This window comes from Stenotrophomonas sp. Sm2128 (assembly GCF_030985535.1).
In the GTDB taxonomy this organism is placed as follows: domain Bacteria; phylum Pseudomonadota; class Gammaproteobacteria; order Xanthomonadales; family Xanthomonadaceae; genus Stenotrophomonas; species Stenotrophomonas maltophilia.
Window position 1 is genome coordinate 172,656 of record NZ_JAPTFQ010000001.1, and the last position, 41,647, is coordinate 214,302.

34 protein-coding genes (1 of these 34 running past the window's edge) are annotated in these 41,647 nt (G+C 66.3%); 17 read left to right on the plus strand and 17 right to left on the minus strand.

Annotated features, from left to right (window positions below; all coding sequences use genetic code 11):
* From O0K41_RS00740 to O0K41_RS00750, 3 genes are all read right to left on the minus strand, one after another.
* On the minus strand, nucleotides 1–2,872 hold the 5' portion of the coding sequence (locus O0K41_RS00740; protein ID WP_164255536.1) for a YadA-like family protein. Its footprint begins 452 nt before the window's first position; 2,872 of the gene's 3,324 nt are visible here — the first part of the coding sequence; the start codon lies at nucleotides 2,870–2,872; its stop codon lies beyond the left edge, outside the window.
* A gap of 273 nt (nucleotides 2,873–3,145) precedes the next feature.
* On the minus strand, nucleotides 3,146–5,389 hold the full coding sequence (locus O0K41_RS00745; RefSeq protein WP_164255538.1) for an ESPR-type extended signal peptide-containing protein: 2,244 nt from the start codon (nucleotides 5,387–5,389) through the stop codon (nucleotides 3,146–3,148).
* A 419-nt stretch (nucleotides 5,390–5,808) separates the two neighbouring features.
* Nucleotides 5,809–6,141: a transposase gene (locus tag O0K41_RS00750; RefSeq protein WP_049448143.1), complete on the minus strand. Its 333-nt coding sequence runs from the start codon at nucleotides 6,139–6,141 to the stop codon at nucleotides 5,809–5,811.
* 439 nt (nucleotides 6,142–6,580) lie between these two features.
* Here O0K41_RS00750 and O0K41_RS00755 point away from each other — a divergent pair, with 439 nt between their 5' ends.
* On the plus strand, nucleotides 6,581–6,955 hold the full coding sequence (locus tag O0K41_RS00755) for a hypothetical protein (protein ID WP_164221909.1): 375 nt from the start codon (nucleotides 6,581–6,583) through the stop codon (nucleotides 6,953–6,955).
* A 73-nt stretch (nucleotides 6,956–7,028) separates the two neighbouring features.
* Here the strand turns inward: O0K41_RS00755 and O0K41_RS00760 are convergent, their stop codons facing one another.
* The 5 genes from O0K41_RS00760 to O0K41_RS00780 form a co-directional block, all read right to left on the minus strand.
* Nucleotides 7,029–7,418, minus strand: a complete 390-nt coding sequence (locus tag O0K41_RS00760) for a DUF805 domain-containing protein (RefSeq protein ID WP_164221911.1) — start codon at nucleotides 7,416–7,418, stop codon at nucleotides 7,029–7,031.
* Between the two features lie 144 nt (nucleotides 7,419–7,562).
* Nucleotides 7,563–8,861 (minus strand): replication-associated recombination protein A, encoded by a 1,299-nt coding sequence (locus tag O0K41_RS00765; protein WP_005409605.1) that lies wholly within the window; start codon nucleotides 8,859–8,861, stop codon nucleotides 7,563–7,565.
* 483 nt (nucleotides 8,862–9,344) lie between these two features.
* Complete coding sequence (gene lolA, locus O0K41_RS00770) at nucleotides 9,345–9,983, minus strand: outer membrane lipoprotein chaperone LolA (RefSeq protein WP_049448152.1); 639 nt, start codon at nucleotides 9,981–9,983, stop codon at nucleotides 9,345–9,347.
* Between the two features lie 111 nt (nucleotides 9,984–10,094).
* Nucleotides 10,095–12,038, minus strand: a complete 1,944-nt coding sequence (locus tag O0K41_RS00775) for a DUF3857 domain-containing protein (protein ID WP_005409602.1) — start codon at nucleotides 12,036–12,038, stop codon at nucleotides 10,095–10,097.
* A 39-nt stretch (nucleotides 12,039–12,077) separates the two neighbouring features.
* Entirely contained in the window at nucleotides 12,078–14,438 is a 2,361-nt protein-coding gene (locus O0K41_RS00780; RefSeq protein ID WP_005413288.1) for a DNA translocase FtsK, read from the minus strand.
* Between the two features lie 233 nt (nucleotides 14,439–14,671).
* On the opposite strand from O0K41_RS00780, the gene trxB reads away from it, so the two are divergent.
* Entirely contained in the window at nucleotides 14,672–15,643 is a 972-nt protein-coding gene (trxB, locus tag O0K41_RS00785; RefSeq protein WP_005409600.1) for a thioredoxin-disulfide reductase, read from the plus strand.
* A gap of 81 nt (nucleotides 15,644–15,724) precedes the next feature.
* Here the strand turns inward: trxB and O0K41_RS00790 are convergent, their stop codons facing one another.
* Nucleotides 15,725–17,269 carry an N-acetylmuramoyl-L-alanine amidase gene (locus O0K41_RS00790; RefSeq protein WP_239503555.1) on the minus strand — a complete coding sequence of 515 codons (1,545 nt, stop codon included), beginning with the start codon at nucleotides 17,267–17,269 and terminating at the stop codon, nucleotides 15,725–15,727.
* A gap of 202 nt (nucleotides 17,270–17,471) precedes the next feature.
* Between O0K41_RS00790 and O0K41_RS00795 the strand changes: the two genes are divergently transcribed.
* Complete coding sequence (locus O0K41_RS00795; RefSeq protein WP_164221913.1) at nucleotides 17,472–18,596, plus strand: GNAT family N-acetyltransferase; 1,125 nt, start codon at nucleotides 17,472–17,474, stop codon at nucleotides 18,594–18,596.
* A gap of 123 nt (nucleotides 18,597–18,719) precedes the next feature.
* Here the strand turns inward: O0K41_RS00795 and O0K41_RS00800 are convergent, their stop codons facing one another.
* The gene (locus O0K41_RS00800) at nucleotides 18,720–19,988 is read right to left on the minus strand and encodes a hypothetical protein (protein ID WP_164221915.1); all 1,269 of its coding nucleotides are present in this window, start codon (nucleotides 19,986–19,988) and stop codon (nucleotides 18,720–18,722) included.
* 72 nt (nucleotides 19,989–20,060) lie between these two features.
* Here O0K41_RS00800 and aat point away from each other — a divergent pair, with 72 nt between their 5' ends.
* From aat to O0K41_RS00815, 3 genes are all read left to right on the plus strand, one after another.
* Nucleotides 20,061–20,801 (plus strand): leucyl/phenylalanyl-tRNA--protein transferase, encoded by a 741-nt coding sequence (aat, locus tag O0K41_RS00805; RefSeq protein WP_108269878.1) that lies wholly within the window; start codon nucleotides 20,061–20,063, stop codon nucleotides 20,799–20,801.
* Between the two features lie 86 nt (nucleotides 20,802–20,887).
* Complete coding sequence (gene infA, locus O0K41_RS00810) at nucleotides 20,888–21,106, plus strand: translation initiation factor IF-1 (protein ID WP_005409596.1); 219 nt, start codon at nucleotides 20,888–20,890, stop codon at nucleotides 21,104–21,106.
* Between the two features lie 200 nt (nucleotides 21,107–21,306).
* Nucleotides 21,307–21,690 carry a hypothetical protein gene (locus O0K41_RS00815; protein ID WP_108269879.1) on the plus strand — a complete coding sequence of 128 codons (384 nt, stop codon included), beginning with the start codon at nucleotides 21,307–21,309 and terminating at the stop codon, nucleotides 21,688–21,690.
* A gap of 78 nt (nucleotides 21,691–21,768) precedes the next feature.
* Here the strand turns inward: O0K41_RS00815 and clpA are convergent, their stop codons facing one another.
* Nucleotides 21,769–24,054: an ATP-dependent Clp protease ATP-binding subunit ClpA gene (gene clpA, locus O0K41_RS00820; protein ID WP_005409594.1), complete on the minus strand. Its 2,286-nt coding sequence runs from the start codon at nucleotides 24,052–24,054 to the stop codon at nucleotides 21,769–21,771.
* A 138-nt stretch (nucleotides 24,055–24,192) separates the two neighbouring features.
* On the opposite strand from clpA, the gene O0K41_RS00825 reads away from it, so the two are divergent.
* A complete protein-coding gene (locus O0K41_RS00825) occupies nucleotides 24,193–25,005 on the plus strand; it encodes an APH(6) family putative aminoglycoside O-phosphotransferase (protein ID WP_164221917.1) in 813 nt (270 codons plus the stop codon).
* A 135-nt stretch (nucleotides 25,006–25,140) separates the two neighbouring features.
* Here the strand turns inward: O0K41_RS00825 and clpS are convergent, their stop codons facing one another.
* A complete protein-coding gene (gene clpS / locus O0K41_RS00830) occupies nucleotides 25,141–25,467 on the minus strand; it encodes an ATP-dependent Clp protease adapter ClpS (RefSeq protein ID WP_005409592.1) in 327 nt (108 codons plus the stop codon).
* A 112-nt stretch (nucleotides 25,468–25,579) separates the two neighbouring features.
* Here clpS and O0K41_RS00835 point away from each other — a divergent pair, with 112 nt between their 5' ends.
* From O0K41_RS00835 to O0K41_RS00865, 7 genes are all read left to right on the plus strand, one after another.
* Nucleotides 25,580–26,050 carry a hypothetical protein gene (locus tag O0K41_RS00835; protein ID WP_005409591.1) on the plus strand — a complete coding sequence of 157 codons (471 nt, stop codon included), beginning with the start codon at nucleotides 25,580–25,582 and terminating at the stop codon, nucleotides 26,048–26,050.
* Nucleotide 26,051: 1 nt separating this feature from the next.
* On the plus strand, nucleotides 26,052–26,513 hold the full coding sequence (locus O0K41_RS00840; RefSeq protein WP_005409590.1) for an NUDIX hydrolase: 462 nt from the start codon (nucleotides 26,052–26,054) through the stop codon (nucleotides 26,511–26,513).
* On the plus strand, nucleotides 26,510–27,652 hold the full coding sequence (gene mnmA, locus O0K41_RS00845) for a tRNA 2-thiouridine(34) synthase MnmA (protein ID WP_005413280.1): 1,143 nt from the start codon (nucleotides 26,510–26,512) through the stop codon (nucleotides 27,650–27,652). The genes O0K41_RS00840 and mnmA overlap by 4 nt, the downstream gene beginning before the upstream one ends.
* On the plus strand, nucleotides 27,649–28,263 hold the full coding sequence (gene hflD / locus O0K41_RS00850) for a high frequency lysogenization protein HflD (RefSeq protein ID WP_005413279.1): 615 nt from the start codon (nucleotides 27,649–27,651) through the stop codon (nucleotides 28,261–28,263). Before mnmA ends, hflD begins: the two co-directional genes overlap by 4 nt.
* 219 nt (nucleotides 28,264–28,482) lie before the next feature.
* Entirely contained in the window at nucleotides 28,483–29,673 is a 1,191-nt protein-coding gene (locus tag O0K41_RS00855) for a methyl-accepting chemotaxis protein (RefSeq protein ID WP_005409587.1), read from the plus strand.
* A 98-nt stretch (nucleotides 29,674–29,771) separates the two neighbouring features.
* Entirely contained in the window at nucleotides 29,772–29,987 is a 216-nt protein-coding gene (locus tag O0K41_RS00860) for a hypothetical protein (RefSeq protein WP_049397481.1), read from the plus strand.
* 137 nt (nucleotides 29,988–30,124) lie between these two features.
* Nucleotides 30,125–30,631 (plus strand): hypothetical protein, encoded by a 507-nt coding sequence (locus tag O0K41_RS00865; protein ID WP_308304418.1) that lies wholly within the window; start codon nucleotides 30,125–30,127, stop codon nucleotides 30,629–30,631.
* A 142-nt stretch (nucleotides 30,632–30,773) separates the two neighbouring features.
* On the opposite strand, the gene O0K41_RS00870 is transcribed toward O0K41_RS00865, so the two are convergent.
* A complete protein-coding gene (locus tag O0K41_RS00870) occupies nucleotides 30,774–33,533 on the minus strand; it encodes a GGDEF domain-containing phosphodiesterase (RefSeq protein WP_005409584.1) in 2,760 nt (919 codons plus the stop codon).
* A gap of 131 nt (nucleotides 33,534–33,664) precedes the next feature.
* On the opposite strand from O0K41_RS00870, the gene O0K41_RS00875 reads away from it, so the two are divergent.
* Both O0K41_RS00875 and O0K41_RS00880 read left to right on the plus strand, forming a co-directional pair.
* Complete coding sequence (locus O0K41_RS00875) at nucleotides 33,665–35,767, plus strand: PAS domain-containing sensor histidine kinase (RefSeq protein WP_005409583.1); 2,103 nt, start codon at nucleotides 33,665–33,667, stop codon at nucleotides 35,765–35,767.
* A gap of 4 nt (nucleotides 35,768–35,771) precedes the next feature.
* Nucleotides 35,772–37,544, plus strand: coding sequence for an EAL domain-containing protein (locus O0K41_RS00880; RefSeq protein ID WP_005409582.1), 1,773 nt, complete (start codon nucleotides 35,772–35,774; stop codon nucleotides 37,542–37,544).
* Nucleotides 37,545–37,637: 93 nt separating this feature from the next.
* Here the strand turns inward: O0K41_RS00880 and O0K41_RS00885 are convergent, their stop codons facing one another.
* From O0K41_RS00885 to flgA, 4 genes are all read right to left on the minus strand, one after another.
* A complete protein-coding gene (locus tag O0K41_RS00885) occupies nucleotides 37,638–38,855 on the minus strand; it encodes an ATP-binding protein (protein WP_005409581.1) in 1,218 nt (405 codons plus the stop codon).
* 91 nt (nucleotides 38,856–38,946) lie between these two features.
* Nucleotides 38,947–39,285, minus strand: coding sequence for a flagellar protein FlgN (locus O0K41_RS00890; RefSeq protein ID WP_005409580.1), 339 nt, complete (start codon nucleotides 39,283–39,285; stop codon nucleotides 38,947–38,949).
* Nucleotides 39,282–39,587: a flagellar biosynthesis anti-sigma factor FlgM gene (flgM, locus tag O0K41_RS00895; protein WP_005409579.1), complete on the minus strand. Its 306-nt coding sequence runs from the start codon at nucleotides 39,585–39,587 to the stop codon at nucleotides 39,282–39,284. Before flgM ends, O0K41_RS00890 begins: the two co-directional genes overlap by 4 nt.
* 75 nt (nucleotides 39,588–39,662) lie before the next feature.
* Nucleotides 39,663–40,319, minus strand: a complete 657-nt coding sequence (flgA, locus tag O0K41_RS00900; RefSeq protein WP_088437034.1) for a flagellar basal body P-ring formation chaperone FlgA — start codon at nucleotides 40,317–40,319, stop codon at nucleotides 39,663–39,665.
* Nucleotides 40,320–40,634: 315 nt separating this feature from the next.
* Here flgA and O0K41_RS00905 point away from each other — a divergent pair, with 315 nt between their 5' ends.
* Nucleotides 40,635–41,579, plus strand: a complete 945-nt coding sequence (locus O0K41_RS00905) for a chemotaxis protein (protein WP_005409577.1) — start codon at nucleotides 40,635–40,637, stop codon at nucleotides 41,577–41,579.
* Nucleotides 41,580–41,647: the final 68 nt, after the last annotated feature.

Genomic DNA, 41,647 nt, shown 5'->3' on the forward strand with positions numbered 1-41,647 from the left:
GCGCGCTGGCGACCGCGTCCTTGCCCAGCGCGGTCGCCTGGGCGCCGGTGGTTGCAGCACCCTGCCCCACCGCCACGCTTCCGGTACCACTCGCGGAGGTCCCTGCACCCACCGCGACCGCACCGCTACCAACCTCGGCCCGCGCTGCAGGCTGCTCAGAGCTCGGCCTGTCCACTGCGACGCCCTCACCCAGCGCGTCTGCACGCTGCACACGCTTGTCCAAAGCGTTGAGCTGCGCGCCGGTGACCGCGTCAGTGCTGGCATCATCGATCCGGCCCACAGCGATGCCGGTCACCCGCCGACCACCTTCGTGGCCGCTGACATCCAGCTCGTTGCCTCCCGTGTCTTTTCCGATCGTGAGCGACTTGCTCTGCGGATCCTTTTTAACCAACCCGATTTCCCCGCGCACGATCTGATTCCGGGTCTGCTCCACCTCCGCCGCAGTGCGGATGACACCCTCGCCAGCAGAGTTGGCTGCCTGCAACGCAGCGCTTGCCACACCTCCGACCCGATCCGCCGTCGCCTGCGCTGTGGCCGCCCGGGCAGTAGCGTCATCGGCCGTGCGCTGCGCACCATCGGCTGCGCTGGAAGCCGCGTCAGCTACAGACTGCGCCGCCTGGGCGGCCTGATCGACCACGTTGAGCTGGCTGACATTGACTGCATCGGTCGTTTTCACGCCGGCCGCAACGTTGGCGATCTGGCTGCTCGCCTGCCCGTCATGGGCGGCATCGTAGGCGCCCAGGTTTTCGTTCCAGCGGAGGCTGTCACGCGCCAGGCCGTCGACGCGGTCATTGACCGTGCCGATGTTCTGATCCAATGCGTTCAGCGCTCCGCCAACGTTACCGTGCTGGGTTACCTCGCCGGTGCTGCCATCGGCATTGATGGCAGCCACTCCATAGGATGGCGCAGACACGGTGCCGTCGGCATTCACATTCACACCGCCGCCCAGGGCATTGGCCACGGACTGGCCCGCGTCCTTGATCCGGCCGGCGACGGTTTCCTGCGGGCCGATACCCGCCAGCTGTGTGCTGGCCGCACCGGCTACCGCTCTGGCTTCATTGGCGGTGACCTGCGCGGCGTCCGCCGCGCGCTGGGCATTGCCGGCATCGGTAGCCGCCGCAGCAGCAGCAGTCACCGCCGAATCGGCAGTTGCCTGTGCCTGGTTGGCCGCAGACGTCGCGCCATCGGCCGTGGACTGCGCGGCCTGGGCCGCCGACTGCGCCGCCTTGGCGGCCTGATCGACCGTGTTGAGCTGGCCGACATTGACTGCATCGGTCGTTTTCACGCCGGCCGCGACGTTGGCGATCTGGCTGCTTGCCTGCCCATCATGGGCGGCATCGTAGGCGCCCAGGTCTTCGTTCCAGCGGAGGCTGTCACGCGCCAGGCCGTCGACGCGGTCATTGACCGTGCCGATGTTCTGATCCAATGCGGTCAGCGCGCCGCCAACGTTGCCGTGCTGGGTCACCTCGCCGGTGCTGCCATCGGCATTGATGGCGGCCACACCATAAGACGGCGCGGACACGCTGCCGTCGGCGTTGGCGCTGGCGCCGCCGCCCAGGGCATCGGCCACGGACTGGCCCGCATCCTTGATCCGGCCGGCTACGGTTTCCTGCGGGCCGATACCCGCCAGCTGCGTATTGGCCGCACCGGCTGCCGCCTTCGCCTCGTTGGCAGTGACCTGCGCCGCGTCCGCCGCACGCTGGGCGTTGCCGGCATTGGTAGCCGCCGCCGCGGCAGCACTCGCCGCCGAATCGGCGGTTGCCTGTGCCCGGTTGGCCGCAGACGCCGCCCCATCCGCCGTGCGCTGTGCACCATCTGCCGCGACACCAGCTGCGTCGGCCGTAGACTGCGCGGCCTGGGCCGCCGACTGCGCCGCCTTGGCGGCCTGATCGACCGTGTTGAGCTGGCCGACATTGACTGCATCGGTCGTTTTCACGCCGGCCGCGACGTTGGCGATCTGGCTGCTTGCCTGCCCATCATGGGCGGCATCGTAGGCGCCCAGGTCTTCGTTCCAGCGAAGGCTGTCACGCGCCAGGCCGTCGACGCGGTCATTGACCGTGCCGATGTTCTGATTGAGCGCGCTCAGCGCGCCACCAACGTTACCGTGCTGGGTCACCTCGCCAACGCTGCCATCGGCATCGATGGCAGCCACGCCATAAGACGGCGCAGACACGCTGCCGTCGGCGTTGGCGCTGGCGCCGCCGCCCAGGGCATTGGCCACGGACTGGCCCGCGTCCTTGATCCGGCCGGCGACGGTTTCCTGCGGCCCGATACCCGCCAGCTGCGTGCTGGCCGAACCGGCTGCCGCCTTCGCCTCGTTGGCGGTGACCTGCGCCGCGTCCGCCGCACGCTGCGCATTGCCGGCATCGGTAGCCGCCGCAGCAGCAGCATTCACCGCCGAATCGGCGGTTGCCTGTGCCTGGTTGGCCGCAGACGCCGCCCCGTCGGCCGTGCGCTGTGCACCATCGGCCGCAACACCGGCCGCGTCGGCCGTAGACTGCGCGGCCTGGGCCGCCGACTGCGCCGCCTTGGCGGCCTGATCGACCGTGTTGAGCTGGCCGACATTCACTGCATCGGTCGCTTTCACACCGGCCGCGACGTTTGCAATCTGGCTGCTTGCCTGCCCGTCATGGGCGGCATCATAGGCGCCCAGGTCTTCGTTCCAGCGGAGGCTGTCACGCGCCAGGCCGTCGACGCGGTCATTGACCGTGCCGATGTTCTGATCGAGCGCGCCCAGAGCGCCGCCAACGTTGCCGTGCTGGGTCACCTCGCCGGTGCTGCCATCGGCATTGATGGCAGCCACGCCATAAGACGGCGCGGACACGCTGCCGTCGGCGTTGGCGCTGGCGCCGCCGCCCAGGGCATCGGCCACGGACTGGCCCGCATCCTTGATGCGGCCGGCGACGGTTTCCTGCGGGCCGATACCCGCCAGCTGCGTATTGGCCGCACCGGCTGCCGCCTTCGCCTCGTTGGCAGTGACCTGCGCCGCGTCCGCCGCACGCTGCGCATTGCCGGCATCGGCAGCCGCTGCGTTAGCAGCACTCGCCGCCGAATCGGCGGTTGCCTGTGCCTGGCTGGCCGCCGAAGCCGCGCCGTCGGCCGTGCGCTGCGCACCGTCTGCCGTAAACTGCGCGGCCTGGGCCGCCTACTGCGCCACCTTGGCAGCCTGATCCACCACGTTGAGCTGGCCGACATTCACTGCATCGGTCGTTTTTACACCGGCCGCGACATTGGCGATCTGGCTGCTTGCCTGCCCATCACGGGCGGCATCGTAGGCGCCCAGGTCTTCGTTCCAGCGGAGGCTGTCACGCGCCAGGCCATCCACGCGCTCATTGACCGTGCCGATGTTCTGATCCAATGCGGTCAGCGCGCCGCCAACGTTACCGTGCTGGGTCACCTCGCCGATGCTGCCATCGGCATTGATGGCAGCCACACCATAAGACGGCGCAGACACGGTGCCGTCGGCGTTGGCGCTGGCGCCGCCGCCCAGGGCATTGGCCACGGACTGGCCCGCATCCTTGATCCGGCCGGCGACGGTTTCCTGCGGGCCGATACCCGCCAGCTGCGTGCTGGCCGAACCGGCTGCCGCCTTGGCCTCGTCGGCGGTGGCCTGCGCGGCGTCCGCAGCACGCTGGGCAGTGGACGCCGCCGACCCGGCGTCCTGCGCGGTGCGCTCCACCTCCCGCAACTGACCCACGTTCACGGCGTCCTGCGTGCCGGTTCCTGCAGCAACATTGGCGATTCGATTGGCTCCGGGGGCAGCGCCTTTTTGGGCAGAGTACGCACCTTCGGTCTCATGCCACAGCAGTGCATTGTCGAACAGCACGCCTAGTGCGCCGTTTATCTTGACCATCTCCCCATCCAACGCGTCAATGGCGCCGAGCAGCGACGTCGGCTGCGCCGCCGGGACGGTGACGTCATCGGGTTGTCGACCGAGGCTCTTGAGCGCCAGCTGCGGCAGAGAAAGCCTGCCATTACCATCCACTTGTGTACCTGGACCGATTGCCGCTGCCACCGTTGCGCCATCGATGCCCTTGGGCAGTTTGTTCAGGCGATCCTCCAGCTCGGCGTCCTTGGCAGCCAGCGCTACGTCCTTCTGACCCAACTTATTGATTTCCTGATACGCGGCAAACAGCTGCGAGCCATTGACGGCGTCGTAGCTGGTCGCATCGAGCACGCCCGGAGCGACATTGACGAGCTGTCGGGATACGGCTTCGCTGCCCACGCTGACGACGCCATTCACATTCGCTTCTGCAAGGCCCGGGGGCAGGAAGTTGTAGCGTGTGCCATTGAGGTCCGTCGGCGAAACAACGCGATGCGGAGCAGTCCGCGCAGCCGTACCGAGCGCAACGCTGTTGAAGTGTTCGGCCACCGCCCCGACGCCGATCGCGACCGTGTCGGCGGCGTTACCCCGTGAATCCTTGCCAATGGCAACTGCATTGTTCATCCCGGCGCTGACCATTGCGCCGCTACCCATCGCCAGCGATTCCAATCCAATCGCCTGAGCACTCGCACCGATCGCCACGGCTCGGCTGGCATTGTTGCCGGTTCTCGCGCCATACCCGACCGCCGTGGACTGCTCGGCCCGTGCGATCGTGTCACGACCAATTGCGGTAGTGCTGTGCCCATTTGCTTGAGCAAAACGCCCAACTGCTGTTGCGGAGTGACCGCCGGCACCGATACTGGCACTGCGGCCCACTGCAGTCGAGAGCGGGGCTCGCGCTCTCGTGCTAAGTCCCAAAGCCAGTGCTTCCGTGTGCTCGGCCAACGAGTTGTTACCAATTGCCAAGGCGTTGCCGGCAGCGCCGGTTTCCGCGTCCCTCTTCTCAGCGGAGTCCGCTTTGGCACCTTCACCAATTGCCCAATCGTTAGCGTTAGTCGCCGTAGCATTGAGACCAAATGCAAGGCTTTTGACGTCGATCCTGGCAAGACCAGTCGGGTTCAGGCTGACTTTTCCATTGACCCATAGATCCCCACCCAAGCCGAGTGATGTTGCTCCCACGCCATCCACTGCCGCCGGACGATAAAACAGTACTCCGTTGGGTGAGTTCGGAAAGGCACCGCATTTGGGATCGGTGTCCTTGAAATTGATGTTGTTGTTCAGCAGCTGCGTCTGGGTCTGTGTAAAGGGGCTCCATCCCGGCTCGTTGATGCTCACGCATTCGCCATCGGAACCCGAATTGATATGGATACCATTACCTGCTAGCACCTCGGTCGGCAGCCCCATCATTGCGGCAACCACCGCAGCACCGAGCAGGCTTCGGTTGATCGGCCCTGCGGAAACCGTGGCACCACGGCTGGTACCCGAACCCTGGCGCGACGCCAGCTCGGACGCTACAACCAGCCTGCCCAGCGCCTTACTCCAGACTTTGCTGAAAATTCTATTCATGTTATGGATCCTTATCTATCGAAACGTTGACCGGGCACGCGCGGCCTGGCGAAATCGGGACGCGCACCCGCCCAGCCGCGCCGCTCGGCGCGGCATCGGGACAGGAACGCTTCAAGAGGATCGGACTGGAGCCTTGGCGGACCGTCCGGGTGCGGCCGGGATCAGTCCGGCGGCGGAACCGGACAATCCTGCCCGTCGAGCAACAGCAGTCGCCCGCTGGGGCGAGAAGACATCGCTTTCATCTGTCAGTCCGTGTGAATGAGACAAAAGGCACATATCGAGTGCCATGGAACGGAATGCTAGGAACCGCAGGCCAGCGCGACATCTAGGGCCCGCTCATTCGTTCTCATTCCATCTCATTCGAAATTTTTCCCAGACTTTTCAATGTGTTGCTAGCGAAACAGGCAGCACAAAGAACATCAGGAAACGGCGCCTCGCCGCTGCTGCCGCCATTCACTGCGGGCCCGGCTGCGCTCTACATGGGCGCGCAGCGCCGCACCCAGGGGGCTGTTCACCCCGAGTCCATCACAAACGTCGGCCCAGTACCCCAACTCCGCCCAGCGGACATAGCGGACATAGATCGGACGCCACGGCCCGGCCTCTTCGGGGATGCTGGCCCAGGGGGCATTTCCCCTCGCAACCCAAAGTACGGCCTCGATGAATTGCCGATAGGCATCATCCCGGCGGTGGACGCGTGCGCGCAGCGGGAGGGCCAGGTGACGTTTGACCTCGCTCCATTGCAGTTCGCTCATGCGGCTGCTGGCAAGCGGATGTGGCTTCATGGTTATGGACAGGTAGGAAGGGCCGCGACGACCCCATGGTCGACGGCGCGCGTGCACGCTGCACGGCGCGTCACCCTAGGTGAAGATCGCGGCAAGGCTCAATTACGCCCGTCTCATTCATTCTCAATTTCGCCGGTGCGCCGGCCTGTACACCGGCACAGGTCAGCCGGCCATGCCCGATCTGCACGAACAGCAGGTCCGGAAGGCTTGAATCGAGCCTCGGCCTCGCCGTTGCGAGCGGACGCTCCAGTTGAACAGGACGCGGTACTTCCCCTATGTTGCAGCCCAACAGGGCATTGGATCGCCCTGCTTCCAGCGCAGCCGGACGTCGGGTAGCTCACCGCCGTGCTGGCCGCGCCCATTCGCGCCACAACCGCCATGGGATTGGATCCCATGATTGTGAGAACCCTTGAAGCACACCGCACTGATCGCCCTTACCCTCGGCCTGCTCGCGCCGCTGGCCGCCCATGCCGCGCAGGATCTCCCAACGCTCTACCAGGCCTTTGAAGAGGCCGGCAATTCGACGTTGAGCATGGACCAACTCAACCAGACGGTGACATTCACTGCCGTAGCACTGAGCGTTTCCAGCAACCTGGCGGGCGAGCCACTGATCGAGGCCGGCGATGACCAGGGCAATGTCCTGGCCCGGCTGACCAGCGACGACGAACAGCAGGCGGCCAAGCTGGGCGCACTGGAAGAAGGCGCGACTTTCACCGCCAGCTGCACGCTGCAGTTCAGCTCGGGCACCGATTACCTGTCCTTCGGCGATTGCGCCGTCAAGTAAAGCTGAAGCCGGCAAAATGCCGGCTTCATTTCTTTGCCTCTGTAGCGTCGAGCCATGCTCGACTCATGCATCATCACGGCCCCGTAGGCACCGGACCATACACATTCTCCTGCGGCGTGCCCGGCAGCAGCGAGAAGATCATGATCACGATCCCGCCACCCGGTACCAGCGCCAGCAGGAACAGCCAGCCCGACTGGTTGCAGTCATGCAGGCGGCGTACGGTCACCGCGATCAGCGGCACGATCGTGGCCAGCCACATCACACACAGCAGCACCACCATGCCGATCAGGATGCCGGCCAGCGCTTCGGCACTGTTGCGCAGGAGGATCGCCAGCACGCCGGCCAGCAGCAACACTGCCGTTGCGACCAGGAACAGGAACAGCTGGTACATCCAGTACTCGCGGCGGTTCGCGCGGCCCTCGAACTGGGCGTAGCGCTTCAACGGCAGAATCATTTCCTGCACGGCATCGATCCTTGAAAAAGTAGCCGCGCAGTGTGCCAAATGAACGCGTGCAGGACAATGTAGAGCCAAGCCATGCTCGGCTGTCGGGAGCCGTGAAGTGCTGCGAAAAGCAGTCGAGCATGGCTCGACGCCACATGAACCGGGTCAGCGGCCCTTCGCGGCGCGCGCAGCCTCGCGCTCGGCGCGCAAACGATCCAGCTTTTCCTTCAACTTGATTTCCAGCCCGCGCGGCACCGGGTTGTAGTACACCCGTTCGCCCATCGCATCCGGGAAACCGGTCTGGTCGAGCGCGATGCCACCCTCCGCATCGTGGTCATACTGGTACTCGGCGCCGTAGCCCAGTTCCTTCATCAGCTTGGTCGGCGCATTGCGCAGGTGCAGCGGCACTTCTTCGGTACCACTCTCGCGCACTTCGGCCTTGGCCTGGTTGAAGGCCGCATAGCCGGCGTTCGACTTCGCCGTGCTGGCCAGATAAAGCACCAGTTGGGCGAACGCGAGCTCTCCCTCCGGACTGCCCAGCCGCTCATAGATGTCCCACGCTTCCAGCGCCATGCTCTGCGCACGCGGGTCGGCCAGGCCGATATCCTCGATGGCCATGCGGGTCAGCCGGCGCGCCAGGTAAGACGGATCGCAGCCGCCATCGAGCATGCGGGTCAGCCAGTACAGCGCGGCGTCCGGGTTGGAGCTGCGCACGGATTTGTGCAGCGCCGAGATCTGGTCGTAGAACTGCTCGCCGCCCTTGTCGAAGCGGCGGGTACGATCGGCCAGCACCTGGGTCAGGGTCTGCGGCGTGATGCGCCCACCCTCCCCGCCCGCCAGCTCAGCGGCGATCTCCAGCAGGGTCAGCGCACGGCGCACGTCGCCGTCGGCGGCGGTCGCAATTTCCAGCAGCAGCTCGGGAGCGACCTCGATGTGCTCTTCACCCAGGCCGCGTTCGCGGTCACCCAGCGCACGCTCCAGCGCCTCAACGATGTCTGTGGGCGAAACGCCTTCCAGCACATGCACGCGGCAACGCGACAGCAGCGCCGAATTCAGCTCGAAGGATGGATTCTCGGTGGTGGCACCGACGAACAGGATGGTGCCGCGCTCGATATGCGGCAGGAACGCATCCTGCTGCGCCTTGTTGAAGCGGTGCACCTCATCCACGAACAGCACGGTGCGGCGGCCTTCGGCGAAGCGTTGCGCGGCCTCGGCCAGCACCTGGCGCACCTCCGGCAGGCCGGACAGTACGGCAGAGATGGCGCGGAATTCCGCATCGGCGTACTCGGCCAGCAGCAGCGCCAGCGTGGTCTTGCCGCAGCCCGGCGGCCCCCACAGGATCATCGAATGCACGCGACCGGATTCGACCGCGCGGCGCAGCGCACTGTCCGGCGCCAGCAGGCGCTTCTGCCCGACCATTTCGTCCAGGGTGCGGGGGCGCATGCGCTCGGCCAGCGGGCGCATGTGTTCCCGATCGACGCTCAGCAGATCGGGTCCGGGGAATGAAGTGGAGCGATGTCTTGGCACCCGGTCATTGTACCGCGCCGCCCAACGGTAGCGCCGGGCCGTGCCCGGCGGGCGGGACGCGATGTCTGGTAGTGCCGGCCGCTGGCCGGCAGATCAACAGCGTGTCAACCAAGGTTGACACCCACCAAGGCGGTGCCGGTTGAAACCCACCAGAGCAGAAAGCGCCGGGCCATGCCGGCGATCAGGCCACACGGGTGGTAGTGCCGGCCGCTGGCTGGCAGATCAAAAGCATGTCAACCAAGGTTGACACCCACCAAGGCGGTCCCGGTTGGCACCCACCAGAGCAGGTAGGGCCAGGCCATGCCCGGCGGATCAGGCCGCACGGGTGGTAGTGCCGGCCGCTGGCCGGCAGATCAAAGCCGGCAGATCAAAAGCGTGTCAACCAAGGTTGACACCCACCAAAGCGCCTCCGCCCACAGATCAATTGCCGATGACGTCGGTGCCCTTCGGCGGGGTGAAGCTGAAGGTGCCGGCCGCGAAGCCCGGGTTGCGCTTCCAGCCACTGAAGCTGATCACGGTACGCTGGCCAACCGCATCGGTGATTTCCATCCTGGCCAGGCCCTGGGCGTTGAAGCCCAGCGCGGCGTACTGGAAGCTGGCTTCGGTCTCGCGCTTCGGCGACAGCGACAGCCACTGCAGGCCGTCGCGCTGCGCGGCCTCTTCGCTGACGTCGTACTGCTGCTCCAGCAGCGCCGGGTTGATCAGCGCGGTCAGCGGGCTGTTCTGCTCTTCCTTGCCCTGCTCGCGCACGGTGGCCTGCTCCAGGTCCGGCTCGTACATCCAGACCTTCTTGCCGTCGGCCACGATCAGCTGTTCGTGCGGGCGCACGTATTCCCAACGGAACAGGCGCGGCGCCGACAGCGCCACTCGGCCACTGGTCGATTCCTTCACCTTGCCGCGGCTGTCGAACACCTGCTGGCTGAACTGCCCATCCAGGCCCTTCAGGCCGCTGGTGAAGGTCTTCAGGTCATCGCGGGCGCCAGCCCAGGCGCTGCCGGCGGCGGCGCAGGCCACGGCCAAGGTGGTGGTGGCAAGGAAACGGCGGAAGCGGAAGTTCATGCGGGAATCCTGTGGGCGCGGGCGCCAGGAAAGGTGGTTGCCAGTGTGCCCGGGGAAAGATGAATGGGCGATCAGGGCGACATTATGCCGCCCTGAACGTCCATCGGCGATTCAGCCACCGGATCCCGGCAGCTTGCCGTACAGCACCTGGCCGCGGAAGCCACGCCGCACTTCGCGATACAGCGCGCGGAACGCCGGATAGTCCTGCGGCTGGCACAACGCCTCTGGCCCACGCACTGCATTCTGCTGCAAGCGGTGGTGCACGATCACCTCCTGACCCTCGCGACTCCAGTCCACCCGGTACTCGCCGGCGGCATTGGCGAAACGCTGGCTGGCCGGGATGGCGATGATCGGCGCATTGGCCGGGAACTGCAGGCGATAGGTTTCCTCGCGCAGGCTGGCATTGCAGTAGAACGGCGTTTCGTTGGCCGGCGCCGAGGCAGTGGCGTACAGCCCACGCACCGACTCGCCACCCGGCGGGTCCGGCACGGCCATGCCGCCGGCCACGCTGAAGTCGGCGTAGTCCTCGGCCTGGAACGCCATGCGGTAGCCGAACGGCCGGGTCAGGTCGACCGGCACGCCCTGGATCTGCAGCTGCCCTCGCCCATCGAAACCGGAGGCGGCCATGATCTGCTCTTCAGCGCGCGCACGGTTCTGCGCGTTGAGCTGGGAGAACTGGGCGCGCATGCCGATCTCGGCGTTCTCGCCCAGCTTCGGAATGGTCTCTCCACGCAGGTTGCCGTTGGCGTCGAAGGTGAAACGCACCTCCATCGAGGTGGCGTTACGCTCCGGCGTGTTGGCCGGGGTGCGCGCCAGCGTGGCGTCACGGGTACGCATCACCGGTGCACCTAGGTCACCCTCTGGCAGCTGACCGAAGCGCGCCCACGCGGTGGTCGAATCCAGGTACAGATCAAACTCGGGAATGTAGGTGATGGCGTGGTTGAAGCGGCCCAGCACCGGAATCTTCGGCAGCGTCGGACCGCCGCCGGCACCGATCAGCACCGGCGAGCTGGCGATGCCCTTGGCTGCCAGCAGCGCCTCCAGGATCGTCACATGGTCCTTGCAGTCACCATAGTGGTTGTCGAGGATGCTCTGCGCGCTGTTCGGCTCCAGCCCGCCATTGCCCAGGTACACCGCCACGTAGCGGATGTTCTGCGCAACCCAGCGATACAGCGCATCAGCCTGCTCGCGGCGGTCGCTGATACCCGCGGTGATCTCATCAGCCAGCGCCTGCAGCGCCGGGGTCACCTCGGCCGCCGGGCCCGCCTTGAGCTGGTAGGCGCGACCCATCTGCGACCAGTCACGATAGGTACTGGCCATGATGTTCGGGCCGAACTCCCAGCCCGCCGCCGACCAGTTCTGCGCCGGCATCGCCTCGCGACGCTGGTAGCGCCAGCGCCACTGCGCCTGGCCGTTCTTCACCGTCGGGCGATCGCTGCCCTGCACGCCGCGGCTGTCGATGAACATCGGCAGGTTGGCCGGCGCACTCAGGGTGACTTCGGCGTCCTCGTACTCGGTGAACACATTGAAGGTCTCCCACAAGCCGAAATAGCCCGGGAAGTACGGCGTGGCCTGGGTGCGGCGCACCTGGTAGTACAGGCGGGTGCCCGGGGCCAGGTTCGGGAACACGATCACCCGTACCTTGCGGTCGGCATACATCGCCGCCGAGGCGCTGGAGTAGCTTTCCTGGGTGTAGATGCGGTCGGCCGGCACGTCACGGCGCTGGCCGTCGGCGGTAATGGTGTAGGCGCCAAGCACCTCCAGGGTTTCCATCTTCTCGCTGTAGCTCAGCCGCACCTGGCTGAACTGCTCGACCGAGGCCTTGGTCTTGAGCAGCACTTCGTAGGTTTCGGTCTGCACATTGCCGGCATCCGGCCGCACCTGATAGTCGGCGCGGTAACGGACAATGCTGAAATTATTGCTGGCTTCGGTATCGCCGCTGGTGGAAGGCGGCGCCGTGGCGGGCGCGGAGGTGGCGGTGTCTGCCAGTGCCGGGCCGGCAGCCAGGAAGGCTGCCAGCGCCAGTGCCAGCGCGCTTGGTACGGGGTGAAGCATGCGTCGGTTCCTTGGACGTCGTGGGGGATACGTCGGGTCTTACTTCGGCGGCGGCGGTGCCAGCACCGTGCGGTCGCCGTTGTGCTCGGGCGGGCTGACCACGCCGGCCGCTTCCATGGCCTCGATCAGTCGCGCTGCACGGTTGTAGCCGATCTTCAGCCGGCGCTGCACGCCGGAAATCGATGCACGGCGGGTCTCGGTGACCACCCGCAGCGCTTCGTCATACAACGGGTCGGACTCGTCACCGGACGAACTGTTCTCGGGCAGGCCGGTGGCGCCGACGACCACGCCGTCGCCCATCGTCTGCACTTCGTCCAGCACGCCGTCGACATAGTCGGCAGGGCCCATCGCCTTGAGGTGCTCGACCACGCGATGCACTTCATCGTCGGACACGAACGCACCATGCACGCGCTCGGGTAGCGCGGTGCCCGGCGGCAGGTACAGCATGTCGCCGTGGCCCAGCAGTGTTTCCGCGCCGGACTGGTCGAGGATGGTGCGCGAGTCGATCTTGGAGCTGACCTGGAAGGCGATTCGGGTCGGGATGTTGGCCTTGATCAGGCCGGTGATCACGTCCACCGACGGGCGCTGCGTGGCCAGAATCAGGTGGATGCCGGCCGCACGTGCCTTCTGTGCCAGGCGCGCGATCAGCTCTTCCACCTTCTTGCCGACGATCATCATCATGTCGGCGAATTCGTCGATGAAGATGACGATGAACGGCAGCGTTTCCAGCGGGCGCGGCGCCTCGCCCAGTTCCGGGTTCGGCTTGAACAGCGGGTCCATCAGCGGCTGGCCGGCGTCCTGGGCTTCCTTCACCTTCTTGTTGAAGCCGGCCAGGTTGCGCACGCCCACTGCGCTCATCAGCTTGTAGCGGCGCTCCATCTCGGCCACGCACCAGCGCAGGCCGTTCGCGGCCTCCTTCATGTCGGTGACCACAGGTGCCAGCAGGTGCGGGATGCCCTGGTAGACGCTCAGTTCGAGCATCTTCGGGTCGATCATCAGCATCCGCAGGTCTTTCGGCGAGGCCTTGAACAACAGGCTCAGCACCATCGCGTTGACCGCCACCGACTTGCCCGAACCGGTGGTACCGGCCACCAGCAGATGGGGCATGCGTGCCAGGTCGGCCACGGTCGGGCGACCGGCGATGTCCTTGCCCAGCGCCAAGGTCAGCACACTGGCCGACTTGTCATATTCCTTCGAGCGCAGCAGCTCGGACAGGAAGATCATCTCGCGGGTGACGTTGGGGATTTCCAGGCCGATCACCGACTTGCCCGGAATGACGTCGACCACGCGCACCGACTTCACCGACAAGCCGCGCGCGATGTCCTTGTCCAGCGAACTGATCTGGCTGACCTTGATGCCCGGTGCCGGCTCGATCTCAAAGCGGGTGATGACCGGGCCGGGATTGGCGCCGACCACCTGCGCATCGATGCGGAAGTCCTTCAGCTTGAACTCGATCTGTCGCGACAGGGTCTCCAGCGTCTCTTCGTCGTAGCCCTTGGGCTGCGGCTTGGGATCATCCAGCAGCGCCAGCGGCGGAAGGTCCGAGCCATCACCGTTGACGCCGCGGAACATCGGAATCTGGGTATCGCGCTTGGCCCGATCGCTCTTCTCGATCACCGGCTCCGGACGCGGCTCGATCTTCACCGGCTCGCGCTTGGCGCGCACCTCGGCGTCGGCCTTGCGCACTTCCTGGCGCTCCTCGCGCATCACCCGGGTCTGCTTCCACTCGGTGACTTCTTCCTTCTTGCGTTCCAGCAACGGCGCCAGCGACATCACGCCGCGGCCGATCTTCTCCATCACCGTGAACCAGGACAGCCCGGTCGCGAGCGTGATCGAGGCCAGCAGCAGCACCAGCACGAACAGGTTGGCGCCCAGAGCGCCGAAGCCCACCGTGAGCGAATTGCCCACCAGCTTGCCGAGGATGCCGCCGGCGCTGGAGACGTCGCCACTGAACAGGCGCACGTGCAGGAAGCCGGTGCCGGCGATGAGGAAACCGACCAGGCCGACCAGGCGCAGCGCAGGATCCAGGTCGTTCTCGCCCTTGCTCTCGCGCTTGAGCCCGAACATGGCGATCCACGCCAGCGCGCCGAGCACCACCGGCAGCAGGAAGGCGATGTAGCCGAACAGCTGCAGCAGAACGTCGGCGATCCAGGCCCCGGCGCGGCCACCCAGGTTGTGCACCGGCGCGACCACGCTGCCGGTATGCGACCAGCCCGGATCAGTCGCTGAATAGGTGAAAAGACTGGCCGCCAGGTACAGCAGGGCCGGCGCGATGGCGATCAGGCCCAGATCGCGCCAGAGACGCTGGCGGCGTGGATTGTCGGTCGTCGCCGCCGCGGCCGTGCGACGTGACGCCTTGCTGTCGTCGGACTTGGAGCGTTCGGGGACCTGCTTCGCCACCTTAGACCATACCTTTGGAATGCGCTGTTAGTGATTGATAATAAATGAGACGGCGTCAGTTTTCAGTTATGCGACGTCCGGCAGGCCAATCCGGGGGCCGAAACCACTGCTGGATGACGGCGTTCCGTTCATCGGCTTGAATCGCCCTGCCCCAGCCGCCACTCTATGACCAGCCAAGGATGCTGCGCAAACATCGCCAGCGCCTTGTCCCATCTACCTTTTCGCGAGTTTACATGAGCACCAGCCTGCCCTCCCGCCACCAGCGCCTCGTCATCCTCGGTTCCGGCCCGGCCGGTTGGACCGCCGCCGTCTACGCCGCCCGCGCCAACCTGAAGCCGGTCGTCATCACCGGCCTGCAGCAGGGCGGCCAGCTGATGACCACCACCGAGGTGGACAACTGGCCGGGTGACGCCCACGGCCTGATGGGCCCGGACCTGATGGCGCGCATGCAGGCCCATGCCGAACGCTTCGAGACCGAGGTCATTTTCGACCACATCCACACCGCCGACCTGTCGCAGCGCCCGTTCAAGCTGATCGGCGACAGCCACGAGTACACCTGCGATGCGCTGATCATCGCCACCGGCGCCACCGCCAAGTACCTTGGCATCCCGACCGAAGACGAGTTCAAGGGCCGCGGTGTGTCCGCCTGCGCCACCTGTGACGGCTTCTTCTACCGCGACCAGGACGTGGTCGTGGTCGGTGGCGGCAACACCGCCGTGGAAGAGGCCCTGTACCTGTCCAACATCGCCCGCAAGGTCTACCTGGTCCACCGCCGCGACACACTGAAGGCGGAAAAGATCATGCAGGACAAGCTGTTCAAGAAGGTGGCCGAAGGCAAGATCGAGACCGTCTGGCACCACCAGGTGGAAGAAGTGCTGGGCAATGATGCCGGCGTGACCGGCGTGCGCGTGAAGTCCACCCTGGACGGCAGCACTCGCGACATCGACGCCCACGGCTTCTTCGTGGCCATCGGCCACCACCCGAACACCACCCTGTTCGACGGCCAGCTGGCAATGAACAACGGCTACCTGGAAATCCGTTCGGGCCTGGGCGGCAATGCCACCCAGACCTCGGTGGAAGGCGTGTTCGCCGCCGGCGACGTGGCGGACCAGCACTACCGCCAGGCGATCACCTCGGCCGGCTTCGGCTGCATGGCCGCGCTGGATGCCGAGCGCTACCTGGACGCGCAGGGCAAGGCCAGCTGAGAGGCTGACCTGCTTCTGTAGGGTCGAGCCGCGCTCGACTCTGGATAAAAGGCCGACGCCAGTGCGTCGGCCTTTTCGCTTTCACGAGCCGGCCAGAGCTGTCGCCGCAACACTCAACCCACCCGGCCGCCGTATGCACTGCACCCTGTGCCTGACCGGCGGCGACTTCACGCCATCGGCATCGACCACCTGGGTGTTCCAGAACAAGGGGGCGCTGCCAGCGTTCTCGCACTTCATGATGATCTGACTGGGCTTCTCATCCGGCGCAGCGATGTGGACCTTGCCGTCGGTGCAGGTCCATCCGGGCGGGCAACCCACATTGGTGGTGACCAGATCAATCGGGTACCGGGGATGGCCCTCAAACACCACATCGACGCGCCGTGAATTCCCCGCGGACAGCTCGATGGACTGGATGGGCTCCACCTTCAACGGCACACAACCCTCACCTTCGCGGAACAGCCGATAGCCCTTCTCGACACCCTTCATTGAGGCGGTGCGAAATGCCGGGTCCAGCAAGGCTGCGGCATCGGTTGGGTTTGTATGGAAGGCCATCTCCACAATAGCCGACGGCATCTCCGCAAGGCGATTCTCGCCTTTGTCCTCAAGAAACGGCTCGCTGGTGACCTGAAATTCCTCGTAACCGTCGACACTTCGGATCAGCTCCTTCATGTAACAGAGGATGTTGCGCTCCAGCTCCGCGTCCTGCGGGCGCCCCGGCTGCACGACAACGCGGGCGCCTGTCACACGCTGGTCATCAACACCGTTTGTATGGAGGTGCAGTGCGACCTCGGAACCTACGTGATTTGCCAGCAAGGGTCGGCTGTTGATGTCGTCGTCATAGTCGCGCCTGGCGTAGATGCGATCTCCTTTTGAGTTCCAGATCCTGGGATTCTCTGGAAAGCGCTCCTTGATCGCGTAGCGCGCGGCCATCTGCCACCACGGATGCAGTGCCTCAGGGTGAACAGCTTCAGCCAGCTGGGATCGTGGGCGCGTCGTCGCTGCCCCACTCCGCTGAGCAAGCAACAGCTGCAGCTCGTCCGCATATCCCGGCGTAATGAAATCCTCTTGAACTCCGTGAAATTCATCCCGCTGCAACACCCATCGCCTCCAACCGTGATGATAGTAGTAGCCATGCGATGCCGAAACGAATGCATGTCCACGCCGGGGGAGAGCACTCCTTGCGCGGAGCGCCGCCTCATCCTCCTCCCTGATCTCGGGAAAATAGTCCTGCCTCGGGCGCCCCTCATAGAGATACACAATCTTCGTAACCGGCAGAACCTGTTCGGCAAGCAGTGTCAACTCGTGACGGAATGCGTCGTGCTGATCTTCAAAGCTGGCGCCATGATGCTCCGGGATGAATCCCGGGCCGAAATCAATCCGCAGAATCCCCGCCCCCAGTTCAAACCCAACCCGCACTCGAATGTGCCTCGCCTGCCCTTCAAGCCTTGGTGATCGATCCAGGATTTCCTGCGCCCTTCTTGTAAGAACGGTATCCAGCTCCGCATCAGTTCGCGCAGCGTCAATCTGCGCTCCCCCTTGGCCTGCCATGGCAGGCAAATGGATCGCTTGACCTGTGACGATCAGGCAGAGTGCGGCAAGACTGCGAAGCAAAGGTGTGTGGCTCATATGCAGTTCCTCGAGTGATGATGTTCAGTCCAGCGGCTGATGATGTTCAGTCCAGCGGCTGCGCCATCACCTTGGCGGCGCGATCGGAGAGACAGGGCGCCCCCGTTCGCAATGCCATGAGGTTCTGAATTTCCTCAAGCCAAAGGCGTAACCAAACGCCCACTAAGCCCCGAAGGCGCCCCGCCTGCCCTATCCTTCCCTCATGCCTTCCCCCCGCTTCCTCGACTCCCTGCAGTCCATCCCCGCCACCGACTGGAATGCCCTGCACGACGGGCAGAACCCCTTCGTCAGCCACGCCTTCCTCTCAGGCCTTGAACAGCACGGCTGCCTGCGCGAGGACTGGGGCTGGCAGCCCTGGCACTTCACGCTCTGGGAAGGAGACAGCTTGGTCGGCGCCATTCCGGGCTACCTGAAGACCAATTCGCACGGCGAGTTCGTGTTCGACCATGCCTGGGCCAACGCGTATGCCCGTCATGGCCGCGACTACTATCCGAAGTGGCTGGGCGCGGTGCCGTACTCGCCGGTCACCGGCCCGCGGTTGCTGGCCCGTCACGATTCAGGGCGCGCCACCTTACTGTCGGCATTGCGCGAGGCGCTGCCTGCACTGGACGTGTCCTCGGCCCATATCAACTTCCACACCGCAGTGGACGAGGCGCTGTTCGGCGATGACTGGCTGCTGCGCGAAGACGTGCAGTTCCAGTGGCAGAACCCGGGCGATTGGGCCACGTTCGAGCAGTTCCTTGGCGCGATGAACCACAAGCATCGCAAGAACATCCGCCAGGAACGGGCCAAGGTCACCCGCCAGGGCATCACCTTCCGCGTGGTGCACGGCGATGAAGCCAGCCGCGCCGACCTGCAGGCAATGTACCGCTTCTATCTGCAGACCTTCCTCGAATACGGCAACGCTCCGGCGCTGACCGAGGCCTTCCTGCGCCATCTGGCCATTTCATTGGGTCGCGGGCTGGTGCTGTTCCTGGCCGAACAGGACGGCGAGCCGATTGCCGGCGCGCTGTGCCTGCGCGGTGGCGACACCCTGTACGGCCGCTACTGGGGCGGCGCCACCCTGCCCGGCCTGCACTTCGAGGCCTGCTACTACCAGGGTATCGAATACTGCCTGCGCGAAGGGCTGACCCGATTCGAACCGGGTGCACAGGGCGAGCACAAGCTGGCGCGGGGCTTCCTGCCGACGCTGGTGCGCAGCCGGCACTGGGTGGCCGATGAGGATTTCGAAGAAGCACTGCAGGACTGGTGCCGGCAGGAACGGCGCGATGTGCGGCGCTACCAGCAGGAGCTGCAGGGGCATGGGCCGTTCCGCATAGAGCCGTAGTGCCGAGCTGGCTCGACTGGCGCGGCGCCGAGAAGCGTGCCAACCAAGGTTGGCACCTACCAGGGCAGTGGGGCGCGCCAACCAACGTTGGCACCTATCAGGACAATGGCGAGGGCGCTGTGCTCAGGTGCACTGCCAGAAGTGCCCGCTCACCCGACACGTCGCGCACCAGAACGTATAGAGCATGCCGCCGCTGCCCCACAGCAGCGTGCCCTCACTCGTGGTCGGCAGCGTCGAATCCAGCTGCATCACGAAGGACATCTCCTCGCCGCAATCGATGCACGCCGGGTACCAGGCACTCTGCACCCAGCTGGGCGCGCCGCCCACGCGCGACAGGTTCTGCCGATGGTTGGACTGGCCCCAGTCCTGCTGCTGCCACCGCATGGTATCCATGGCGACCAGGCCGATCTCGGCACGCATCAGGTCGCCGCTGTCGATCGGCGTGGCCGGCACCTCCAGACGCTGGCTTGGGTGGCAGCTGGGCAGGCCGACGGCATCGTGGCGATAGAAGCGCACGGGCGGGTCTTCCCAGCCGCAGCAGTCCAGACACAGGCCCAGCGTGATCTCACCCGCCGCGCCCGGCTGCAGCGCGGCAGCGTCAGTTCGCATCAGGCGCTGCAGCGGTGCATGGCAGCTGCCACACAACGCTTCCAGCGGCCCTCCCATCTGCCCCGCATGGTGCACCTGCCCACCGTTCCAGGTCGGGTGCAGACGCCAGATACGCTTGCGCCAGCTCGGTTCGTCCGCCTGCTGCGCGCGATGCTGCTCGCGGCCAAAGCGGATGTGCAGCGGCCGCTCCCCATGCAAGCGGCGCGGCAGCGGCCCATCGGCCACGCCGGCCCAATGCGCCCAGACCTCAGCATCCAGCGCGCCCCAGTCAGCAAGGTACCCGCGGGCAACGGCATAGCTCTCGGGCTGCGCCGCGAGCAGCAGCGCCCTGGCCCGCGCCATTTCGCGATCGTCATCGGCTTCGGCCAGAATCTGCGCCCACTGCACGGCAGTGGCAGACGGCAGGCCCCGCCACACCTGCGAAGCCAGCTGCAGCTCATTCTCACTGGCAATCGCCAGCAAGGCCTCCCAGTCGTCCTGCAGCACCTGCGGCGCCTGGTAGCTGGCGAATTCGATCACGCTGGCCAGCAGCTCACCGCGCTCGCCATCACGATAGCGACGCCAGGCCTCGGCACAGACCGGCGCAACCGCTTCGTCGGGCAGCAGATCCAGCGTCATGTCGAGAAAGGCCGAGCTGGGTGAACGCCGGGCAAGGGCCAGCCGCATCAGCGCACCGAGCTGACCCGGCTGCTCAGTCGCCAGCGCCAGCAGCATGCCCTGGCTGTCGTTGCACGTGCGCGGGTTGTCGTGCACATCGAGGATGGCGGTGATCGCATCACTCATGCGTGGGCTCCTTGCCGTTGGACACTGATGTTGCCAGACATCAGCGGTCACCACGGCGAATACAATGAGGGCATGACCCGCCAGCTGCCCTGGCGCCTGGCTGATGCGCCGGACGCCCCCTTTCCTCCAGCCGAGACCGCGCTGCGCCAGCCCGACGGCCTGCTCGCCGTCGGCGGCGACCTGCACCCGGTGCGCCTGCTCAATGCCTACGCTGGCGGCATCTTTCCGTGGTTCAGCGAGGGCGAGCCGATCCTGTGGTGGTCGCCGGACCCGCGCATGGTGTTCCGCACCGAGGGCGTGCATCTGTCCAGCCGGTTCCGCCGCCAGCTACGCAGCAGTACGTGGGAGGTCACCGCCGACACCGCCTTCAGCCGCGTGATGCGCGCCTGTGCGGCAGCACCGCGGCCCGGCCAGGACGGCACCTGGATCAGCCCGGCGATGGTCGAGGCCTACGGCCAGCTGCACGACCTGGGCTTCGCCCATTCGTTTGAAGTCTGGGACCGGCAGACCCTCGTCGGTGGCATCTACGGGGTGGCAATCGGGTCGATGTTCTTCGGCGAAAGCATGTTCAGTGGCGCCAGCGGCGGCTCCAAGATCGCCCTGGCCGCCCTGGCATCGACCCTGCATGGTTGGGGCTGGGAACTGATCGATGCCCAGGTAGAGAATCCGCACCTGCTGCGGATGGGCGCCGAGCACCTGCCGCGCGCGGAATTCCTGCAGCACGTGCGCCGGGCCGTGCACGGTGACGGCCGGGAAGGCCCGTGGACCCAGGCGGTTGGACGCCTGCCAGCACGGCGTTTGGCCGGGGGTTAACACAAACTTTGCAAGCTGGCGCCGTCACGCGTAAAATACCGCGCCTTAGGCCCAGCGTGGCCGTTTTCTGAACCGCACAGGACTACATGTCGAAAGACGATTCCATCGAGTTCGAGGGCACCGTCAGCGAGACGCTGCCGAACACCACTTTCCGCGTTCGCCTGGAAAATGGGCACGAAATCATCGCCCATATCTCCGGCCGCATGCGCAAGAACTACATCCGCATCCTCACCGGTGACCGGGTCAAGGTTGAAATGACCCCGTATGACCTGACCAAGGGTCGTATCACCTACCGCATGAAGTAAGCGGTCGGCGCCTGGCGCCACTCGACAAGGCCAGCCCTGGTTGCTGGCCTTTTGTCATGCCCGGAATCCGGCCCTGCCGGAGGTCACCGTGACCGAGCTCACCGTGGCGTCGGTCAGCCCCGCTTGCGGCAGATTCGCGCCTGCAGCAGTCGCGGCATCGTGGGATCCGATCCAGTCCGGATCGCCACCCCCTCCCGATCATGAACGCCCTGCTCCCGCACGTCCTGCTGCCGGCAGTTCTGCTGGTCAGCCTCCCCCTGGCGGCATTCGCCGCTGAACCCAGCAAGCCCTCCAACGCGTCCGAGTGCATGGCCCTTGGCGCCAATCGCGATATCCGCCCCTCCAGCACGGAACGCGAGGTGCTGCTGCGCGACGGTGACAACCACTATCGGGTGCACCTGCAGAAGCGCTGCCTGGGCGCTGCCGCCTCGGCCAGCTATGTCTTCTTCACGCCCAGTACCCCTGAACGGATCTGCGGCGATGCCCGCAGCACACTGAAAACCGACAGCAACCACTGCACCGTGACCCGGATCGAACCGATCGATGCGGCGACCTTCAGGCGGCTGGCGCAGCAGGGGCGTTGAGTTGCAGTGCATGCGACAAGGGCGGCCGAAGCCGCCCTTGTCATTTCCAGTCCTTCGCGCCAAGCCTGTGGCGTCAGCTCATTCCACCGTGACCGGCAGCAGCCGCTCCGGCTCGGCCTGGGTCTCGACCACCAGCTCGTCGTCGCGCACGTCGATGCTGACCTTGCCGCCGTTGACCAGCTTGCCGAACAGCAGCTCGTCGGCCAGCGGACGCTTGATCTTGTCCTGGATCACGCGGGCCATCGGACGGGCACCCATCAGCGGGTCGAAACCATGGTGGGCCAGCCAGTCGCGCGCGGTCGGGGTGGCCGACAGGCTGACGTGCTTGTCCTGCAGCAGCATCTCCAGCTCGATCAGGAACTTGTCGACCACGCGCAGGATGTGCTCGAAGCCCAGCGCCTGGAACTGCACCACCGCGTCAAGACGGTTGCGGAATTCCGGGGTGAAGCTGCGGCGGATGGTCTCCATCGCGTCGGTGGCATGGTCCTGCTTGGTGAAGCCGATCGACCGCCGCGAGGCCTGCGCGGCGCCGGCATTGGTGGTCATCACCAGCACCACGTTCTTGAAGTTCGCTTCGCGACCGTTGGTATCGGTCAGCACACCGCGGTCCATCACCTGCAACAGGATGTTGAAGATGTCCGGATGCGCCTTCTCGATCTCATCCAGCAGCAGCACGCAATGCGGCGTCTTGACGATCTTCTCGGTCAGCAGGCCACCCTGGTCGAAGCCGACGTAACCCGGAGGCGCGCCGATCAGGCGGCTGATCGAATGCGGCTCCATGTACTCGGACATGTCGAAGCGGACCAGCTCGATGCCCAGCTGCAACGCCAGCTGCTTGGTCACTTCGGTCTTGCCGACACCGGTCGGGCCGGCGAACAGGAAATTGCCGATCGGCTTTTCCGGGTTGCCCAGACCCGAACGGGCCAGCTTGATCGCCGAGGACAGCGTCTCGATGGCCGGGTCCTGGCCGAAGATCACCATCTTCAGGTTGCGCTCCAGGTGCTGCAGCACATCCTTGTCGGTGGCACTGACCTGCTTGGCCGGGATCCGCGCCATCTTGGCCACGATCGCCTCGACCTCCTCGACGTCGATCAGCTCCTTGCGCTGCTCCTCGGGCAGCAGGCGCTGGCGGGCACCGGCCTCGTCGATCACGTCGATGGCCTTGTCCGGCAGCAGGCGGTCGCCGATGTGCTTCACCGACAGGTCCACTGCGGCCTGCAGGGCCTCGTCGGAGTAGGTCACACCGTGATGCAGCTCGTACTTGGACTTCAGGCCCTGCAGGATCTCGTAGGTCTCGCCCACCGTCGGCTCGACGATGTCGATCTTCTGGAAGCGGCGCGCCAGCGCGCGGTCCTTCTCGAAGATGCCGCGGTATTCCTGGAACGTGGTCGAGCCGATGCAGCGCAGCTCGCCCGACGCCAGCGCCGGCTTGATCAGGTTGGACGCATCCATGGTGCCGCCCGACGCCGAACCGGCACCGATGATGGTGTGGATCTCGTCGATGAACAGCACCGCGTTGGGCACCTTCTTCAGCGCGGTCAGCACGCTCTTCAGGCGCTTCTCGAAGTCGCCACGGTACTTGGTACCAGCCACCAGTGCGCCCAGGTCGAGCGAGTAGATCACCGCGTCGGCCAGCACGTCGGGCACCGAGCCTTCGATGATGCGGCGGGCCAGGCCCTCGGCGATGGCCGTCTTGCCTACGCCCGCCTCACCGACGTACAGCGGATTGTTCTTGCGGCGGCGGCACAGGACCTGGATGGTGCGCTCGATCTCGTCGGCACGGCCGACCAGGGGGTCGATGCGACCTGCCCGGGCCTGGTCGTTGAGGTTGCTGGCGAATTCGGTCAGCGCATCCCCCTTGGGCTCGCCCTCCCCGCCTTCCATGCGGCTCTCGCCCTCCGGGGACGAAGACGACTGCTCGCCTTCATCGCCCAGCTTGGCGATGCCATGGGACAGGTAATTGACCACATCCAGCCGGGTCACATCCTGCTGGTTGAGGTAATAGACGGCGTGGGAGTCCTTTTCGCCGAAGATGGCGACCAGCACATTGGCGCCGGTGACCTCCTTCTTGCCCGAGGACTGCACGTGGTACACGGCCCGCTGCAGCACACGCTGGAAGCCCAGGGTCGGCTGGGTGTCGCGGCCATCGTCTTCCGCCAGGCGGGACACGGAGGCCTCGATGGCCTGCTCCAGCTCCTGGCGCAGGCGGTCGGCATCGGCACCACAGGCCTTCAGTACGGCCTGGGCTGACGGGTTGTCGAGCAGTGCCAGCAGCAGGTGTTCGACCGTCATGAACTCATGCCGGGCCTCACGGGCGCGCTTGTAGCACTGGCCGATGGTGTGTTCGAGGTCTTTGCTGAACATGGATTACTCCGGCGGCAGATGGGGACAATATGCGGCCTGACTACGCGATTTCCATCACCCTAGCGGATTGCTGCGTTCAGATGGCGTTAGCAGTACAGATCGCTTGATCTTCATTCACTCCAGGACAGCCCACCCAGCATGAGCGAACCCTACCTGAGCCGCTGGCGATTGCGGCGTGATGGCCCGGCCATCCGTACGCCCCACGCCCGGCTCTGGCCGGTGCTGACCGCTGCGGACGAGCCAGCGATGCTGAAGATCAGCAGCGAGACCGAGGAGCAGAACAGCCATCGCCTGCTACGCTGGTGGAACGGCGATGGCGCCGCCCGCCTGCTGGCCCACGAGGGGCCTGCGATCCTGATCGAGCGTGCCCGCGGTGACTCGCTGCGGCAACGCTCGATCGAGGGCGACGATGACGCCTGCACCGCGATCCTGTGCCAGGTCCTGCAGCGGTTGCACCGGCCACGGGGCGCGCCGCCAGCGGAACTGGTCTGCCTGCGTACATGGTTCGCCGACCTGCTGCAGCCAAGGGCTGTGCTGCCTCCACTGCTGGAACAGTGCAGATCACTGGCGGAGGGGCTGCTGCGTGACGAACAGGAGATCCGGCCGCTGCACGGCGACCTGCATCATGACAATGTGCTGGATTTCGGCGCGCGGGGCTGGCTGGCGATCGACCCGAAGCGGCTGCTGGGCGACCGCGCATTCGATTACACAACGCTGTTCAGCAACCCGGACCTGTGCGGACCGGGCATCCACGTCGCGACACGGCCCGAGCGGTTTGCCGCCCGGCTGGAGCGGGTCAGCGCACTGGCGGGGCTGGAGCGCACGCGCCTGCTGCGCTGGATCGCGGCCAGCACTGCGCTGTCGGCAGTGTGGTTCAGGGATGACGGCGACCCGGCCGACATCGACGAGGCAGTCGCCCGGATGGCCCTGGAGGCGCTGGCGGAAGCGTGAAACCCACTCCGTAGGCGCCCAGCTTGGTGGGCACGCGCCATCCCTGATCGACACGGGCTTCTGCCTTGGTAGGTGCCCACCTTGGTGGGCACACCCATCCGGGATCGATGTGCCCGGACGAGAATCGGCAGCTGGTCAGGCCTTTTCCATCGTGCACAGCAGCGGGTGCTGGTTCATCCGCGAGTACTCGTTGACCTGGGCGACCTTGGTCTCGGCCACTTCGCGGGTGAACACCCCGCACACGCCGCGGCCGCGGGTATGGACGTGCAGCATCACCTGCGTGGCCTTGTCCAGGTCCATGCTGAAGAACTGCTGCAGCACATCCACCACGAAATCCATCGGGGTGTAGTCGTCATTGAGCAGCATCACCTGGTAGAACGGCGGCGGCGCCACTTCCGGGCGCGCGGCCTCTACGGCGACGCCGTGCTCGTGCTGGGAATCGGGGGAAGACTCATGGGGCATCGGGCCATTATAGAGGCTCGGGCGCGCCTGCGTCGGCCTGCTGCGGATTGGACGGCACGCACGCCCACCGTCACAATTGCACCCTCTCTCAACACTGTTTCACAGGATCTTCATGAAAAGGACCCTTCTCCCCGCCCTCCTGATCGCTCTGGCTGCCACCGGCTCCGCTGCCGCCGCAGACGCCGACAAGGCCGTGGCCCGCCATCTGGACAAGCTGGGCTACACCTACGAAGTCGATGAGGACGGCGACTACCGCATGGTCTTCGACGTCGAGGGTGACCGCACCCAGATGGTCTACGTGCGTTCGTCGGTGGAAGATTTCGGTACCCACAACATCCGCGAGATCTGGTCGCCGGCCTACAACGCGAAGACCAAGCAGTTCCCGGTGGCCGTGGCCAACCGCCTGCTGGAAGATTCGCAGGATGCCAAGATGGGCGGCTGGGTAAAGCAGGACACCACCGCCATGTTCGTGGTCAAGATCGACGCCGATGCCACTGCCGACCAGCTCAGCGACGCCATCGATGCGGCCATCCGCACCGCCGACGCCATGGAGCTGGAACTGACCAAGAAGGACGAGTTCTGAGTTGAACGCCACGCCGGACCCGCGCTGGGCACCGCACGCCACCGTTGCCACGGTGGTGGTCGACGGCGGCCGCGTGCTGCTGGTTGAAGAGACCATCGATGGCCGGCAGGTGCTGAACCAGCCGGCCGGCCACCTCGAGCCGGGCGAAAGCCTGGCCGAGGCAGCCCTGCGCGAGACCCGCGAGGAAACCGGCTGGACGGTGCAGCTGACCCATTTCATCGGCTGCTACCAGTGGACTGCCGGCGACGGCACTGCCTTCCTGCGCTTCTGCTACGCGGCGCGCCCGGTCTCGCACGACCCGGCGCAGCCACTGGACACCGGCATCGACCGCGCGCTGTGGCTGACCCCGGCCGAACTGCAGGCCGCCGGCGAGCGCCAGCGCAGCCCGCTGGTCTGGCAGGTGGTGGCTGATTACCTGGGTGGCCAGCGCCATCCGCTTTCGCTGGTCCGGGAGGTCGCATGAGCACTCCGCGCGTGATGGTGGGCGTCTCCGGAGGTGTCGACTCTTCGGTCGCCGCCTGGCGCCTGGTACAGCAGGGCGAAGCCGTGGCCGGCCTGTTCATGCAGAACTGGGCCGACGACGGCAGCGGTGACTGCCGCGCCGAGGACGACCGCCGCGATGCGGTGGCCGTCTGCGGCCTGCTCGGCATCCCGTTCCACTTCCGCGATTTCTCCAGCGAGTACTGGCAGGGCGTGTTCGAGCACTTCCTGGCCGAGTACGCCGCCGGGCGCACCCCGAATCCGGACGTGCTGTGCAACCGCGAAGTGAAGTTCAAGCACTTCCTGGATGCCGCCCGCGAGCTGGGCGCCGAACGCATCGCCACCGGGCACTATGCACGGGTGACCCAGCGCGGCCACCAGTGGCTGCTGCTGCGCGGCGCCGACCGTTCCAAGGACCAGAGCTACTTCCTGCACCAGCTGGGCCAGGAGCAGCTGGCGGCCACCCTGTTCCCGATCGGCGACCTGGAAAAGACCGACCTGCGCCGGATCGCGCGTGACGTCAGCCTGCCGACCCACGCCAAGAAAGACTCCACCGGCATCTGCTTCATCGGCGAGCGTGACTTCCGCGAGTTCCTTGGCCGCTACCTGCCGGCCAGGCCCGGCCAGATCCTCGACCCGGCCGACGGCAGCGTGATCGCCGAACATCCGGGCGTGTTCTATTTCACCCTGGGCCAACGCGAGGGCCTGAACATCGGCGGCGTGCGTGGACGCCCGGCCGCGCCGTGGTACGTGGTCGGCAAGGATGTGGCCAGCAACGTGCTGTACGTGGACCAGGACCGCGACAGCAAGTGGATGCTGTCCGAGCGCCTGCGTTCGGAAACCGCGCACTGGATCGCCGGTTCGCCGCCGGCACGGCGCTTCGAATGCACCGCCCAGACCCGCTACCGCCAGCCCGACGAGCCGTGTACGGTCCAGGTGCTGGACGATGGCAGCGTGCTGGTCACCTTCGCGCGCCCACAGCGCGCCGTTACCCCCGGTCAATCACTGGTGCTGTATGACGGTGACGTGTGCCTGGGTGGCGCGGTGATCGCCGCCACCGATGCGCCGCTGGAACAGCGCCTGCGCACCACCCCTTCCCCTTTTGAGGTAATCGCTGCATGAGTTTCACTGTCGACGACCGCGTCCTGGCCCTGGCCGGCATTGCCCAGGCCCTGCAGCAGGTACGCCGTATCGCCGATACCGGCCATTCCGACGCCGCCGCCGTGCGCACCGCCGTGGACAGCGTGTTCCGTGTCGATGCGTCCTCGCCGCAGGAGGTGTTCGGTGACCGCCATGCACTGAAGTCCGGCCTGCGCCTGCTGCACAACTACTTCCGCAGCCAGGGCCAGGACCCGATCCTGCCCAAGCTGGCCCTGTCGGTGCTGCAGCTGGAGCGTCGCTTCGTTCAGGATGGCGCCACCGTGAACAAGGTCGCCTCGGGCATCGAGCGCGCCCAGCGCCAGGCCACCGAACTGGGCGACAGCGGCCACCCGGACGTGCTGGCCAACCTGGGAGGCCTTTACGCCGACACCATCAGCCACCTCAAGCCGCGGGTCATGGTGCAGGGCAACCCGCACTACCTGGGCCAGGCCGGCGTGGTGGCCGAGATCCGCGCCCTGCTGCTGGCCGCGGTGCGCGCTGCGGTGCTGTGGCGGCAGCTGGGCGGCAGCTACTGGGACTTCCTGTTCAGCCGCAAGGCGATGATCGAGGCCGTGGACCGGCAGCTGGCCTGAGGGTGTGGGGTCAGAGCCCTTTTCCATGGAAAAGGGATCCGACCCCGTTGCTGCCTGCCCCAGGGGTCGGATCCCTTTCCGGCACGGAAAGGGCTCGGCCCCCGAAGCCGCCAAGGCGCCGGAAAACCGGCGCATTCAGAATGCACTTCGAGGCACATCGACGTTAAAGAGAAAGGGGGTACGGCCGATACATCCTCCGTGCACCTCCCGAGAACGTCCATGTACTCACGCATTTTCATCCGTCTGGCCGCCCCCCTGGCTCTGACCCTGCTGCTCCCCTTCGCCATCGGTTTCGAATGGCCGGCCGCCCTGCGCTGGGCGATCCTGACCACGATGACGCTGAGCTGGCTCGGCTTTGCGTGGTGGACCACCCGCGCCCAGGCACACCGTTCCCCGGAACACGCCCGTGTCCTGCGTGAGCAGGACCAGCTGCTGACCGAACTGCGCAATTTCGTCGGCAACGAGATCGAAGGTTCGCGCGGCGAAGTGGAACGCGCCCGTGACCTGATCCGCCAGGCCGTCTCCAGCCTCGGTGGCAGCTTCGATGCGATGAACCGCAAGTCGCGCCAGCAGAGCCAGGCCCTGTCGCGCATCGTCGACCGCGCCGGTGACGAAGGCAACGCCGGCCTCGACGTTGCCCGTTTCGCCCAGCACGCCAGCCACCGCATGGAACAGCTGGTCGAAGCGCTGGAACAGGTGAGCGGCCAGAGCAGCACCACCGTGCAGCACATCGACCAGATGGCGCAGCACCTGGATGGCATCTTCGCGCTGCTGGAAGACGTCAAGTCGATCGCCGACCAGACCAACCTGCTGGCCCTGAACGCTGCCATTGAAGCGGCACGTGCCGGTGAAGCCGGTCGCGGCTTCGCGGTGGTCGCCGACGAAGTGCGCAACCTGTCCGAGCGCTCGACCACCTTCAACGAGCAGATCCGCAAGCTGGCACACAGCTCCAAGGACGCCATCGCCAAGGTGCGCGAGACGGTCTCGCACATGGCCTCGCGTGACATGGACCGCTCCCGCGAAGCGCGCCAGGAAGCGGCGGCGATGCTCGACAACGTCGCGCAGATCAACGCCTCGCTGGGTGACGGCATGCGCGAAGTGTCCGAGTGCGCCCGTTCGATCGATGGCAGCGTGGCCGAAGCCGTGCGCGCCCTGCAGTTCGAGGACATCGCCACCCAGGCGCTGGGCGGCGTGCACACCCACCTGGACCGCCTGACCGCGATCAACCGCGAAGCGGTGGCCCTGCAGGAACTGCTGCACCGCAATGGCGGCGTGTTCGACGAAGAGATCGCCACCGCCCTGCAGCGCACCGGCAGCCGCCTGCGCGAACTGCGCAGCGAGTGGGAACGCCCGCCGCACAAGCCGGTTGCCCAGCAGAGCATGGGCGCCGGCACCGTCGAGCTGTTCTGACCCTGATGTCCGCTGCCCTCGCCGGCAGCCCGCAAGGCCCCGGTTCGACCGGGGCCTTTGCCTGTAACCCGCCGTTGGATGCATCCTGTACTCGCACCATGACCCTGATCCGCGCCCTGCCCTCTCTCACCGATACCGAGCGCCCGCGCAACGCGAGCGTGCGTGAGCAGCTGCAGCAGCTGGAGGATGTGGCACGCGAGGAGATCCGCGAACTGCAGCAGCTGGCGGACGCGCGCCCGGCCCCGCCGCGGGCGGACGAGGCGCTGCTGGGACTGGCCTGGGACCTGGGGTTGGACGGGGAAGCGCTGAAGTAGATCCATGCCATGCGTGGATGGCTTTCATCCGCCGGTGTGACGCCTGGCCCTCGCCGCAACATCCACGCATGGCGTGGATCTACCGGGGTGGCGAAATCGTTGTGGCATGATCCACCGATCCCGTTCATGGAAGACCGATGGCCATCACCCTGATCGCACTCCTGCTGATCGAGACCGTCCTTCTGATGGCCTGGGTGGCCGGTTATTTCAGTTGGGGGATCACCCTGTTCAACGAACGCATCGCGGCGTCACCGGCCATGCAGGCCCGGCTCTCGCTGGGCAGCCTGGAACGTGACCTGCCGCAGGAAAGATGGCTGCAACTGGCCTTCCATGCGCTGCCCGATGGCAGCGTGGCGTTCCGCGAGAGCTTCGCGCCAAGCTTCGGCCTGCGCTACTTCCCGGTGATGCGCGGTCGCATCGTATTCAACGCGCGACGGCACGAGGTGCGGGTGATCGGACTGTGCAGCTGGTTCGTGGCCATCCTGTCGCTGTTGCTGTTGCCGCTGGTGGCGATGCGCCCGATGGTGGCGCCGATGCTGCTGGTGCTGCCGCTGTTCCTGGCCAGCTATCTGGTCCAGAAGCGGCGCTATGCGGCCATTGTCGAGGCATTGCGCATGCAGTTGAAGGCGGAGTTCCCAAGGTAGATCCACCCCATGCGTGGATGATCGACAGGCACAGGCATCCGTGCCGACCAACGGTCGGCACCCACCAAAGCGGGTTGTGGTAGATCCACGCCATGCGTGGATGGACACAGTGGCCAGGGGCAGTTCGAACCAGTGCAGCTGATCACCGCACCAGCATCACTTCCCCACTGGCATCGGTGCGCAGCGAAACCGGCTGTGGCTGGCGCAGCCACTGCGCCAGGTCGCGCGGGCTGAGCGGGCGCGAGTACAGGTAGCCCTGGATCTCGTCGCAGCCCTGGCGGCGCAGCATGTCCTCTTCCTGGTGCGTTTCCACGCCCTCGGCCACCACCTTCATGCCCAGCGCATGCCCCAGGTGCACGATGGCCTGGGTCACTTCGGCCGTACCCGAATCGTGCAGCATGCCCTGCACGAAACTGCGGTCGATCTTCAGGCGCCCCACCGGGAAGCGGTTGAGGTAGTTGAGATTGGAGAAGCCGGTACCGAAGTCATCCACCGCCAGCGGCACGCCGTGCCGTTCCAGCACGTCGAAGCAATGGCGCAGGATGTCGGTGTCACGGATCAACGCCGACTCGGTCAGTTCCAGCTCCAGCCGCTGCGGTGGCCAGCCATGGGCGTGGCAGATTTCGATCACACGCTCGGCAAAGCCGCGGTCTCGCAGCTGTACCGCAGAAACATTCACCGCAATGCGGTCGAAACGCAGACCGGCACGGTCCCAGGCGGTTGCCTGGCGGCAGGCCTCATTCAGCACCCAGTCGCCGATCCGCACGATCTCGCCGCATTTTTCGGCAATGGGGATGAACTCGGCCGGGCTGCAGTAGCCGATCCCGGGGCGGTGCCAGCGCAACAGTGCCTCGATCGCCGGCGGCTCGCCGTGGTGGGCGTGCAGCAGCGGCTGGTAGGCCAGGCTGAACTCTTCGCGCTCGATGGCGCCGTGCAGGGCATGCTCCAGCTCCAGCTTGCGCTGGATGCGGGCCAATGCGTCCTGGCTGTAGTACTGGTAGGTGTTGCGCCCCGCTTCCTTGGCCGCGTACATCGCGGCATCGGCGGCACGCAGCAATGAATCGAAATCGGTCTGTGCATCGCCCAGCATCGCGATGCCGACGCTGGCGCCGACCTTCAACGTGGTCTCGCCACGACGCAGTGGCTCGGCCAGCGAAGCGATCAGCTTGCGCGCGACGTGGCCGGCGTCTTCCGGCTCGGCCAGGTCGCGCAGTACCACGATGAATTCATCACCACTGAAGCGGCCGAACAGATCGTTGTTGCGCAGGTTCTGGTGCAGGCGCGTCGCAGCGGCCTTCAGCAGTGCATCACCGGTGGCGTGGCCGAAGCTGTCGTTGATGGTCTTGAAGCCATCCAGGTCGATGAACAGCATCGCCAGCGATGTGCCACGGTCACGTGCTTCTTCGATGGCCTCTGCCGTCTGCTCGCCGAGCAGCACGCGATTGGGCAGGCCGGTCAGCAGATCGTAGTGGGCCAGCAGTTCGATGCGCTCGTTGGCCTCGCGCTCGCGGGTGATGTCACGGAACAGCACCACGAAGCGCGGCGGCAGGCCGTCACGGCGGTCCAGCTCGATCAGCACCTGCACCCAGACGCGCAGGCCGGACTGGCGGTAGAAGCACAGGTCCAGCTGCTCGGGTAGCCCGCCGTTGGCGATGCGCGCCAACGCCGCTTCGAAGGCATTGCGTGAGTCCTCGGTGTACAACGCCAGCGCCTGGTCGAGGGTGATCGGTTCCTTGCGCAGGCCGTGAATGCGATAGCACTCCTCGGTCCACTGCATGTGCCGGGTCTTCACCTCGATCTCGCAGCCGCCGATGCGGCCCAGCGCGGAGACGCGGTTGAGCAGCTCGGTGCGCCAGCGGATCAACGCGTCGGTCTGGTGCTGCTCGGTGATGTTCTGCACCTGTCCGAGCAGTCGCTTGGGCTGTCCGTCCATGTCCAGCAACGGCTGCATCCACAGCCGCAGGTGCTGCGACGGCTCGTTGCCCCGGGTCAGTTCCAGTTCGAGATTGGCGGCACGGCCATCGCGCCACAACCGCCGCCACGCCGCACGCAATGCGCCACGTGAACGTGGGTGCAGCTGCTTCAGCCAGCGCCGCTGGCCGGGTACGGCGCCCTGCTCCAGCGCAAGCATCGAACGCAGCTCCGGCGACCACCAGAAATGACCACTGTTGGGGTCGAACGACCAGCTGCCCATGCTGGCGATGCGCTGGGCCTCGCTCAGGTGAAGCTGCTGTTCCTGCAGCAGCCCTTCCAGCTGCTTCTGCTGTTCGATATCGGTATGGGTACCGACCATGCGCAGCGGCTGGCCATCGGCGGTGCGCGCGACCACGCGGCCCCGGTCCAGTACCCAGCGCCACTGGCCATCGGCCTGGCGGAAACGGAACTGCGCGCTGTACTGCTCGCTCAAGCCACGCAGATGCTCTTCCAGTGCGGCCCGCACCTGGGCGATGTCCTCGCCGTGCACGCGGGCCAGCATCTCGGTGGCGGTTTCATCGCCCACTGCCGGGGTGCGCACCACACGGTCACTGGGAATGTCCCAGTCCCACAGGCTGTGGCCTGCACTGTCCAGCGCCAGCTCCCAGCGCCCACCGCCGCCGAGCGGCACCGGTTCGGGAATGCTCAGCGTGAAGGCCAGCAGGTTGCCGGCGCCATCGTGCACGGCGCGCAGGTGGCCATCGTAGTGCCCGTGCGGGCCACCCGGCAGCGTGCAGGCCACGATGCCGCCATCGGCGGCCATCAGGCGCAGATCTTCCAGCATCGGCGCATACGCAGCCACGGTGGCCGGCAGGCCATGCTCGCGCGCAGCCGGATTGGCCGCCAGCGGGCGACCCGTGCGGTCGACGATGACCAGCGCCGACGCAAGCGGGTGCTGCAGCAGGCTGGCGATGATCCCTTGGTCCACGCGATCTTGCTCCGGATGACACGCCCGTCAGCGGGGCACGCAGTGGTTAACGGCGCCTGCGGCGGATAATTGAGTGGTCTGGGCGCACCTGCGCGGTAAGATGGCCGGCGCCCCTTTCAACCAGCCCGTCCATGCCTGCAGAACCGACCGGCACCGCCCTTGTACCCGATCCGCGGATGGCGCAGGCGCTGAGCCGCGACCGGCGACGGGTGGTCCTGAGCTACCTGGTGATGGCATTGGCCTGGATGATCGCTTCCGACAGTGCCGTGCAGGCGCTGGTGCCGGATCCGCAGCAGGCGGCGATGTGGCAGAGCGTGAAGGGCTCGTTCTTCGCACTGGCCAGTGCCGGCCTGCTGTATCTGCTGCTGCGGCCGCTGGCCGAGCATGTGCTGCACACCCATGCGCGCCAGCAGGCCTCGGAGCTGCGCCTGCGGCAGATGTTCGAGGGCAACCCCGGCCCGATCCTGGTCTACGACCTGGACACGCTGGCGATCCTCGATGCGAATCCGGCTGCCTGTACCGCCTTCGGCTGGGAGCGTGACGAACTGCTGGAGCAGACCATCGACGCGTTGTGGCCGCCAGGCCAGGACCAGGCGCTGCAGACCAAGCTGGAGGCGATCCGCGAGGCGCCGGAGGAACTGTGCATCCTGCGCACCCAGCTGCAGCTGCGTGACGGCTCGCTGCGGCAGATGGAACTGCGCTCCAACGCCATCAGCTATGACGGCCACAACGCCCGCTTGTTGATTGCCATCGACCGCACCGCCGAAGACCTGGCCCAGCTGCGCCGTGACCAGGCGCTTGCGCGGGTGGAAGAAGCCCACGAACTGGCGCGCATCGGCGCCTGGGAACTGGACCCGTCCACCGGCATGGGCCGCTACTCCAACCAGGTCTACCGCCTGCTTGGCCGCCGGCCGCCGGAAGCCCGCCGCTGGCACCGCTTCGACGAGCTGCTGGTTCCCGCCGACCCTGCCACCGCCACCCAGACCGAACAGCTGCTGGCCGACCTCTGCTCGGGTGATCCGGTGCAGGTGGACGTACTGCTGCCCCTGCTGTCGATGGACGGACGCGCCCTGATGGTGCACCTGCGTGCCGCCAGTGGTGTCGATGAGTCCGGCCGCAGCCGCGTACTGGGCACCCTGCAGGACGTGACCGAGCGGGAGCAATCGCGACGCCTGCTGCGCGAGCGCGAAGAACAGTTCCGTGAGCTGGTGCGGGTGCTGCCCGATGGCGTGGTGATCCTCTCCGACGAGCACGTGCTGTACACCAACGCCTGGGCGGCCAGCCTGTTCGGCTATGGCAGCCATACCCTGCTGGGTGAGCCGCTGTCGGCGCTGGTCGCTGCCGGTGATCTGGCCCGCGTCCGCGGCCAGCTGCGTGCAGGGCAGCCACACCTGGGCCCCGGCCACAGCAGCGTGGTGGCCATGCAGCGCGCCGACGGCCGCAGCTTCCATGCCGGCCTGGCGGTGGGCGAGGTCCGCTATGGTGGCCGCGACTGCAAGCTGCTGATCGTGCGCGACCTCAGTGATTCCGAACGGACGCGCAGTGCACTGGAAACCAGCAACCGCGAACTGCAGGCGATGGCCGGCCGCCTGTTCTCGCTGCAGGAAGACGAGCGCCGCGCGATCTCGCGCGATCTGCACGACGACATCGGCCAGGCGATCACGGCGATCAAATTGTCCGCCCATGCCGCGCAGGACGAGCACGATCCGCAACGCCGCGCCGAGGACCTGGCACAGATCGTCAGCCTGGCCGACACCACGGTAGCCAAGCTGCGCGACATCTCCACCCTGCTGCGCCCTCCGCAGCTGGACGCGCTGGGCCTGGAAGCAGCCCTCAGCTGGCAGGCACGGGTCCTGTTCCGTTCTTCGCAGGTGGAGCTGCTGGCCGAGATCGAGCCCCTGCCTCATCGCCCCGACAACAGCATCGAACAGGCCTGCTTCCGCATCGCACAGGAGAGCCTGACCAACGTGCTGCGGCATGCGCGCGCGAGCCAGGTACACCTGCAACTGCGCGACATCGGCAAGCGCAGCCTGCACCTGCAGATCCGCGACGACGGCGAAGGTTTCGACCCGGACGGCCCGCGCGGCCTGGGCCTGATCGTGATGCGCGAGCGCGCGCAGAGTGTCGGCGGCCATGTGCGCATCGAGTCCGCACATGGCGAAGGCACCCTGATCGACGTTCACCTCCCCTACCAGGCGGCCAGCATGGCCGCCGTTGAGTCACCGGAATACTGAGCCTATGTGGAATCCCAACCAGCCGCCGGTCAGCATCGATGATGCACCCGATCGCCTCGGTGCCGGCAACCCCGAGCTGCAGGCGATGGTCGCCGAAGCGGCCTCCGGCGGCACCGCGCTGATGCTGATGCACGTGGACATCGACCACTTCGCTTCAGTCAACGAGAACATGAGCGCCGAGGTGGGTGACCAGGCGCTGGTGCTGGTGGCGCAGCGGCTGCAGTCCTACCTGCGCGGTCGCGGCAAACTGTGGCGGCATGGCAGCGACGAGTTCCTGATCGCAGTCCCGCGCAACGCCGACGTGCCGCTGCCGGAGGACTTCGCCGAGGAAATCCGGCAACAGATGGAGTTGCCCCTGTCGGTGCTGCCGTACACGCTGTTCATGACCGGCAAGCTGGGGGTGAGCCTGTGCCCGGAACACGCCAGTAACGCCTCGCGACTGCTCGACCACGCCGAGGATGCGCTGTACCAGGCGGCCCGCGAAGGTGGAAACGCGGTGCGCATCCATGCAGTGGATACCCCGCCGAGCGCGCACAGCGAGAGCATCATCGCGCGCCAGATCGTCGACGCGATCCCCAACGGCGAGCTGAAGCTTCGCTACCAGCCGCTGGTCAGTGCCCGCGACGGCCATGTGGTGGGCATGGAGGCGCTGCTGCGCTGGCAGTCCCCCACGCTGGGCATGCTGGTGCCGGAGCGCTTCATGCGCACCGCCGAGCGACTGGGCATCATCGTGCAGATCGGCACCTGGGTGCTGGAGGGCGCGCTCAAGCAGGCCCGCCTGTGGCGCGACCAGGGCTTCGACGACTTCACCATTGCCGTGAACGTCTCCACCCTGCAGCTGCTGCGGCCGAACTTCTTCGCTGAAGTGATGGGCCTGATCCAGGCCGCGGGCGTGCCGGCACAGATGCTGACGCTGGAGATCAACGAAAGCGCGCTGACCAACAATGTCAATTTCGTGCACGAGACACTGGCCAACCTGCGCAACGAAGGCATCAGCCTGAGCCTGGACAACTTCGGCACCGGCGATTCCAGCCTCAGTGCGCTGGTGCGTTACCCGGTGGACAAGCTGAAGATCGACCGCAGTTTCATCAAGAGTGCACCAGCCGGCAACCGCGAGGCAGCCATCGCACGCGCGATCATCGCCATGGGCCACCAGCTGGGCATGACGGTCATTGCCAACGGCGTGGAATCGCAGGCGCAGCTGGGCTTCCTGCGCCGCAACGATTGCGATGTATTCCAGGGCTACCTGTTCGGCGAACCGATGTCGGCCGATGCCGCCGGCATGACCCTGCGCCGCCGCTACCTGCGCCCGGAAGCCTTCGCCGAGACCCGCCCGGACCGCACGCTGCTGCTGCTGGACGACGAGGAGAACGTGCTGCGCTCGCTGGTGCGCCTGTTCCGCCGCGATGGCTACCGCATTCTGGCGGCCGGCAACGTGCGCGATGCGTTCGATCTGCTAGCGATCAACGACGTGCAGGTGATCCTGTCCGACCAGCGCATGAGCGACATGAGCGGCACCGAGTTTCTGGGCCGGGTGAAGATGCTGTACCCGGACACGATCCGCCTGGTGCTGTCCGGTTACACCGATCTGAACACGGTGACCGACGCGATCAACCGTGGCGCGATCTATCGCTTCCTGACCAAACCGTGGAACGACGATGAGCTGCGCAAGCACATCCACCAGGCGTTCCGCACCTATGAGGAGCAGCGTCGCAGCAACGCCGGTCCGGCGCCTGCCGAGAGCGGCGATGGCGGCGAGGATCGCCCGCTGCGGTAACGATCCCGTCTGGTAGAGCCGGCCGCTGGCCGGCTGCTCTCGATGCCGGATTCAATGAGGATGCCGGCCAACGGCCGGCACTACCCGAAGCGGTCAGCGCGGCTGCTTCACCGGCAGCACCACGCGGAAGCGCGAGCCCACGCCCGGGGTACTGTCCAGGTCGATGCGGCCATGGTGTTTGTTGATGATGCTGTAGGAGATCGACAGGCCCAGGCCGGTACCGCTGCCCACCGGCTTGGTGGTGAAGAACGGATCGAAGATGCGCTGGCGCAGTTCCGGCGAGATGCCGCCGCCAGTGTCTTCAAATTCGACCCATACCTGGTCACCGTCGACACCGGTACGCACAGTGATCGTGCCACGCTCGGCAATGGCGTGGCCGGCGTTGAGCAGCAGGTTCATGTAGACCTGGTTCAACTCGGACGGCAGGCACTCCACCAGCGGTAGCTGGCCGAACTCACGCACCAGGGTGACCTTGTACTTGAGCTCGTTCCAGATGATGTTGATGGTCGATTCCAGCCCTGCGTGCAGGTCGACCAGCTTCCACGATTCGTCGCGGCCGGAATACGAGAAGTCCTTCAGGTCACGCACGATGCGGGTCACCCGTTCGATGCCTTCGCGCGATTCGGCCATCAGCTGCGGCAGGTCGCGGCTGATGAAATCGATGTCCAGGCGGTCACGGATATCGTCGATTTCCGGAATCAACGCCTTCGGGTCGGGCGCACGAAGGGCGCGTTCGTAGGCTTCGATCACCGTGAACAGGCTGCGCAGGTACTCCTGCAGGCTGCCCAGGTTGGAGTGCACGTAGCCGATCGGGTTGTTGATCTCGTGCGCCACGCCGGCAGCGAGCTGGCCGATGGACGCCATCTTTTCCGACTGCAGCAGTTTTTCCTGGGTACCGTTCAGGCGCAGGTAGGCCTGCCGCAGCTCGGCATGGCGCTGCTGCAGCTCGCGCTCGTAGTCTTCCTGCCCTTCGATATGGCGGAACAACGCCAGGAAGTGCCCTTGGCCGACCGGGCCGTGGTGGTAGAGGTGGGCGATGACCACACCCTCCCCCAGCGGCAGGCTGCCGTTCCAGTGACCATGCTGCCGCGCCTGTTCCAGCGCATCGGGTGGCAGCAGCTCACGCAGCCGCTGCGGCGGCAATGCACCGTCCTCCCCACCGGCCAACAGGTTCTGCGCAGCCGGATTGGCCAGCGCCACCTGCCCGTCTTCAGTGAACAGCAGCAGCCCTTCGCGCAGGCGCTCAAGCAGGGCCTGCAGCACCGGCTGCGGAGGAAGGGGGGCGGTAACCAGGGCGTTGGCAGCGGACACGGCGACTCGGGACGTTCGAACAGGCGCCCAATATACGCGGTCACGCAGCAGGCTTCAGCCCGCGGGGGTGGGTAGTGCGACCGCCGTCGCGTCAGGCGACGGCGAGTGGGCGGCGGGCAGTAACGGTGTGTGACTGGCCCTTGGCGTCATAGGCCGAGGCGTCTTCGGTACGGCCCAACTGGCGCAATGCCCAGTTGACTTCGCGTCGGCGCCGCGAAAGCAGCACGCCATTGGCGCGGTTGCGCTCGGCCAGTTCCTGCAGCTGCTCGCCCTGCCCCACCGGCGGCGCGCCTTCCAGCGCACGCAGCGCTTCCAGCTTGGCGCCGGTGGCCCGGATCAAGGCGTGCACGTCGTGCTCGACCAGGGCCTGGCGTTCAACGTCCAGGGCCTGGGCGAGGCGCTGCAGCGGCTCGCTCATCGCCGCGGTCATCCGTGCAGCTGCTGGTCCAGATCGAGCATGCGCGATGCGATCGCGTCCGGATTGATCTTGTAGGTGCCGTTCTGCAGCGACTCGCGCACGGCGGCCACGCGCTGGGCGTCGATCGCCGGGGCGGTGGTCAGCTCACGCTCGATGGCCTGCAGATTGGTGGCCTCGCCGGTCAGGCGCAGGCTGTCGGCCGCCTCGACCGGGCGCGCCGCCGCATCGGTGCTGACGCCGGGCTTGTTGGCCGGGGTCGTCACGCTGCGCAGTGCCTGGGGGACCTGCAGGTTGCCGTCGATTTTCTGGCTCATGGGGTGTCCTGGAGTTGCCGTTCACAAGGGATAACGGCCGCAGGGCCGTGATCTTTAGGGATATTTTGCGGTAATTCAACGCGCCACGATTACGTCACCTGCGGCATCGACCGTGCCCTGCACGATCCGCCGCGAGGACAGGTTCTCGACCGATACCCGTTCGTTCTCACCGGCATCACCCATCGCACGGCCGGCAATGCGGACCTCGACCGAACCGCGACGCGACACCAGGGCTACATTGTCTCCTCGCTTGATGAGACGCTGAACCACCAGGTCGTTGTTCGACAGCAGGGCTCCGGCCTGCAACGGACGGCGAGCGATGCGGCCGATCGCTGCATTGGGATCGGCCAGTACCGCACCGGCAATCCGGGCAGCGTCACGCTGGGCAGTGGTGATATCGGCGGCGGTGAGGGTTTCTCCAGTGCCGATTCCACGATTGAGCACCAGCACGGTCTGGTTGCGCCGCACCTTCACCGGCACGAACAGGCGCCAGCCCCCCGCATCAGGGCAACTGACCTCCACCGTGGTGTTGGCGGTTGGCTGTACCTGCAGCGCGCCGCCACACTTGGGCAGGCGCAGCGCATCGGCCACCTGGGCCTCACCCTCGCTGCCGGTCGGCAGCGTCGACAACGCTGCGGTGCGGATGCTGGCTACGGGTTGCCAGTCGGCGGCCGCCGCCCACGGCGAGGCCAGGGCAAGCGCGATGGCCAATAGAGATGTGACCCGGCGCATGGCGCCTCCTGTCGATGGGACCTGGCCCAGCTGCGTGCAAGGTGTGTGCCAGAGACGAGGCCTCGGGATGGGGATGTGTAGAGTCGACTGTTAGTCGACTTTCGCGTCAGTCGACTTTCGCGCGAAGCGCGGGGGTTCCCGCGATCGGATAAGAGCAGTCGACCGCGAAGAGCAGTCTGCTAGAAGAGCAGTCTGCTAGAAGAGCAGTCTGCTAGAAGAGCAGTCGACTAACAGTCGACTCTACAGAAGCGGCGTGGACCGCGTGGGCGGCAGAGCGCCCTCAAGTTCGGCGCCTACCCCGCCGATACAGCAGCCATGTCCCATGACCTGCTCAACCGGATCGACCAGCGGACCCGTCTGGCCGGCCACAATCGCCTGGCGCTGCTGCTGTTCCGTCTCGGCGGACGTCAGCTTTTTGGCGTCAATGTCTTCAAGGTGCAGGAAGTCCTGCGGCGCCCGGAACTGTTCCAAGTGCCCGGGCTGCCCAGCCAGTTCTCCGGCGTGGCCGACGTGCGCGGCCGCTCGGTGCCGGTGCTGGACCTCGGCCTGGCGATCGGCCATCCCGAGCGCGAGCCGGAGGCGGACACCTCGCCCGGCTACCTGGTCGTTACCGAGTTCAACCGCTCGATCCAGGGCTTTTTGGTCAGCGGCGTGGAGCGCATCGTCAACATCGCGGTGGAAGACATCCACCCGCCGCCGGAACTGGGCGCCGAATCGAGCTACCTGACCGCCGTGACCCGCTTCCAGGGTGAACTGATCCAGGTGATCGACGTGGAGAGCGTGCTGGCGGACATTGCCCAGGTGCGCGGCGAGGCGGTGCTCGATCCGGCGATGGCGATGCCCTCCGACGGCCCGCAGCTGCAGGTGCTGGTGGTGGATGACTCGCGCGTTGCCCGCCAGCAGATCCGCAGCGTGCTCGACCAGCTGGGCGTGGGTGCCACCCTGCTCTCCGACGGCAAGCAGGCGCTGGACCATCTGCTGCAGATCCACGCCTCGGGCGAGAACCCGGCCGAGCGCTATGCCATGGTCATCTCGGACATCGAGATGCCGGCCATGGACGGCTATACGCTGACGACGGAAATCCGGCGCCATCCGGGCCTGGCCGGCCTGTACGTGCTGCTGCACACCTCGCTGTCGGGCGTCTTCAACAACGCCATGGTCGAGCGCGTGGGCGCCAACGCCTTCGTCGCCAAGTACTCGCCGCACGAGCTGGCCGATTTCGTGCTGGACCGCCTGCGCAAGGTGGCGCTGGCGGCCTGAGGCCACTGATCCGGTAGTGCCGGCCGCTGGCCGGCAACCGCAGATCCATCGGGGAGCCGGCCAGCGGC

What these genes read in the sequence shown, in the direction of transcription:
- O0K41_RS00875 (WP_005409583.1), top strand. Translation starts at nt 33,665, where the DNA reads ATGCCTGCAGAACCGACCGGCACCGCCCTTGTACCCGATCCGCGGATG.
- O0K41_RS00855 (WP_005409587.1), top strand. Translation starts at nt 28,483, where the DNA reads ATGTACTCACGCATTTTCATCCGTCTGGCCGCCCCCCTGGCTCTGACC.
- infA (WP_005409596.1), top strand. Translation starts at nt 20,888, where the DNA reads ATGTCGAAAGACGATTCCATCGAGTTCGAGGGCACCGTCAGCGAGACG.
- trxB (WP_005409600.1), top strand. Translation starts at nt 14,672, where the DNA reads ATGAGCACCAGCCTGCCCTCCCGCCACCAGCGCCTCGTCATCCTCGGT.
- O0K41_RS00835 (WP_005409591.1), top strand. Translation starts at nt 25,580, where the DNA reads ATGAAAAGGACCCTTCTCCCCGCCCTCCTGATCGCTCTGGCTGCCACC.
- O0K41_RS00890 (WP_005409580.1), bottom strand. Translation starts at nt 39,285, where the DNA reads ATGACCGCGGCGATGAGCGAGCCGCTGCAGCGCCTCGCCCAGGCCCTG.
- clpA (WP_005409594.1), bottom strand. Translation starts at nt 24,054, where the DNA reads ATGTTCAGCAAAGACCTCGAACACACCATCGGCCAGTGCTACAAGCGC.
- clpS (WP_005409592.1), bottom strand. Translation starts at nt 25,467, where the DNA reads ATGCCCCATGAGTCTTCCCCCGATTCCCAGCACGAGCACGGCGTCGCC.
- O0K41_RS00880 (WP_005409582.1), top strand. Translation starts at nt 35,772, where the DNA reads ATGTGGAATCCCAACCAGCCGCCGGTCAGCATCGATGATGCACCCGAT.
- mnmA (WP_005413280.1), top strand. Translation starts at nt 26,510, where the DNA reads ATGAGCACTCCGCGCGTGATGGTGGGCGTCTCCGGAGGTGTCGACTCT.
- aat (WP_108269878.1), top strand. Translation starts at nt 20,061, where the DNA reads ATGACCCGCCAGCTGCCCTGGCGCCTGGCTGATGCGCCGGACGCCCCC.
- O0K41_RS00860 (WP_049397481.1), top strand. Translation starts at nt 29,772, where the DNA reads ATGACCCTGATCCGCGCCCTGCCCTCTCTCACCGATACCGAGCGCCCG.
- O0K41_RS00750 (WP_049448143.1), bottom strand. Translation starts at nt 6,141, where the DNA reads ATGAGCGAACTGCAATGGAGCGAGGTCAAACGTCACCTGGCCCTCCCG.
- O0K41_RS00800 (WP_164221915.1), bottom strand. Translation starts at nt 19,988, where the DNA reads ATGAGTGATGCGATCACCGCCATCCTCGATGTGCACGACAACCCGCGC.
- O0K41_RS00775 (WP_005409602.1), bottom strand. Translation starts at nt 12,038, where the DNA reads ATGCTTCACCCCGTACCAAGCGCGCTGGCACTGGCGCTGGCAGCCTTC.
- flgM (WP_005409579.1), bottom strand. Translation starts at nt 39,587, where the DNA reads ATGAGCCAGAAAATCGACGGCAACCTGCAGGTCCCCCAGGCACTGCGC.
- lolA (WP_049448152.1), bottom strand. Translation starts at nt 9,983, where the DNA reads ATGAACTTCCGCTTCCGCCGTTTCCTTGCCACCACCACCTTGGCCGTG.
- O0K41_RS00825 (WP_164221917.1), top strand. Translation starts at nt 24,193, where the DNA reads ATGAGCGAACCCTACCTGAGCCGCTGGCGATTGCGGCGTGATGGCCCG.
- flgA (WP_088437034.1), bottom strand. Translation starts at nt 40,319, where the DNA reads ATGCGCCGGGTCACATCTCTATTGGCCATCGCGCTTGCCCTGGCCTCG.
- hflD (WP_005413279.1), top strand. Translation starts at nt 27,649, where the DNA reads ATGAGTTTCACTGTCGACGACCGCGTCCTGGCCCTGGCCGGCATTGCC.
- O0K41_RS00745 (WP_164255538.1), bottom strand. Translation starts at nt 5,389, where the DNA reads ATGAATAGAATTTTCAGCAAAGTCTGGAGTAAGGCGCTGGGCAGGCTG.
- O0K41_RS00865 (WP_308304418.1), top strand. Translation starts at nt 30,125, where the DNA reads ATGGCCATCACCCTGATCGCACTCCTGCTGATCGAGACCGTCCTTCTG.
- O0K41_RS00815 (WP_108269879.1), top strand. Translation starts at nt 21,307, where the DNA reads ATGAACGCCCTGCTCCCGCACGTCCTGCTGCCGGCAGTTCTGCTGGTC.
- O0K41_RS00765 (WP_005409605.1), bottom strand. Translation starts at nt 8,861, where the DNA reads ATGCGCCCGCTGGCCGAGCGCATGCGCCCCCGCACCCTGGACGAAATG.
- O0K41_RS00790 (WP_239503555.1), bottom strand. Translation starts at nt 17,269, where the DNA reads ATGAGCCACACACCTTTGCTTCGCAGTCTTGCCGCACTCTGCCTGATC.
- O0K41_RS00905 (WP_005409577.1), top strand. Translation starts at nt 40,635, where the DNA reads ATGTCCCATGACCTGCTCAACCGGATCGACCAGCGGACCCGTCTGGCC.
- O0K41_RS00795 (WP_164221913.1), top strand. Translation starts at nt 17,472, where the DNA reads ATGCCTTCCCCCCGCTTCCTCGACTCCCTGCAGTCCATCCCCGCCACC.